General features: G+C 61.7%; 59 protein-coding genes (2 of these 59 cut by a window edge). 46 read left to right on the plus strand and 13 right to left on the minus strand.

Annotated elements, in window-relative coordinates; genetic code table 11:
• Window positions 1-247 carry the beginning of a response regulator transcription factor gene (locus VGM61_RS07100; RefSeq protein WP_331522056.1) on the minus strand. It extends 431 nt beyond the left edge of the window, so the window shows 247 of its 678 coding nt (coding positions 1-247); it begins with the start codon at window positions 245-247; the stop codon falls past the left edge of the window.
• Between the two features lies 1 nt (window position 248).
• Window positions 249-905, minus strand: coding sequence for a response regulator transcription factor (locus tag VGM61_RS07105; RefSeq protein WP_331522057.1), 657 nt, complete (start codon window positions 903-905; stop codon window positions 249-251).
• Window positions 906-1,178: 273 nt separating this feature from the next.
• Here VGM61_RS07105 and VGM61_RS07110 point away from each other — a divergent pair, with 273 nt between their 5' ends.
• The 29 genes from VGM61_RS07110 to VGM61_RS07250 all read left to right on the plus strand — a co-directional run bounded on the left by VGM61_RS07110 (window position 1,179) and on the right by VGM61_RS07250 (window position 26,922).
• Window positions 1,179-1,985, plus strand: coding sequence for a helix-turn-helix domain-containing protein (locus VGM61_RS07110; protein ID WP_331522058.1), 807 nt, complete (start codon window positions 1,179-1,181; stop codon window positions 1,983-1,985).
• A 4-nt stretch (window positions 1,986-1,989) separates the two neighbouring features.
• Window positions 1,990-3,651, plus strand: coding sequence for a type III secretion system outer membrane ring subunit SctC (gene sctC / locus VGM61_RS07115; RefSeq protein ID WP_331522059.1), 1,662 nt, complete (start codon window positions 1,990-1,992; stop codon window positions 3,649-3,651).
• Window positions 3,652-3,736: 85 nt separating this feature from the next.
• Window positions 3,737-4,753, plus strand: a complete 1,017-nt coding sequence (sctW, locus tag VGM61_RS07120) for a type III secretion system gatekeeper subunit SctW (protein ID WP_331522138.1) — start codon at window positions 3,737-3,739, stop codon at window positions 4,751-4,753.
• On the plus strand, window positions 4,750-6,816 hold the full coding sequence (locus tag VGM61_RS07125) for an EscV/YscV/HrcV family type III secretion system export apparatus protein (protein WP_331522060.1): 2,067 nt from the start codon (window positions 4,750-4,752) through the stop codon (window positions 6,814-6,816). The genes sctW and VGM61_RS07125 overlap by 4 nt, the downstream gene beginning before the upstream one ends.
• Window positions 6,817-6,869: 53 nt before the next feature.
• Window positions 6,870-7,214 carry a hypothetical protein gene (locus tag VGM61_RS07130; RefSeq protein WP_331522061.1) on the plus strand — a complete coding sequence of 115 codons (345 nt, stop codon included), beginning with the start codon at window positions 6,870-6,872 and terminating at the stop codon, window positions 7,212-7,214.
• A 59-nt stretch (window positions 7,215-7,273) separates the two neighbouring features.
• A complete protein-coding gene (locus VGM61_RS07135) occupies window positions 7,274-8,506 on the plus strand; it encodes a FliI/YscN family ATPase (protein ID WP_331522062.1) in 1,233 nt (410 codons plus the stop codon).
• A complete protein-coding gene (locus VGM61_RS07140; protein ID WP_331522063.1) occupies window positions 8,490-8,933 on the plus strand; it encodes a hypothetical protein in 444 nt (147 codons plus the stop codon). Before VGM61_RS07135 ends, VGM61_RS07140 begins: the two co-directional genes overlap by 17 nt.
• Before the next feature lie 506 nt (window positions 8,934-9,439).
• On the plus strand, window positions 9,440-10,000 hold the full coding sequence (locus tag VGM61_RS07145; protein WP_331522064.1) for a hypothetical protein: 561 nt from the start codon (window positions 9,440-9,442) through the stop codon (window positions 9,998-10,000).
• Window positions 9,997-10,923: a FliM/FliN family flagellar motor switch protein gene (locus VGM61_RS07150; RefSeq protein WP_331522065.1), complete on the plus strand. Its 927-nt coding sequence runs from the start codon at window positions 9,997-9,999 to the stop codon at window positions 10,921-10,923. Before VGM61_RS07145 ends, VGM61_RS07150 begins: the two co-directional genes overlap by 4 nt.
• 4 nt (window positions 10,924-10,927) lie before the next feature.
• Window positions 10,928-11,590 (plus strand): EscR/YscR/HrcR family type III secretion system export apparatus protein, encoded by a 663-nt coding sequence (locus tag VGM61_RS07155; RefSeq protein ID WP_331522066.1) that lies wholly within the window; start codon window positions 10,928-10,930, stop codon window positions 11,588-11,590.
• 4 nt (window positions 11,591-11,594) lie between these two features.
• Entirely contained in the window at window positions 11,595-11,858 is a 264-nt protein-coding gene (locus VGM61_RS07160) for an EscS/YscS/HrcS family type III secretion system export apparatus protein (RefSeq protein WP_331522067.1), read from the plus strand.
• Window positions 11,855-12,652, plus strand: coding sequence for a type III secretion system export apparatus subunit SctT (sctT, locus tag VGM61_RS07165; protein ID WP_331522068.1), 798 nt, complete (start codon window positions 11,855-11,857; stop codon window positions 12,650-12,652). The genes VGM61_RS07160 and sctT overlap by 4 nt, the downstream gene beginning before the upstream one ends.
• Entirely contained in the window at window positions 12,649-13,734 is a 1,086-nt protein-coding gene (locus VGM61_RS07170; protein WP_331522069.1) for an EscU/YscU/HrcU family type III secretion system export apparatus switch protein, read from the plus strand. The genes sctT and VGM61_RS07170 overlap by 4 nt, the downstream gene beginning before the upstream one ends.
• A gap of 62 nt (window positions 13,735-13,796) precedes the next feature.
• Window positions 13,797-14,321: a SycD/LcrH family type III secretion system chaperone gene (locus tag VGM61_RS07175; RefSeq protein WP_331522070.1), complete on the plus strand. Its 525-nt coding sequence runs from the start codon at window positions 13,797-13,799 to the stop codon at window positions 14,319-14,321.
• A gap of 80 nt (window positions 14,322-14,401) precedes the next feature.
• Window positions 14,402-16,063 carry a type III secretion system translocon subunit SctE gene (sctE, locus tag VGM61_RS07180; RefSeq protein WP_331522071.1) on the plus strand — a complete coding sequence of 554 codons (1,662 nt, stop codon included), beginning with the start codon at window positions 14,402-14,404 and terminating at the stop codon, window positions 16,061-16,063.
• 31 nt (window positions 16,064-16,094) lie between these two features.
• A complete protein-coding gene (locus tag VGM61_RS07185) occupies window positions 16,095-17,357 on the plus strand; it encodes a hypothetical protein (RefSeq protein ID WP_331522072.1) in 1,263 nt (420 codons plus the stop codon).
• A gap of 21 nt (window positions 17,358-17,378) precedes the next feature.
• Complete coding sequence (locus VGM61_RS07190) at window positions 17,379-18,278, plus strand: IpaD/SipD/SspD family type III secretion system needle tip protein (protein ID WP_331522074.1); 900 nt, start codon at window positions 17,379-17,381, stop codon at window positions 18,276-18,278.
• Between the two features lie 589 nt (window positions 18,279-18,867).
• The gene (locus VGM61_RS07195; protein WP_331522075.1) at window positions 18,868-20,496 is read left to right on the plus strand and encodes a hypothetical protein; all 1,629 of its coding nucleotides are present in this window, start codon (window positions 18,868-18,870) and stop codon (window positions 20,494-20,496) included.
• A gap of 102 nt (window positions 20,497-20,598) precedes the next feature.
• Window positions 20,599-20,877 (plus strand): acyl carrier protein, encoded by a 279-nt coding sequence (locus VGM61_RS07200; protein ID WP_331522076.1) that lies wholly within the window; start codon window positions 20,599-20,601, stop codon window positions 20,875-20,877.
• Window positions 20,874-21,473 (plus strand): lytic transglycosylase domain-containing protein, encoded by a 600-nt coding sequence (locus VGM61_RS07205; protein WP_331522077.1) that lies wholly within the window; start codon window positions 20,874-20,876, stop codon window positions 21,471-21,473. The genes VGM61_RS07200 and VGM61_RS07205 overlap by 4 nt, the downstream gene beginning before the upstream one ends.
• Before the next feature lie 5 nt (window positions 21,474-21,478).
• Window positions 21,479-22,651 carry a PrgH/EprH family type III secretion apparatus protein gene (locus VGM61_RS07210; protein WP_331522078.1) on the plus strand — a complete coding sequence of 391 codons (1,173 nt, stop codon included), beginning with the start codon at window positions 21,479-21,481 and terminating at the stop codon, window positions 22,649-22,651.
• 3 nt (window positions 22,652-22,654) lie between these two features.
• Window positions 22,655-22,966: an EscF/YscF/HrpA family type III secretion system needle major subunit gene (locus VGM61_RS07215; protein WP_331522079.1), complete on the plus strand. Its 312-nt coding sequence runs from the start codon at window positions 22,655-22,657 to the stop codon at window positions 22,964-22,966.
• Window positions 22,967-22,974: 8 nt separating this feature from the next.
• The gene (sctI, locus tag VGM61_RS07220; RefSeq protein ID WP_331522080.1) at window positions 22,975-23,259 is read left to right on the plus strand and encodes a type III secretion system inner rod subunit SctI; all 285 of its coding nucleotides are present in this window, start codon (window positions 22,975-22,977) and stop codon (window positions 23,257-23,259) included.
• Window positions 23,259-24,020 carry a type III secretion system inner membrane ring lipoprotein SctJ gene (gene sctJ / locus VGM61_RS07225; protein ID WP_331522081.1) on the plus strand — a complete coding sequence of 254 codons (762 nt, stop codon included), beginning with the start codon at window positions 23,259-23,261 and terminating at the stop codon, window positions 24,018-24,020. The genes sctI and sctJ overlap by 1 nt, the downstream gene beginning before the upstream one ends.
• Window positions 24,020-24,568 carry a hypothetical protein gene (locus tag VGM61_RS07230; RefSeq protein WP_331522083.1) on the plus strand — a complete coding sequence of 183 codons (549 nt, stop codon included), beginning with the start codon at window positions 24,020-24,022 and terminating at the stop codon, window positions 24,566-24,568. The genes sctJ and VGM61_RS07230 overlap by 1 nt, the downstream gene beginning before the upstream one ends.
• On the plus strand, window positions 24,546-25,202 hold the full coding sequence (locus VGM61_RS07235; RefSeq protein ID WP_331522085.1) for a hypothetical protein: 657 nt from the start codon (window positions 24,546-24,548) through the stop codon (window positions 25,200-25,202). The genes VGM61_RS07230 and VGM61_RS07235 overlap by 23 nt, the downstream gene beginning before the upstream one ends.
• Before the next feature lie 13 nt (window positions 25,203-25,215).
• Entirely contained in the window at window positions 25,216-25,455 is a 240-nt protein-coding gene (locus tag VGM61_RS07240) for a hypothetical protein (RefSeq protein WP_331522086.1), read from the plus strand.
• Between the two features lie 54 nt (window positions 25,456-25,509).
• Complete coding sequence (locus VGM61_RS07245; RefSeq protein WP_331522087.1) at window positions 25,510-26,334, plus strand: SDR family oxidoreductase; 825 nt, start codon at window positions 25,510-25,512, stop codon at window positions 26,332-26,334.
• 132 nt (window positions 26,335-26,466) lie between these two features.
• On the plus strand, window positions 26,467-26,922 hold the full coding sequence (locus VGM61_RS07250) for a PA2169 family four-helix-bundle protein (protein ID WP_331522088.1): 456 nt from the start codon (window positions 26,467-26,469) through the stop codon (window positions 26,920-26,922).
• A gap of 37 nt (window positions 26,923-26,959) precedes the next feature.
• Here the strand turns inward: VGM61_RS07250 and VGM61_RS07255 are convergent, their stop codons facing one another.
• Window positions 26,960-27,769, minus strand: coding sequence for a hypothetical protein (locus VGM61_RS07255; protein ID WP_331522089.1), 810 nt, complete (start codon window positions 27,767-27,769; stop codon window positions 26,960-26,962).
• A 197-nt stretch (window positions 27,770-27,966) separates the two neighbouring features.
• Here VGM61_RS07255 and VGM61_RS07260 point away from each other — a divergent pair, with 197 nt between their 5' ends.
• The gene (locus VGM61_RS07260; protein WP_331522090.1) at window positions 27,967-29,193 is read left to right on the plus strand and encodes an SGNH/GDSL hydrolase family protein; all 1,227 of its coding nucleotides are present in this window, start codon (window positions 27,967-27,969) and stop codon (window positions 29,191-29,193) included.
• 11 nt (window positions 29,194-29,204) lie between these two features.
• Here the strand turns inward: VGM61_RS07260 and VGM61_RS07265 are convergent, their stop codons facing one another.
• Window positions 29,205-30,140: a carbohydrate kinase family protein gene (locus VGM61_RS07265; protein ID WP_331522091.1), complete on the minus strand. Its 936-nt coding sequence runs from the start codon at window positions 30,138-30,140 to the stop codon at window positions 29,205-29,207.
• 249 nt (window positions 30,141-30,389) lie between these two features.
• Here VGM61_RS07265 and VGM61_RS07270 point away from each other — a divergent pair, with 249 nt between their 5' ends.
• The 12 genes from VGM61_RS07270 (at window position 30,390) to VGM61_RS07325 (ending at window position 44,134) form a co-directional block, all read left to right on the plus strand.
• Window positions 30,390-31,436 (plus strand): rod shape-determining protein, encoded by a 1,047-nt coding sequence (locus tag VGM61_RS07270; protein ID WP_331522092.1) that lies wholly within the window; start codon window positions 30,390-30,392, stop codon window positions 31,434-31,436.
• Window positions 31,437-31,533: 97 nt separating this feature from the next.
• The gene (gene mreC, locus VGM61_RS07275) at window positions 31,534-32,526 is read left to right on the plus strand and encodes a rod shape-determining protein MreC (RefSeq protein ID WP_331522093.1); all 993 of its coding nucleotides are present in this window, start codon (window positions 31,534-31,536) and stop codon (window positions 32,524-32,526) included.
• Entirely contained in the window at window positions 32,523-33,014 is a 492-nt protein-coding gene (gene mreD, locus VGM61_RS07280; protein WP_331522094.1) for a rod shape-determining protein MreD, read from the plus strand. The genes mreC and mreD overlap by 4 nt, the downstream gene beginning before the upstream one ends.
• A complete protein-coding gene (gene mrdA, locus VGM61_RS07285) occupies window positions 33,011-34,993 on the plus strand; it encodes a penicillin-binding protein 2 (protein WP_331522095.1) in 1,983 nt (660 codons plus the stop codon). The genes mreD and mrdA overlap by 4 nt, the downstream gene beginning before the upstream one ends.
• A complete protein-coding gene (gene rodA / locus VGM61_RS07290) occupies window positions 34,990-36,105 on the plus strand; it encodes a rod shape-determining protein RodA (protein ID WP_331522096.1) in 1,116 nt (371 codons plus the stop codon). Before mrdA ends, rodA begins: the two co-directional genes overlap by 4 nt.
• A gap of 82 nt (window positions 36,106-36,187) precedes the next feature.
• On the plus strand, window positions 36,188-37,180 hold the full coding sequence (gene mltB / locus VGM61_RS07295; protein ID WP_414694814.1) for a lytic murein transglycosylase B: 993 nt from the start codon (window positions 36,188-36,190) through the stop codon (window positions 37,178-37,180).
• Between the two features lie 26 nt (window positions 37,181-37,206).
• Window positions 37,207-38,433 (plus strand): septal ring lytic transglycosylase RlpA family protein, encoded by a 1,227-nt coding sequence (locus VGM61_RS07300; protein ID WP_331522097.1) that lies wholly within the window; start codon window positions 37,207-37,209, stop codon window positions 38,431-38,433.
• A gap of 58 nt (window positions 38,434-38,491) precedes the next feature.
• Window positions 38,492-39,706 (plus strand): D-alanyl-D-alanine carboxypeptidase family protein, encoded by a 1,215-nt coding sequence (locus VGM61_RS07305; RefSeq protein ID WP_331522098.1) that lies wholly within the window; start codon window positions 38,492-38,494, stop codon window positions 39,704-39,706.
• Between the two features lie 14 nt (window positions 39,707-39,720).
• On the plus strand, window positions 39,721-40,005 hold the full coding sequence (locus VGM61_RS07310; protein WP_331522099.1) for a DUF493 family protein: 285 nt from the start codon (window positions 39,721-39,723) through the stop codon (window positions 40,003-40,005).
• A 69-nt stretch (window positions 40,006-40,074) separates the two neighbouring features.
• Complete coding sequence (gene lipB / locus VGM61_RS07315; protein ID WP_331522100.1) at window positions 40,075-40,743, plus strand: lipoyl(octanoyl) transferase LipB; 669 nt, start codon at window positions 40,075-40,077, stop codon at window positions 40,741-40,743.
• A gap of 16 nt (window positions 40,744-40,759) precedes the next feature.
• Window positions 40,760-41,758, plus strand: coding sequence for a lipoyl synthase (gene lipA / locus VGM61_RS07320; protein ID WP_331522101.1), 999 nt, complete (start codon window positions 40,760-40,762; stop codon window positions 41,756-41,758).
• Between the two features lie 30 nt (window positions 41,759-41,788).
• The gene (locus VGM61_RS07325; RefSeq protein ID WP_331522102.1) at window positions 41,789-44,134 is read left to right on the plus strand and encodes a carboxy terminal-processing peptidase; all 2,346 of its coding nucleotides are present in this window, start codon (window positions 41,789-41,791) and stop codon (window positions 44,132-44,134) included.
• A 911-nt stretch (window positions 44,135-45,045) separates the two neighbouring features.
• On the opposite strand, the gene VGM61_RS07330 is transcribed toward VGM61_RS07325, so the two are convergent.
• From VGM61_RS07330 to msrB, 5 genes are all read right to left on the minus strand, one after another.
• Entirely contained in the window at window positions 45,046-46,233 is a 1,188-nt protein-coding gene (locus VGM61_RS07330) for an RHS repeat-associated core domain-containing protein (RefSeq protein WP_331522103.1), read from the minus strand.
• Between the two features lie 303 nt (window positions 46,234-46,536).
• Window positions 46,537-46,989, minus strand: coding sequence for an ankyrin repeat domain-containing protein (locus VGM61_RS07335; protein ID WP_331522105.1), 453 nt, complete (start codon window positions 46,987-46,989; stop codon window positions 46,537-46,539).
• Window positions 46,989-47,285: a hypothetical protein gene (locus VGM61_RS07340; protein ID WP_331522106.1), complete on the minus strand. Its 297-nt coding sequence runs from the start codon at window positions 47,283-47,285 to the stop codon at window positions 46,989-46,991. The genes VGM61_RS07335 and VGM61_RS07340 overlap by 1 nt, the downstream gene beginning before the upstream one ends.
• Before the next feature lie 18 nt (window positions 47,286-47,303).
• Entirely contained in the window at window positions 47,304-47,465 is a 162-nt protein-coding gene (locus VGM61_RS07345; RefSeq protein ID WP_331522107.1) for a hypothetical protein, read from the minus strand.
• A 1,386-nt stretch (window positions 47,466-48,851) separates the two neighbouring features.
• The gene (msrB, locus tag VGM61_RS07350) at window positions 48,852-49,454 is read right to left on the minus strand and encodes a peptide-methionine (R)-S-oxide reductase MsrB (protein ID WP_331522108.1); all 603 of its coding nucleotides are present in this window, start codon (window positions 49,452-49,454) and stop codon (window positions 48,852-48,854) included.
• A gap of 84 nt (window positions 49,455-49,538) precedes the next feature.
• On the opposite strand from msrB, the gene VGM61_RS07355 reads away from it, so the two are divergent.
• Both VGM61_RS07355 and VGM61_RS07360 read left to right on the plus strand, forming a co-directional pair.
• Window positions 49,539-49,967 carry a putative toxin-antitoxin system toxin component, PIN family gene (locus tag VGM61_RS07355; RefSeq protein WP_331522109.1) on the plus strand — a complete coding sequence of 143 codons (429 nt, stop codon included), beginning with the start codon at window positions 49,539-49,541 and terminating at the stop codon, window positions 49,965-49,967.
• Between the two features lie 100 nt (window positions 49,968-50,067).
• On the plus strand, window positions 50,068-51,537 hold the full coding sequence (locus tag VGM61_RS07360) for a GGDEF domain-containing protein (RefSeq protein WP_331522110.1): 1,470 nt from the start codon (window positions 50,068-50,070) through the stop codon (window positions 51,535-51,537).
• Here the strand turns inward: VGM61_RS07360 and VGM61_RS07365 are convergent.
• Window positions 51,534-52,256: an HAD family hydrolase gene (locus tag VGM61_RS07365; protein ID WP_331522111.1), complete on the minus strand. Its 723-nt coding sequence runs from the start codon at window positions 52,254-52,256 to the stop codon at window positions 51,534-51,536. The two genes, VGM61_RS07360 and VGM61_RS07365, sit on opposite strands and share 4 nt — an antisense overlap.
• A 64-nt stretch (window positions 52,257-52,320) precedes the next feature.
• Here VGM61_RS07365 and VGM61_RS07370 point away from each other — a divergent pair, with 64 nt between their 5' ends.
• The gene (locus tag VGM61_RS07370; protein WP_331522140.1) at window positions 52,321-52,509 is read left to right on the plus strand and encodes a CPXCG motif-containing cysteine-rich protein; all 189 of its coding nucleotides are present in this window, start codon (window positions 52,321-52,323) and stop codon (window positions 52,507-52,509) included.
• Here the strand turns inward: VGM61_RS07370 and VGM61_RS07375 are convergent.
• A complete protein-coding gene (locus VGM61_RS07375; protein ID WP_331522112.1) occupies window positions 52,506-53,384 on the minus strand; it encodes an NAD(P)-dependent oxidoreductase in 879 nt (292 codons plus the stop codon). The two genes, VGM61_RS07370 and VGM61_RS07375, sit on opposite strands and share 4 nt — an antisense overlap.
• A 138-nt stretch (window positions 53,385-53,522) precedes the next feature.
• Here VGM61_RS07375 and VGM61_RS07380 point away from each other — a divergent pair, with 138 nt between their 5' ends.
• Complete coding sequence (locus tag VGM61_RS07380; protein ID WP_331522113.1) at window positions 53,523-53,897, plus strand: hypothetical protein; 375 nt, start codon at window positions 53,523-53,525, stop codon at window positions 53,895-53,897.
• Here VGM61_RS07380 and VGM61_RS07385 read toward each other — a convergent pair.
• Complete coding sequence (locus VGM61_RS07385) at window positions 53,860-54,642, minus strand: prolyl oligopeptidase family serine peptidase (protein ID WP_331522114.1); 783 nt, start codon at window positions 54,640-54,642, stop codon at window positions 53,860-53,862. The genes VGM61_RS07380 and VGM61_RS07385 overlap by 38 nt on opposite strands.
• Window positions 54,643-54,653: 11 nt before the next feature.
• A protein-coding gene (cls, locus tag VGM61_RS07390) for a cardiolipin synthase (protein ID WP_331522115.1) crosses the window boundary here: on the minus strand, window positions 54,654-55,736 show its 3' portion. The gene runs 336 nt beyond the window's last position; only the last 1,083 of its 1,419 coding nucleotides appear in the window; its start codon lies off the right edge, out of view; the stop codon is at window positions 54,654-54,656.

The raw sequence follows: 55,736 nt of genomic DNA on the forward strand, positions 1-55,736 counted from the left end.
TCAATAGATGCAAACCGTCGGCCTCATTGCCAAGGGGCATGGAGAAGTCCGTTAGCAGTACATCGGCCTCGATGGTCTCAACGAGCTCGATCAGTTCATCCGTTGAGCGAGCCTGGCCGACGACGGTGTAGGATCCCGAACGTTCGAGTGTGGCGCAAATGCCCAGTAGCGCCGCCGGATGGTCGTCAGCGACAAGGACACGGATGCGCGTGCCTGCCGAGCGGCGGCGTGTTGAGCCGGTTCGCATGTCAGGACCCTTCCTGCTCGGGGAATGAATCAACCCCCCAGCGATGACGGTCGCGTAAGTACTCCACGATGTCGCGGTCGTTGCGTAAGGTCAGTTTGTTCATCAACGATCGCTTCTGCGTGCTCACCGTAGTGATGTGTCGGTCGAGCATGGCTGCTATCTCTGAGACATTCATACCCATGCCGATGAGTTCGAGGACTTGCTGCTCGCGATGGGTCAGCAGGCCAGAGGCGGGCCGATGTGCGTCGTCAAGCAACCGCTCGAGGGCGGGACTGAAATAGGTCCGCCCTTCGGCGGCGTGTCGAAGCGCCGTGAGGACTTCCTCCAGGGGCTCGGTCTTGTCGACGATGCTCACGCCCGCCACCGCCGCCATGCGTCGAAGCCGGGAGCGTCGCGGGGTGATGGTGGCGATGACAATAGGGAGCTCCGCATGGCTCGAGCGGATGGCGTCGAGGTAGGCAAACCCGTCGGGGTACACCTGGCTTGGCATGGTGAAATCGGTAAGCAGGGCATCGCAAGCGGTGGTGTCCAGCAGCAATTCAACGTGGTCGGCGTCGGCCGACTCGGCCACGACCTTCACCCCGCGCACTTCGAGATAAGCCCGAATGCCGGCGCGGATGGTGTGATGGTCGTCGGCGACGACCACATTCAGTGGCATGGTGTTCCCTGGCATGGCAGCGCGGCAGTTTAAAGGCTCCGTGGACGGACAGACCGCCGATGCGGCTGAGGCTGGTGTCACCATGAGACGATTCCTATCGATCGATGGGGCGCGTCGCGTGGAACAAGCTCCATGCTCCTCTTCTTCAATCGGATAGGACTACCGACGTAGGCGCAATAGCGTGTCGTCCTTGGACTCAATTTGCGTCGTCCAGATAATTGAATGCGAGCTTTGATCCAGTTCCGATGGAGATCGGAGCAATCAACAGCGATTATGTTCCTCGTCTCCCGGCCCATCGACGGCGCGTCGATCTCCACGAGGAATTTCATGACCATGTCCCTACAGTCGACTCACGCCATCGCGCACGCGGACACGCTCGCCATTCCCGCTGATACAGCTATATGTGTTGTGGCGGACCACGCCGTGGCAACCCTTGCAGGTACGGGTACTTCCCGGCGGATGGCGCTGCATGGGAGTTATTTCCTGCATGCTGCCGTTCCCACGACGCTGCAGGTGCGCGGCACAGGGACCCTTGCAATCACCCTGGCTCCTGTCAGCGCCGCACCGTTGGTAAAGCTGCTTGCCTATGTAGATGCCGGGCGAGGGGTGAGCGTCATGCCCGAGCCTCCGCTGCTTATAGCCAGCGCCACGAGTCTCCCTTCGCCAGGGAAAGACGCACAGGCACTGCACGACGTCGTCATTCGCGGGCTTGTCGAGTCAAATCCCGTGCTCGACGAGTTCGTTCAGCTCGCTCGCACCACGGAAAGCTACCGCCTCATCAGGTTCCTGTTGTCCGCCGATGCGTCGGTCACCATCGAGGACCTGGGTCAGGCCTACGGTCTGTCACCGTCGCATTTCCGTCGCAAATGTCACGCGGCGCTTGGTCGTGCGCTCAAGTCGGAGTTGCGTCTTCTCAGGGCCGCACGGTCGCTTCTAGATGCTTCGCGACGCCCGAGGTCCTTCACCCGCATGGCCGAGGACCACGGATTTGCCTCGTCGGCGCACTTCTCGGCCGACATCAAAAGCCTGACCGGCCTTTCGCCGCGCGATATCTATCCTCGTTCCATCTGCGGCAGGTAAGGTCATGTCAGTTCGCATCCTGCTTCTTCTGGTCGTCTTGTTCACGGGCATGGCTACCGTGCGCGCTCAGCCGCCTCTGGAAGGTACATCCATAACGGCTCACGCCGACCTTCCCTTCGCCGAGGGTTTCGTGGCGCGGGGTGAAAGCGTGGCAACCCTGTTGCAGACGCTTGGGAATTCACTAGAAAGATCGCCCATCATCAGTGCCAAGGCGAGAAAAAAACAACTCAGCGGAAGCTTTGACCTGAGTGAACCCCGGAAACTCCTTGAACGCATCAGTGGCGAACTCGGCTTGATCTGGTACGACGATGGGCAGTCGCTGTACGTGTACGACGCATCCGAATCGCGCAATACCGTCGGGCAGCTACGAAGCGCCTCTCTGGATAACCTGGCTGATTTCCTGCGCAAGGCAGGTCTTGCCGACCCAAGGTATCCTGTACGAGGCGGTGCGGAAGGTACCTTTTATCTTTCTGCCCCGCCTGTTTATGTCGACATCGTGGTACACGCTGCCGAGTACATCGATTCGCTTTACAGGGATGTCGACCAAGCCGCAGAACGGATCGAGGTCATCCCGCTTCGGAACAGTTTCGTCTATGGCCGCACGCTTGACACGCGCGGCAGTGCGACGCGTGTTCCGGGCGTGGCGGAGGTCATCAACAATCTGCTTGCCACTTCGCCCTCGCCGGTGGCTGCACCTTCATCCATCCCCGCGTCGCCAGTCGGGGAACCACCGGCTGGAATCTCCGGCGCACCGCAGACGCCTGCCAGCGACCTTCCGGCGTCGCCATCACGCGGGGCGGTGGTCATGGCTTATCCGGAGACCAACAGTCTCGTGGTCAGGGGCACTTTTGCCCAGGTCGAACTGGTCAAGCGGCTGGTGGCACAACTCGATGTCGCGCGGCGGCAAATCGAATTGTCACTCTGGATTGTCGATTTGCGGAAAGACGACCTAGACAAGCTTGGTGTCTCGTGGGGGGGTACCGCCAATCTTGGCAGTCGTTTTGGCATTGGCTTTAACCAGCCAGCGTCACTGAACGGCCAGGAGGGCGCGCGATTCCTTGCGGCGGTGAAGGCACTTAGTTCCGAGGGCCAGGCGGCGGTCGTATCACGACCGGTTGTGCTTACCCAGGAGAACGTGCCCGCCGTTTTCGATAACAACAATACCTTTTATGCACGCACTGTCGGCGAGCGCACCAGCTCGCTCAACGACATCACCTACGGAACGCTGGTGAGCGTGGTACCCAGGATCGATGCCGATTCAAATATCGAGATGCAGCTTCGCATCGAGGACGGTACCGCAACGCGCGGCCCCGGCGCCGATGTCGATGGCTTGCCCCTGGTCGGGCGCACGCGCATCGAAACCGTGGCCCGGGTTCCCTTGAGCTTCAGCCTTCTGGTGGGTGGTTATACCCGTCGCGAGGATGGCCACGCGAACTCCCGGGTGCCTGGCGCCAGTCGTCTTCCGCTGGTGGGGCGGTTCTTTCGTTCGCGCGAGCGCATATCCACTGAAATGGCGCGTGTCTTTCTCATCCAGCCGCGTCTGATCGCCTCGAGCGATCCCCTCGATTCAGCGCGATCGAGTGAGGTATGGGCGCCGCCTGTGGGGCGTTCCGTGGTGGACGAAGTGGATGCCATTCGCCGCGGTGGAGGTGGTGTCCGTGAGTAGCATCCACGGCGCAGGTCATTTACCTCCCGTCGTGCCGCCCCAACGCGCAGCGGCAACCGCTTCCCGAGAAGAAGGCCGGGCGCGCATGCCGGCGAAGTCCTCCGGAGCCATGCACCAGCAATTATCCATGAGTGACGATTTGTCCGCTCTGGTGGCCACATTGGCACGCCGGCGCGCCGACGGGCGGGGATCGCCTGATCCCGACGCGTCGGCCTGGGCCGACCGCGTACTCGAGGACGATGCACCTGGGCGCTACGCTCAACTGAGGGTTGCTATCGCCGGCGTGGCGTCGCCCGAAGACATCCATGCCGCATTGCTCGGTTGGTTCCCCGATCCCTCTGATGCCGTACTGGTGCTGCGCATGCTGGCCGACGAGCCGGACATCGAAGAGTCGCGCCGCGATGTACTACTGCGCCTGGCCGATATGCTGCTCGAGGAATCACCGCGGGAAATCCGTGCCGGCATCAACGCAGCTGCCGAAAGCCGCGCCTTCGCCCGAAGGTCACGGAAGCGGCGGCCGCGGTTGGCTCGGGAACTGCGCCAGACGTATCGTCAATTCCTTGCGAGCGAGGACCACGCCACCGTTCAGTACGAGGAATGGTTCGACGACTACGGTTTTGATGATCGCCATCTTGTGCTTGACTTCCTCGAGCATGCGGTGAGCGCCGATATGTACAGTCTGGATCCAAGCTGCTCGCGCCTCGAATTTGGCAATATCCTTCGTCGCGTGCGCGAGCTCTGCACGTTACGCTCGGCCGATGGCATTCTTCTACGGCAGGCGTGGGACGAGAAGATCATGCAGGGTATCCAGCTTGGCCAGGAAGCCTTGCTCCGCGCCCTGTTCAAGGTAGTGCGCAACGGCGGTTCGATGCGCCCTCTTTTCGACGGCGCATTCGCAGGTGCACGCCTGACACTGGACAACGACTGCAAAGGCAGGCTCCTGCGGAGGGTGACCGGCGCGCTGCGTGCCCTGCCGCGAGAGCTGTGGCGCCACGAGGATTACCTCACTGATGCCATCGCCGGTCTGGATCACCTGGCTGATCGCTTACATCGTGCCGAGCGGAAGAACGAGCCCGAACGCGTTGCGGTGACCCTGCGATGAGTGCCGCCCCCGCATCCCTGCGCGATTCGTTGGCCTGGGCACGACGGCCGGAGCTCGCACTGGTCGCGCTGATGGCGATGATCGTGGCGATGCTGGTCATTCCGCTGCCCACCCCCCTGGTAGATTTCTTCATCGGGCTGAACATCGTCCTGGCGATCCTCATATTCCTAAGTTCCTTCTACATCGAGCGCATCCTTCATTTCTCGACGTTTCCCTCCGTTCTGCTATTCACCACGTTGTTCCGGCTGGCCCTGTCCATAAGTACAAGCCGATTGATCCTTCTCGACGCCGATGCCGGCCATATCATCCAGGCCTTCGGCGATTACGTGATCGGCGACAACCTCGCTGTTGGCCTGGTGATCTTCCTCATCGTAACCATCGTGCAGTTCATCGTGATCACGAAGGGTTCCGAGCGCGTCGGCGAGGTTGCCGCCCGCTTCTCGCTCGATGGCATGCCCGGTAAGCAGATGAGCATCGATGCCGACCTGAAAACCGGAACGATCAATGCCGCCGGTGCGCAGGCGCGACGGCGCGAAGTGGAGCGGGAAAGCCAGCTATACGGTTCCTTTGACGGCGCGATGAAGTTCGTTAAGGGCGACGCCATCGCTGGTATCGTGATTCTTCTGGTGAATCTTGTCGGTGGTATCGCTGTAGGCATGTCCCAGCAGGGGATGAGCTTCGACCAGGCCATGCATACGTTCACACTGCTCACAATCGGCGACGGTCTGGTGGCGCAGATTCCCGCCTTGCTCATCTGCGTCAGCGCGGGTTTCATTGTCACGCGTGTGGGAGGTGATTCCAAGAATCTTGGTGATGGCATCGTTGGTGAGCTATTCGGTAGCGATCCGGTGCTGTTGATCTCATCTGTGCTGGTACTTCTGGTAGGCGTATTACCGGGCTTTCCCTTTCATGTCTTTGCACTACTGGCCGCAGCATTAGGTGCGCTGTGGTACGCCCGGCAGCGACGCGGTAGACAAGCAGTGGAAACCGATGACATTGAGGACGGCGACCCTGCCGGGGCCGACGCGCTCGCTGGGCCGGGCAAGCGTGGCGGTGTCGACCGCATGCTCACGGAGACCATGCCGTTGATCTGCCTGGTGGACGACGCCACCGGCCGGGCTTGGGATGCCGGCCGGTGGAGCGATCGCTTGCGCGAAGAGTTCTTCCTGCGTTACGGCATGCGTCTTCCGCAGCTGGCAGTTCGCCGTGCGGCTGCATCCGGCGAGAACACCTTGGTGGTGTTGGTCAATGAGGTGGTGGCCGCCCGCGGCATTGTCGTGCCTGGGCATGTACTGTTGCTAGGGGCCGGCGACGACATGGAGCCTATCGAGCCGATGCTGCTTCGAGTCGAGCCCAACGGCCAGGCTCCGCAGCTTTGGGCGCCGGTTGACTCCAAAGACAAGCTTGGCCTGCTCGGAATGTCCTGGCAGGACGACTTCAACGTCATGTTCCGCGTTGTTGCACGAGCGTTGCTGCGCAATGTCAATGAACTGTTCGGCGTACAGGAAACGCGGAACATGCTCGACGATCTTGAAAAGAAATACCCCGAACTGGTGAAGGAAGCCTATCGGCACATGCCCATGCAGCGGCTGGCCGACGTCTTCCAGCGCCTGCTTCGCGAAGAGATATCCATTCGAAACCTCAAGATCGTGCTTGAGTGCCTGGCGCAGTGGGCCGGTCGCGAGAAGGACACCATCATGCTTGTCGAGCATGTACGAATCTCGCTGTCCCGCTTCATTTCCGACCAGTTCGCCTACCAGGGATCGATACGCGCTGTGATGTTGTCCCCAGCGTTGGAGGAAATATTTCGCAACGGGGTCCGGCAGAGCCAGGGCGAGGCTTTCCTCAGCCTGGAGCCATCGCGGGCGCAGGAAGTTATTCAGCGCATCACCCTGGTCGTCGAGTCGGTTCAGGAACGCATGGGCAGCGCACTGATCGTTACGTCACCGGATATCCGCCGCTTCGTCAAGCGATTCGTTGAACTTCGCTTGCCTGATGTGGCCGTTCTTTCCTTTGGCGAAATTTCGGAAACCATCACCATCGACATTGTAGAGAGCATATGACCTCATTAACCACCGAATTGCTTCGGAATGCATTGGCCTGGCTTGGTTGCGATATGAATCGCTTCCAGGATTTCGACACTCATTCCACCGTTGCGATGTCGTTCGACAACATCGGTGATCTCTTTGTCGAAGCCATCGACGGTGACGTCTGGATGTGGAACATCGTGGCCAACGAACCCATGGCGCGGTTCGACTACGCGGCCCCCAAGCTCCTTGCCGAACTCGTCCAGCCCGCCCCGTGGTCGCGCACAGGGCAACTTCAACTGGGCGAGGACGAAGGCAAGCTCGTACTTCGGTGCATCCTGTCGCCGCATAGCCTTGCCAGCGCTGCCGATCTCGGCGCCAGCATCGAAGGTTTTTTCCTGCGCGCGGCGCGCACGCGGGATATCCTGCAGTGAAAACGACGCCAGGCCTGTTTCGGCGGTCCGCGCACCCCACGACGGTGCGCGGATCCACCATGCAGGTGCCGTTGCCGAGTGTGGTATTGGGCGAACGGTGCGACGTTCGCGATGACCGCACCGGTGAAGTATTGGCACGCGCCCAGGTCACGGCGCTCAACGCGGATCTGGCAACCATGACCGTGCTCGGAGCCAGCCATGGCTTTGGTCGTCGGTTACTGGTAACCCCGACCGCCCGTCCGCTGGATATCGTGCTATCTGCGGACGTGGCGGGCTCAGTGCTGGACGGCGGCGGCTCCATCGTAGAGCGGCTTGCCCCATCCGGTCCTCAGGTAATGCCGCTTGAACGCAGGCCTGTGCATGCCTACGCGCCGGCGTATCAGCGACGGCGACCGGTTTCCACATGCCTGCCAACAGGTGTTCGCGCCATCGACGCCATGCTCAGTTGTGGTCGCGGCCAGCGCATGGGCATCTTCGCCACTGCAGGTACGGGCAAGACCACACTGGTGAAGATGATCCTCGACCATGCCGATGCTGACATCACCGTCATCGCCCTGGTGGGCGAGCGCGGCCGCGAAGTGGCCGAGTTCGTTGCCGAAGCCCAACGAGGCGGCCGGGCGGCGCGCACGGTGATCGTACAGGCGACGTCCGACACCGCCCCCGCCGATCGGGTTAGCGCGGCCTTGGTAGCTACGACTGTCGCTGAGTACTTCCGCGACCAGGGAAAGAACGTGTTGTTGGTGGTTGACTCCCTCACCCGTTATGCCCGGGCCCTGCGCGATCTCGCGCTCGCATCAGGCGAGCCGCCCGCGCGACGAGGCTATCCCGCTTCCGTGTTCGAAGTGCTTCCAAGCCTGGTGGAGCGCGCAGGCAATGTGGAGGGTGGGAGTATCACGGCGTTCTATACCGCACTGGTTGAAGACGAGGTCGAGATCGATCCAGTATCCGAAGAGCTACGTTCGCTGCTCGATGGACATATCGTGCTGTCCTCGAAACTCGCCGCGGAGGGCCAGCATCCGGCCATCGATATCCTCAATAGCCTTAGCCGGTTGCAGGCAGCACTCGTCGATGCCGAGCACGCGCATTCCGCCGCGATCGTCCGCAAGCGCCTGGCACGAATTCGAGATCTGCGCCTGTTGATCGAACTTGGTGAATACCAGGCCGGGCGCAATGGCGAGGACGACCGCGCCATGGGCATGCGCGAGGCAGCCGAGAGCTACTTTCGCCAGGCGCCCGGCGAGCGGGCCACATGGACCGATCTCGTGGAGGACCTTCATGCTCTGGCACGATAAATTGGCCCTCCTTGTGCACATGGGCGACCAGCGCAAGCAAGCCGCTTTGCTTCTGGCCGCCAAGGCATCGAAGCAGAGCGAGGAAAAGCTCGACGAAGCACGAGAGCTGCGCCAGGACATGGCAAGCCCACCACCACGACTCATGCCCGAGTTTCAACTGGATCGGCCCCGCCTGTTTGCACGCCTGCGCAGTGTGGCAGTCATGCAAGCCCATCGTGCCGAAGTTGAACTCCACGCGCGCGCGCTGGAGGACGAAGCTGCTTCATTGCAGGAGCAGGCGGTCCAGCGATGGGCGGAGGTTTATCGTCATCACGCTCGGCGGGAAAAGTTCGAGGCATGCCGGTCGCGCATGGAACATGATCGTCGTCGTGATCGCGCGCGTCGCGAAGAAATTGCCTCACAGGAAGCTTTCGTATGTCAGGTGTGACTCCCCTTGCCCCGAATGCCGTACGTGCCAACACCGATCAGTCCACAGAGGTGATTTCCCCGGCGATACGCCTGGAAGCCTCGGGCGATGGCGTCTTTCGGCGAGACGAGATAACGACAGACATCGAATCGAAGCCGCAGCGGCGTCGCCTTCGAAAAGCCCGTGAGGAACCAACACCGCACTCTCAATCAGCGTTACTTCCACCAAGGCACACTTCACCGTCATGGATGGCTGAAGTTGTGCGTGCAGGGCGTGACGGACAGGAAGGTCTTATCGGTGCTACGGCTGGTGGCAAAATATCGGCTGTATCGTTTCCCTACGGCCAACTAGCCGACCGTGCTTCCGCCCATGCCACGTCCTCGGCAGGCATGGCCTTGTTGGGCGTGCCGCCATCGCCAGCATCGAATGGCGGCAGCGAACCACCGCCACGCTACGAGGGACTCGTTGGTACAACAGACACGCCGCTGAGTGTGGACGAGCTTTGTTCCTTCCGGCGGCAACCGACCATGGAAGCGCCGTCAGCTTCCAGGTTGCGCGGCTTCTCAGAAGCTTCTATCGAAATCTCCCCCCAGCTCGGAGACGAACAAGGACATGCCATCAGCGCTGGAACGGTGAATACTGGAAGCGTCGATCCCGCGAAAAAATTGACGGGAACTCTCGATTCCGGGGAATGCGCAAGCGTTGCGGATGAGCAACAGGCGACGACCATGATGGGTGCGCCCTGGTCCCGTGGGCCGGCGCGTGAGGCACCGGAGGTACGAATGCCGATGGATACGCCACCGTCCCCGCATCGACAGGCCATGGGTGCAGCGATGCCAGCGGCACGTACCGCTTCGAATTCTGAAACTCCCACGCTCATCGTGCCTTTCCATTGGGGGAGTGGCGACCATACCGTTACCGCGCATTTCAATCGTGGCTTGAACGGCCCCGCCATGCTCACCCCATCCACGCCGGAGGTTCGTCAACAATTGCTCGAAACGCCAGGCAGTCCTCAATGGACGATGGGTCGCGATGCGCGGGACGACCACCGCCAGCAGCGAGAACAGGCACAGGACGATCCCGAATGAGCATGCCGGGCCGTCGCTTTGCGTGTCTTCGTGCTGCTGACAAAGACGCTGCCCGCATCGCCGAGGTCACCACACGCTGGCGACGGGCGGGACATGTGCCCGACTGGCAGACCACGACCATCGGCCGCACCTACCTGCGCTTTAGCGCGCATGGCCAGGACCAAGCAACCTGTCTGATCGATGCCCAGGCTTGGGCGCAGGCGCGAATGCCTCCCCTGGCGCACATCGGCTGGGGAAGCGTCACCACGGACATGGCAGAACGACTGGTTGCGGATATTCCTGATCCGCTGCGATTGTCGATGCCCCGCGGTATGCCCGCACCCGAAGCACGTTGGGCTGGCGTGTTTCGGCCGGATGTCGCCGAGCACCTGCCCGTCATTCCCTCATCGGAAGGGGATGCCCTGATCCATGGCAGATGGCAATGGCCTATAGCGACGGGCGGCCAGCTGATTTCATGGCGTGGCAGCGTTGCCATTGAGTTCCACTTGGGTCATACGCGGCTTAAACCCCCGGTGATATCGCGCCTTGGCGTCGGTGACGTGCTGCTTCTGCAAACGCAGCGAAGCCTTGCCACTACGGGGCTGCACACCCTTTTTACTTTCAGCCTGGGCCAGGAGGGCCTCATCGTGGACGAATTCATCAATCGTGCTGTCGAAGCTGACTATCTCGATGGCGACACCACCGTCACCGACACCAGCGTTGACCTCAATCGTGTTCCCCTGAGGGTCGATGTCGTGTTGGCGCAACGCTCCTGCAGCCTGGATGAACTGGCCGGTTGGGCTTCAGGTTCGGTTATCCCACTGGATTCCGCCGCATGGACATCGGTGCAGTTGCGAATCCACGGACAGCTCCTGGCAACAGGCGAACTGGTTCAGGCCGGCGACGGCCTGGCCATACAGATCAGCCAGATGGCCGCACCTTAGCGCCATGCCGAACGACATCCCACTTGTGGTGCTGCTGGCGCTTGCGTCGCTGGCACCCTTCATCATCGCGGTGGGTACCTGTTACCTGAAGTTCTCCGTCGTGTTTGTACTGGTAAGAAACGGCCTTGGCCTTCAGCAGGTGCCGTCGAACATGGTCATCAACGGTATAGCACTGATGCTCGCCAGTTTCGTCATGCAACCGGTGGCCACACACGCGTGGGAGTCCTGGAAGGACACCGGCGGCAAGCTCGACAGTGTCGATGCCGTAACCGACTTCATCGACAACGGGCTTGGCGGCTACAAGTCATATCTTGCGCGCTACACCGATCCGGAACTGGCCAGGTTCTTCGAGCGGGCCCAGCAGCCCAATAGCGCTGATGAGCCCATAGGCGAACTGCGTCCAGCCAGCGAACGGTCGCTGCTGGCGCTGTTGCCTGCCTACGCCCTGAGTGAGCTCAAAGATGCCTTCCGTATTGGTTTCTATCTCTATCTCCCGTTCGTGGTGGTCGATCTGGTCATTTCCAGCATCCTGCTGGCACTGGGCATGATGATGATGAGTCCCGTCACCATTTCCGCGCCGATCAAACTGATCCTCTTCGTTGCGATCGACGGGTGGACCCTTCTTTCCGAAGGCTTGATCAGGCAATACCTGGACATGCCGGGTTAGCGCTATGGACGAACTAGTCAATGCCGGCAACAAGGCGCTTTGGGTCATCCTGCTGCTCTCAAGCGTGCCGGTGGCTGTTGCCACGCTGGTGGGCCTGGTGGTGGGCCTCGTGCAGACGGTGACCCAACTACAGGAGCAGACCCTGCCATTCGGCGTCAAACTGATCGCCGTTTGCGCCTGCCTTGCGGCATTGTCAGGCTGGTTCGGCAGCGAGCTGATGTCGTTCGCAAGGTTTGCCTTCACTCGCGCCCTCGAGCCGCATGCATGAGCGATGCCGTGGCCGGGCTATGGGGCCTCACGCACGAGGCGACTGAAAGCGTACACACCATGGCGTTGGGCATGGCGCGTGCCATTCCCTTCATGGCCTGGGTACCTTCCCTGGATGCTGGCACCATGCCGATGCGGATGCTGCGCGTGGCGGTGGCATTCGTCTGCATTGCCGGTATCTGGCCACGCCTGGGTGCAACTCCTCCCATCGCCGATGACATCTTCACCTTCGGCTGGCGTGCGGCCCTTGAGGGTATGGTAGGCCTGGCCCTGGGGCTGGTCGTCTCGTTGCCCTTCCACGTAATGCACGCGGTGGGCGCGATGCTGGACAATCAGCGCGGAGCCACCATCAGCAGCTCGATCGATCCATTCAACGGCATTGAATCGTCAGAAACTTCAAGCTTGCTGCATATGTTCGCGGCGGTGCTATTCCTTGCATGGGGGGGTGCCACGGCCGTGCTGGAAGCCTTGGTGGCCAGTTACCAGCTGTTGCCGGTCGGCCGCTTCGAATTGCCTCCGCTAACACAAAGCACAGCCATCATCGGGCAGTTGCTGGCCGCTGCACTGCGCATGGCGGCCCCGGCGATGCTGCTGATGTTCATCATGGAAGTATTCCTGGGTGTCCTGTCACGCTTTGCGCAGCAGATGAACGCTTTCTCGGTGTCGCTTGCCGTGAAGTCGTTCGTGGCTTTCCTGGCTCTGGCATTCCTCTTTGGGCCCATGGCCCAGCGTCACCTTCCGTGGTCGTTCGATGAGGTCGATGCCACGCGGTTGCTACGCGACGGTGCGCCGTGAAATCGGAGAAGCCTACCCAGCGACGCCTCGAGGACGAAGGAAAGAAAGGCAAGAGCTTTAATAGTCGCGATCTCGTCGTGATAGCCGTACTGGCCACAGGCTGCACGGTCCTGGCCAATACCCAGCCCTTCGCGCCCGTTCTTACCGTGTTCCGTCAGGTTGTCGCCGGTGGCTTCACGATGCCGCTGCGCACCTTCGCCGGTGCCTTGCTTCTGGCGTGGCTAAAAGCCGCCGGCCCCTTGATCGCCCTATGCTGCGTTGCCACGGCGGCAGTGTCGTTGTTCATGAGTCGCGCGAGGCTGGCCACTGGAGCCTTGGGTATCGATCTGAAGCGCCTGGATCCGGTGCAGGGATTCAAGAACCTCTTCTCGATCAAGACCGTCAAAGAACTCCTGCGCGCCATGGCCTACACCCTCGCCCTGGTCATCACTATCTGGGTAAGTTGGCGCGCGATGCTTCCTGGCATCGTGGCGCAAGCTGACGCGCCAGCCACGGCCACAGGCGCGCTGTGGGCGGCAACCTTGGGCAAGGCATTGGTCACGATCTTGCTGGTATGCCTGCCCATCGTGGCGCTGGCCGCCGTCGCGGAGTACATCCTGCATATCCGCAGCCTCAAGATGGAAAAATTCGAGGTCAAGAAAGAGCACGAGGACAACGAAGGCAAGCCTGAGATCAAGCAGCGGCGCAAGGAGATCGCGCTGGAACTTCTGGACATGCAGACCAGAGCCGATGTCGGCGGCTCCACGCTGATGCTCAGCAATCCCACGCATATCGCCATCGGTCTGTTGCAGCCGGAGGGCAGTCACTCGATGGCGTTCGTTACCGTGCGCGAGCAAGGTCCCAGGGCACGCGCCGCACTCGCTTTTGCGCGTGAGCGCGGTATTCCTGTGGTCAGGGACGTTGCGCTGGCGCGCAGGGTATTCGCCAGATGCCGGCGCTACCAGTTCGTCGATCATCGCGACCTCGAAGCCGTGCTGCGACTGTTGCAGTGGCTTCGCGAAGTGGAAGCCGCCCGGCGCGAAGCCGATTCGGATCACGCGGAGGGGCTCGAAAGCTCTGAAGATAAAGCCGAATTCTTATAGCTGCCCCGGATCGACAGGCGAACAATACATATCGGTATTGTCCGCAACGCGATGGAGGCAGCATGAATGCATCGGCAGAAGCCGTGGAGGACAGCACGGGCACCGAGCCGTCCGGAGAAGATCTCGCACAGTCCCTCGTGCAGGCGATCTTCGACGGCGCCTCGCTGAAGGAAATCCATGGCATAAGTGACGACGCGATGGAAGGTGTGTACGCGTACGCCTACAAGTTTTACCAGGAAGGCAAGCTGGACGAAGCAGAAACCTTCTTCCGTTTCCTGTGCCTTTACGACTTCTACAATGCTGAATACGCGCTCGGCCTCGGCGCCGTGCTGCAGATGCGAAAGCGCTATCAGCAGGCCATCGATGCCTACGCGCTCGCCTACGCCTTGTCCCGTTTTGACCTGCGACCTTTGCTCCAGGCGGGTCAATGTCATCTGAAGCTGGGAACCCTCGACACGGCGCGCTCGTGCTTCGAGCGCGTGGTTGAGAACTCCACAGACGACCGCCTGATCGCCAAAGCCCAGATTTATCTCGAAGCCATTTCCGTGGAAGGAAATGGTGAACCACCCCATGGAGCATCCGCATGATCTCAAGCTCGACCGCCGCCATCACGGCGAATCCAGCGATTGCCGAAGCCGCCCGTGCGTTCGGCAAGGCACCCGACGCCTTGCTCGGCAGCATCCATAAGGCGACCGAAGCGCTACTGGCAACCCGCGCCGACGCCGCACTCGGGCCATCGCGCAGTCAGCATGGTGTCGAAGGCGTTGCATTGCGCGAACCGTCAGCCAACACGATTCAGGCGGAAGCGGAAAAAGGCCTCTCAGCCAAGGCGGCGCTTCTCAAGCTGCTGGCCGAACTGCAGGCCGTGCTGAACGATGTGAGCCTTTCTTCGCTCATGAACAAGCTCAAGAACCACCTGATGCGGATCCAAAGCCAAGGCAGCCAGCTTGCACAGCTGGGTGCAGACCTGGAGGCGGCACTGGCCGCCCAGGACGCAGCGGCACAGGCGGGGACGGAAGCCGCTGGCATGGCCGAGGCCGCTGAAGCCGAGGCGCGTATGGCCCGCAAGGAAGTCCAGCGGCTGCGCCAGGAGCTTGCCGCCGCGACGCCGGGCTCCCCCGAACACGATGCACTCACCGCTAACCTCAAGGCCGCGGAAGGTCATGCCTCCGCCCTCCAGGTGAATGCGATGGAAGCGCTGGCCAACGCCGCCGACGCCATCGATCACCTGAACGGTATCCAGGAAGACGTCCAGCAATTGCAGTTACAGGCCCGTCCCGGTGTTGCTGGCAGCGAAGACCACATCGGCCGTACCCAATCCACGATTTCACGCAAAACGGAAGCCCTGGCCAAGCTCAATGATCTCCTTGCCCAGCTAAGCCAGGAAGACCTGACCCGTCAATCCGAAACCATCCAGATGCAGTTGAAGGCCGCTGAGGAGGCCAATCAGAAGCGCGCCCGCGAATACGAAGCGGAGGTGAAGAAAGCCAAAGATCTTCAGGAAAAAATGGGCTGCTGGGGCAAAATCGTCGGCTGGGTAGTCACTGTCGTATCCGTGGTGGCGGCACCGTTCACCGGCGGCGCCAGCCTAGCCCTGGCCGCTATCGGCCTGGCCCTGGCTATTGCAGAGGAAGTCACCGGGTTCTCTGTGCTGGGTGCGGCGCTTTCTCCGCTGATCGAAAACGTGCTGATGCCGATGATGAAGTTCCTGACCGATGTATTCGTGTCGGTCGTCGAGGGCGTTGCCGACCTCATCGGCGTGGATATCGACAAGCAAGCACTGAATCTGGCCGCCACCATCCTCGGAGCCATCGCCGCCGTGGCGATCATCATTGCTGTCGCTGTTGTCGCCAAGTCCGGCGCCAGCAAGTTCATGGAAAAATTCGGCAACGAAATTATCAAGAACGTCGCCAAGAACATGGGCGCCCTGGTACCTGCGGCCGTGAAGTCTGCGGCAAAGTCGGCGTCCCAATCGTTCTCACGGATTCCCGCGGCGATGAGCAAGGCCTTTGCAGACACGCACGAAAAAGCTGCGATCCGCATGACCTATGTGTCGGACGCAGCCACAGTAGGGATGGCGGCGAATCAGACTGCCCAGGGAGCGGGTGGCGTCGCCGTGGCCGACATGCAACGCAAAGCGGCGGAGATCGAAGGTCAGATGATGATGTCCTTCGCCAATAGCCGCATCCTGCGCGATCTCATGCAGCAAGCGGTGGATACTTTCGTGGCCAGTAACGCCACGGTGGAGAACGTTCGCCAGATGATCAGCCGCCTCTTCGCCCAGCATCACAGCGCGGGCGTGTTCATCGCTCAGCAGATGCGCGCCTGAATGCCCCCCTTTTGCTTCGACAGGACACCCCATGACCACGATCACCATAAGCAACGCATCTCCCCGTTTTCACGAAGCCAGCAGCAGAGCCGCATCAGAAAACTCAGCCGCGAAAGTGACGGCCAGCGATATGGCTGTGAGCGAACTGGCCTCCGAACGCGCGACTGACATTGCCCCTCACGGCGCAGACATCATCTTGACGACGCCATCCTCCGCAGCGCAAGTGCCCCAGGAACTCGCGCGCGTCATCGCCTCCGTCATTGAAGGTTCGCAGCACGTTGCTCACATCAACCCAATGATGAACGACGCCGCCACTACGGCTGCCCGTATGCTGATGGAAAACCCGGCGCTCGATCCCCTGGATATGCTGGACCAGATCGACCCGATGCTCGCGCAGTCCGTAACCGCCACGAATGGGTTACGCACTACGCTGGCACCTGCCGAAGGCGCCAACAAGCGCGACGAAGATACCGTTCCCGGTGTCGGCAATGAGGGCGACGCGCCCGCGACCTCACCGTCCATGGATCGCCTGAAAGCACTGATCGCCCTCCTTATCCTGGCCGACCTGTTGCGCGACTCGGCCAAGGAAGACCAAGCGGCACAGCTGCGGCTTAACGTGGCCAGCACCAAGATCAGTGCTGATCAGCTGGTGAGCGCGGCGAAAGCTAACGTCGCGGGTGCGGCGGCGGGGTTGGCGCTCACTGCTGGGCTGGCGGGGGCCGGGACGATGAAGATTCTCGGCGGCAACAAAGATACGCGTACGTCGATCAACGACAATCTGAAGGTCTCCAATAGGCACACAGCCTCTTCCAATGAAGCCACCTCGAAAGCTAACAAGCTTGCTGCGAACGAAGAGGTTGAAATCAACAGGCTGGCCAACAATGGAAATAGTGCGGCCTATGAGAGCATGAAGGCCGAGCAGAAATCCGGGGCTAAGGAGCTGGTCGAGCGGCCCGCCAAGGATGCGACTAGTGCTTCAGCTGCACATACCAAACATCTTCTTGACTCGTCCTATGCACAGGACAAGATTGCATATGGCCAGCCTCTCATGCAAGGTGCCGCCGCGGCATCCCAGATCGCCGTGCAAAGCGGGTTCTACGCCGCCTCCATGAACCAGCAAGCCAGCACCTTGGCCAAGTCCGACGCAGACGTCGCTCAGGGTACCGCCGATACTGAGCGTGACTCGGCCGCAGCCCACGCCGAGGTGAGCGCCAAGATGCTGCAGATCTTGCAGGCGATTGCACGCCAGGAATTCGAGCGAAACAGCACGATCGTTATCGCCCGTGCGGCCTGAATCTGACGGAGTAACAACGCCATGAATATGCACGTCAGTCACGTCAATCCAGTTCATCCCGTAATGCCGGCGATGGTCACTATGCTGGAACCCGAGAGCGAGTCTCTCGGGGAGTTCGCCGCCCAGGAGGACATCTTCAGGCACCTCGATCGACTTCGCCATTCGCGCGAACTGCTACGGGGTGCTACGGATAAGCTGAGCCGTTCCGCGGCCACGAAGGATGTTTCTTTGGTGGACATAGACCGTGTCGAGAGCGACGTAGACGAAGCCGCCAAGAATCTGCTTCGATCCAAAAAAGCGATGGATGAAATGCTCGAGGCTCAAGACGACGAGCCCGCATTCACGCCTACCGAGCAGGAGCTCTTCGACAAGATCAAAGACATGCTCAGCGATCTGGATTCGGGCTACCTGGCGTACTACCAAGAGGCCATCACAGAATTCACCAAGTACTTCGATGAAATCCGAGAAGCTTTGAATGAGATCAAGTCTGATGGCGTCAATGGCGACGAAAATGGCGTGAATTTCAACCGCAACGGCGCCGATATCCTACTCCAGGGAATTATTGATAAAGCCTGGTCTATTGGGTCGTTCAGCTCGAAGGCCGAGGCCGACAAACTCGGCGAATCCCTCGCGCCAGCGTTTAAAGTAGTGCAGGTGGGTGACAAGTGGGAAGTCCAGATCGACACCAGGCAGGCAAGCGATCTGCTAGCGCAGATGCCGAAAACTGGAAAAATCTACAATATCTTGTTCAACACCTGGACCAATAAGCGTGAATCTGCCGTCGCCAGCCTCAACACGGCTGCGCAGGCAACAGCGGAAGCATTCTCGCGCGCCAACTCCACCTACGACAACCTCATCAAGCTTCTTAGCTCGTTGATTGAATCGATGATGAAGATGATGGAAGGTTTTTTGCCGACTTGATGCTCGCCGCGTTTGACAAGAAGAAGCCGCGGGCCATGACGATGATGGAAGGGACCTCATTTGATCGAGACAAGGAGCATGCGAGCTTATGGGTCTGATTAGTTTAATGTCCAGCTGTTTCAGTTGTCGATCAGATGACGACAACCAGGCTAAGACCGCGTCTAGGCCGGCCCCGAAAACTCCAAAATTCGTGAGAAATGCGCCGCATGTAAGCAGCGGCTCGTTGAGGTACCGCGCTATGCACGATCAGCGTCTAATGGATACAAGGATATACATTGCCGCGATGAAGGCTACGCAATTCCCCGCAAAATCGTCCCAACCATGCGCATCCGCCGGGGCGCGCCGGAGCCCCGATTCCAGGCATGGATTAAGTTCTGCGGAATTGGAACGTGAGCCTAGTTTTTGGGATTTACAGAGAGATAGACATGCGCGTCAGATGGACGCCAATTTACTCTGGCAAGCTAACTGCTCCCACATCGCTGCGTCTAATTCAGCGTACGGGGCTAATCACTACGTGGCTCCGCCGCCGCCGCCATTCGCTCTTTAAGGAAGTCGAGATATGCCGCCAAGTGTGCAACAGAATGTGCAAATGCAATCGATCATCGGCATGTTGCGAGCCAAAGATGTTCTCATGCACCCACGTCCGAATGTCATATCCAATGTGATCGCCTCAATCACCCCACGCGACGCTTTGATCTCTCGACCCCCGCCGAATGTCGGGCTCACGCCAAGTGGTATTGATGCCTTCGACCGGGCCGCGTCGAGAGCTGCTGCCGAAATGTTTGAGAAGTACCCGGGCTTGGTGAAGCTTAAGGACGATCAATGCTTTCAGGAGAAGTTAGGGCCATGGGCTCTCGTTCTGGAGGCGATGAAGGGCGTAGAAGGCGATAAAGGTTTATCCGACAATGCCTCCCGTGCGTACGTTGAACTTGTCGACAGGGTGACAGATCTGTCCGATCTCATGGATCGCGGCACTTTGTCCATCCAGAAGCAGACGACCCGTGTCAACCAAGTAGATAAGCTGGCTCGCCAGGCGTTCCTTGAGCTAGGGCCGCAAGAAGGGTTCGCCGAACTCACTCGTTCGGAGCTCTATCAAGAAGTCATCACGTCAGTCGCCGGGACGAACGGTGGAAATCTCGATGGCATCAATGATGTGGTGGGTGAGTTAAATGAGCGACAAGTCGATCAATGGTTGCAGATGGTCGACATGTATCTCACCAACAGCGTGGGTCTTCGGAGGGCGATGGAAGCTTTTTTCACTATCCCCCAGCTCTTGAAGAGGCATCCGGCGCAGCAAAACACTTCGCCCGTGTCGCCCGGCGCCGAAACCCCTTCCGCCTGGCCCTCCGGGATGCCCGCGGGCGGTAACTACGCCCATACCGGTGCCGTCACTGTCACTAACGATTTTGGGCGAATGAATGATGTCTTTGAAAAGATTTTCGCATTACTAGAGCCACTCATTAGGCACCTTGCCGACAAAGTTCAATCGGTCGCCGCATCCCAGACTCGTGATCCGAAGATCTCCGACACTCAATCTCGTGACGAGCAAGCAGAACGTGGAGTCGAGGTTGATGCGGTGCCATCGCGCAGGTATATATCGATGGGTGTCGATAGCTTGTCCGACGAGTTGGGCGCGAAGGATGAAGACAAAGAACTTACTCGCCAGTTGGGTGAGGTGGTTATCGAGTGGGAGACCTTTAAGGACAGGGCAGGGATCGCGTCTGTCTCGTCAGAGCTTACAAATATTCGCTCAGAGTCCGATCAGTCCGCGGGTGGTGAGGAAATAGTCCAACGCCCTTCTACCCTTGAATTTCGAATGAACGACGACACGGCCAATAGAAGTTCGGATCGAACTCCAACGCCCGATTATTCACGGGGTTCTACGGCACACGTCGAAATACCCCTACCCCCGCTGTTCACTCCGTCGACTCCGACTCGCTCATCCGCCAGTCAGCCATCGCAGTCCATCAGCTTCCAGGGGCGCGTCCTCGGTTCTCGTGGTTACTCTTTGGATCCCGTGGGAAAGGTGGATGAGGAAGGTCGAGCACGAGACACTCAGCATGTCGTCAAGATGACCACTAGCGCCACCGGCCCCTCGGCTTCCCTTGATGAGCTGCTCAAGACAGGTAAGGACGCTGATGAATCGGGCTATCGGGATGCTGTGAGAGGAGCGTGGTTATATCAAAACGAGTGGGCTAAAGGTAAAGCAGATAACTGACTAAATGTTTCCGTGCAATTAAGACGCCTCTGATGGATCGCCCGCTGCTCACTCGCTACCATTCTCATTGTTACCAGGCAGAGCGCCTGCGGTAGATCGGAGATGGCTGTGAAGGAACATTTGCAGGTCCAGGCACGAGCCTCGATGTGTTTGATGGTTGGTAAGGCGATTGCTTCGGTCCAGCACGTCGAAGCTTCAATAGTGGAAGGACATAGCCTTCTTCAGTCGCAGCTCGATATAGATTCGCTCACGCTGTATCACGTACTCGATGTGATTCATGATGAGACGGGTGTTCTGCTGGAGCCTTCGGCGGCTGCCCGTTTGCGGACGGTCAACGACCTTGTCGACAGCCTGCTGCAGGCCAGCAGGGCACTCTCATGATATGGCCGGTACTGGTGGTTGGCCTGGGCATGGCGATGCTGCCGGCGTCTGCAGCCGCCGATGCGCTCCTGTTGTTTGCACGCATCAGTCCGTTAGGCGAACTGGAGGTGTCCCGGAACCAGAGATATCCCGGTTGGCCTCCGTTTCTGGTCGCCTCTCACGATAGCTTCGGGGCCTCTTCAGCGCCGGTACGTACGCCCAGTCGCTTTCAACGGCACATTGCCCAGGCAGCGGCTCGTGCCCGGATCGACGCTCGCCTGGTGCATGCGGTGGTCGCCGTCGAGTCGTCTTACAACGCGCGCGCTCTTTCGCCCAAGGGCGCCAAAGGCCTGATGCAATTGATGCCTGCAACCGCACGGCCGTACCGGCCAGGCGACCTGCTCGATCCGGAGGAGAACCTCAGGGTTGGCACACTTCATCTTGCCGGGTTGCTCCAGCGTTTCCACGGTGATGTACGCAAGTCCGTCGCGGCGTACCACGCTGGTGAAGGTGCCGTGCGACGCCATCAGGGCGTGCCCCCCTTTCCCGATACGGTTGCCTACGTGGGTGCTGTACTCACTCGTTATCGAACCGCTACCTCCACGCCGGCCCCCTGATCGCCATGACTACCACGCCATACATCCTCAAGCTTCTCAGCGGCACGCTGCAGGGCATCGAATACACGCTGGAAGCAGGCGACTGGCTGTTCCGTATCGGTCCCCGGCGGCAGTTGCTTGACGGCAGCGCGGCTGAACTTCTGGGACGCGCGGAAAATACCTACTTCATTCCTGACGACGCGCTTGAAAGTAGCTTCATCATTCGCATCCCGGCTGATGAGCCTTCGGTGTCGCAGGTGGGTGAAATCCTCGATGGTGCAGCGGATATGTCCTTCCGCGATATCGCCACCCAGCAAGTCCACACCGTCGCGGGTATTCATCTGGCGCTCCGGCGCGCGAATGAGCCCTGGTCTACACAGGTACTCGGTTTTGCACCACCACCGGCCTCCTTGGCAGTGCGGGATCGCAGCCGTTTCCAGCGCTGGCATCGTCGTTCGCTGCTCGGTGTGGCCGCTACGGCGGCGTTGGTATGTCTCGCTCTGGGCGCCCGCTATCTGGTCACTCGGTCCCAGGTGCGCTCGATCGAGCAAGTACTGGCCAATGCTGGTGATCGTTACACAGTCGTTGCGGGTCGCGACGGAAAGTTTTACGTCATGGGCGACGCGGACGACATCGCATGGGCGCGTCGCGCCACCCGACGCGCAGGCTGGGGTGAGGTCGTGGTGCTTTCGCGCCAGCAGGAAAGAGAACGTATCGAGTCCACCCTGGTACGTAGGAAGCTGGATCTTGTGATTGTCCGCCTGGATTCACCGTCATCGCCCTCGGTCATGCTTTCCAGCGACACTGGCGTGTTGCCGGGTGTCGCCGCTGCTGTTCGCAGCCAAGTCATGGACGCAGCGCCCTACGCCTCCGACGCGCGCATCGAGTCCATCGGTGATGCCGACCTCTATCGACGCGCAACAGCGCAGCTAGCCCAGGCCTCGATCGAGGTGCGTGGTGAGCGGACCACGGCCGGTATGGCCCTGGTCAACGCCGCCTATCTCGACGACCGAGGTCTTCGCGCCATGTCCCTCGCTGCCGAGGAGTTCGGCAAGGAATGGGGCACACGCCGAATCACCTTCCGTATCCGCATGTGGGACGACCTTCTCAAGGGGCGTTCATTCCAGTACGACAACGACCAGCTGGTGGCCCTCGGCCGTGGCAGCTGGGTTTTCTCCACTCCCCAGAAAGGAAGTTAACCAATGGCTACTGCTTTTTTCCCCTCCGATGCGATGGCCCGGGCTGGTCGAAGCTGGGATGGCGGCCCTGAAACCGATGGTCCGTGGAACGGTTGGCTCACCGAACATTCCAGACAGTTTGATAGTGGTGTGTCGAACCTCAAGGGCGCACTCACTGACGCCCTGGACAAGCTCGACAACGATCCTTCCAATGCCACCTACCTGGCCGACTACCAGGAAAAACTCTCGCAGTACAACCTGTATCGCATGCTGCAGTCCAACTCAGTCAAGTCGTTGAAGGACACCTTGTCCAACAACGTTCGCAACGTGGGCTGACGACCACCATGGACGTCTCCGCTCTCGGGTCGATCGCCACGATGCTGCAACCGGTCGGCCCCATCACCTCCATGGAAGATCACCTGCGCATGGCCTACGCCCAGCTGCATGTGGAATCCGATTGGCAGAAGAAAGACATCCTGCGCCGCGTGCACGACCCGCACACGGCCAGCAGGCCCGAAGCCGTGCTGGGCCTTCAGCTGGATATGGCCCATCATGCCATTCAGACACAGGTTTTCTCGCAGGGTATGAAGAAAGCCACCGAAACCATCGAAACCCTGCTGAAATCGTAATGAGTACCTACCTGAAAACCGGCGTCATCTTGCTGGCTTGCGGGCTCCTTGCTGCCTGCGACAAACCCCTGTTGCAAGGATTGACCGAACGTCAGGCCAACGAAGTTGTTGCCGTGTTGCTAGCTCAGAACATCGACGCCAGCAAGCGGTCGGCGGGGAAGGCCGGTTTTGTGGTCGACGTGCCATCCGCGGATATGGGCGACGCTGTGGAGGTCGTCCAGCGTGAAAACCTGCCCAGTGCGCCACGAGTGGAGATCGCTTCGGCGTTTCCGGCCGACGCCATGGTCAGCACGCCTGAAGGCGAGCGTGCGAGGCTTTATTCCGCCATCGAACAGCGCCTCGAGCAATCACTGGCTCGTTTTGAAGGGGTAGCCGAAGCCCGCGTGCATGTGAGCTACGACACGCGCCGGGTGGCTTCACGTCGCGACGAAGACGTGCCGATGCACGTGGCAGCCTTGCTCGTGCATCGCGGCGGCGGCGACGCAGACATCCTGGTACAGGCAGTCAAGCGTTTCCTGAAGAACAGCTTCGCACGCGTGGAGTACGACAATGTATCGGTGCTGGTCACGCGCGCGCCTCCCGAACGCGTGGTGGCCGTCACCCCTGCACGTCGCGATGCCGACGCTGTCACGGCCTGGCTTGCGGGTGCCGCGGCGTTGACGGCAGCCGGGGCCGTCATCGCCTTTGCACTTGCACGCGGACGCGCAGGGCGCTGGCGCACACTGATGGCCTCCCGATGGCGGCCACGGGAGAATCGCTGATGCGTGGCCTGTCGCCGGCAGTCATGAACATCCTCTTCGATCCAGCGGGGTATTTCGCCTGCTGGAACGACGACGATCGCCGCGCCTGGTCACCACGGCAGCGATCGGCCCTGAACGATTACCTGCACGCGGAGTATCGACTGCCATCGTATGACGGCAGGGCCCCACTTAGCGAAGGCGTGGCCCGCATCATTCGTGGTTGGGCCAACCTGCGTTCAGCTGCGGCATACATGGCTGCGGCTCGCCACGCGCGGTCCCTACAGGCATCGCGCTTCTTTGCCGGCCTGCCGCCGTCGATCCACGCCTTCATGCGGATAGGTTTCACCGTGTCGGGCAAGGAGCCTCCCGAAGGCATCAGCAGCCAGGAGGCACTCGTCGGCTTGGGTGGCGCAACCCTGGCGGCGCTGGCACCCTCGCTGCCTGCGTGGCTCTCCAGCCGGATCAGTCTGCAGTTCGCCGACCTGCCCATGGCCGAGCTCGACCATGCCCCGTTCGACCTGCCTTGCTTCTGGAGTGCCCTAAGCCATGCTTCGCGCCATCCCCTCTAATGCCCTGGATTGTTGCGTCGATGGGGTAAGAATCCCCGCCAGCACGATGCGCCGCACCGATACCGCCTCGCGCCTGGACGCCTATGCCCGTCGTCGCGCTGCAAGCATCGTCGCCGAGGCCCAGGTCGAAGCCGAAGCACTGCGTCGTCGTGCCGCCGAAGACGCCTATCGCGAGGCTCGCACACAGGCGGCGCAGGTACTCCTTGGCATCATCCAGGACGTCGGACAACTTCGGTCCCGCCTGCTTGAAGGCGTTATGGTGCAGGCGCGTCAATGCCTGCGTGATCATTGCGCCGAAGCGGGGTTCACGACTGCCTGGGTCGAGCGAGCCTGCCAGGTCGTGGTGGATGAAGGTGGCACAACATCGCGGGTGCAGGTTCCCCGCACGGACGGCGAGCTTTTCCACACGCTGCGCATCCTCCTCGACGACACGGTGGTCGTCGAGCAGGCCGATGTGCCGTGCCTGCGGGTGGAACGGGGCGAACTTGTCCTTGAGTACGACCCTGAACATGTCGTGTTCGATGCCGGCATCAAGCAACCTGCGCCTGATACGCAAGTACTTCACGATGGCTTGGCCGCCATTGCCTCCGGCTACGCCGATGCCGTCGTCGGACCAAGGCTTCCTTCCCCATGAACCGGAAAAACCGATGCAAATCCTCACTGCAATCCCCGGCTTGTTGAGCCATCAGAAGCACGACACCTCGATCCCGCCAAGCCAACGACTCGCCGAGACCCTGGCTGACGACGTAGAGCCGGACCCGGAGCCGGTGGATTTCGTCGGTGACACCGTCCGGCGCATCCTGCGAGACAAGATATGGGCCGGTATCATGGGCGCGGACGAAGAGGAGAGCGGCATACCCCCGCTAGACAGCATGTACGAGCTCTAGCTACCCGGCGCTCCGCGTGCTATCAAGGCGACGGTTGTAACAAGCGAGGAGCGCATGGACGACGCAAACCCACGTCGCGCACTGGTCACAGGAGCCTCGGCGGGCATCGGTGAGGCTTTCGCGCGCCAGTTGGCGTCGTGCGGCTATCGCTTGGTACTGACTGCGCGGCGCGCTGACCGACTCCAGGCACTGGCCGAGGAACTACGACTTCGCCATCATGTGGATGTCCAGGTTATCGCGCTGAATCTTGCCGATCCCGGAGCGCCGGTGCAGCTGGTTGCGGAGTTGGCCCGCCGAGACCTGTGCATCGACATGCTGGTGAACAACGCAGGCTATGGCGTACCCGGTCATTTCGACGCGGTGACCTGGCAAACGCATGCACAATTCCTGCAAGTGATGATAACCGCGCCCACCGAACTGGCGCATCGCCTGCTGCCGGCGATGCGCGCGCGCGGCTACGGTTACATCATCAACGTCGCCTCGTTGGCTGGGCTTATGCCGGGAACCGCCGGACAATCCCTTTACGCCGCGGCCAAGTCGTATCTGATCAAATTCTCGCAGTCGCTGTCACTGGAGAACCTGCCCGCCGGCGTACACGTTACGGCGGTGTGCCCGGGCCTTACCTACAGCGAGTTCCACGACGTTACCGGTACCCGGTCACTGGTATCCAGGCTGCCGCGCTGGTTGTGGATGGATGCCGATACCGTCGTCCGGCAGTCACTGGCGGCGGTGGGCCATGGGGATGCCGTCTACGTCAACGGTCGGGCCAATCGCCTTGTCAAGATACTGTTCAAATGCCTGCCCGATGGCATGGCCTTGCGATTGGTCGGCCGTCGGTCAGCTGATTTCCGCGCCCAGGAAACGGCTACCCATTCCTGATACCTGAACAGCGGGTGGGGATAGTCAACGCCGCACACGCGCAGCCTTCACACCGTTCGCTACCGCGCTTGCCTAGTCTCGTCGTCACTTGCCGCCACGGCGGTTTCCACGCCAGAACCAAGGAACAAGACGATGAGCACGAACGACCATGACGTGAAAGTCCTTAATGGCCTTATCGAATCCACGATCGACAGTGCCGAAGGCTATGCAGAAGCTGCCAAGGACACCCAGAGCACCCGCTTCACTTCGCTGTTCCAAAGCCGCGCAGGTGAACGCCGTCAGGTGGCCGGGGTACTCCAGCGCCAGGTTCGCACCCTGGGCGGCAAACCCGATGACGACGGCACCGTGCTGGCTTCGGCTCACCGCCTGTTCGTGAATCTTCGCAAGAGCCTGAGCTCGGGCGATACCGCCGTGGTGGATGAAGTGGAGCGCGGCGAAGATCACATCAAGGCGAAGTTTGAGAGTGCGTTGAAGGACAAAGAGGTTTCGCCGTCCACGCTTACCGTCATCAATGAAGCCTATGCTTCGGTACGCCAGGGGCACGACCAGATGCGCGATCTCAAGCACGCACTGCACAATAAGACTTGATCGGCTCAACCGCGTACGATGATGTTGAAGATCGGCTTCAAGGCCGGGGAGGCTGTGCGCCTTCCCCGGTTCTTCGCGGGGTCGTGTGCTCGGTGGGTGCCAGTATTTTTGCGATGATCTGGGTCAGATCGTCGCGATGATCCTTGATCCACACCGACATCGCCGTGCAAAGCTTTGTACCGTGATGAGCGATGATTTCGCTGTATTCCGCGGTGGAGTAGTACGTGATCGCAGCCAGGTCTCGCCGCGCCGCATGCACTGCCGCACGGCTGAAAGCTTCCGCGCCGTGGGCGCCAGAAGTTTTCGTTAGCACCATGGAGCCATGCGGCTGTGGTCCATCGTCCGTCAACTGAATGACGGCGTCGGTGTCCGTCATGTCGATACAACCGTCCGTCGCCGCACTGGCCCTGCACAGAACGCCTCCATCGGTATCCAGTACGCAGAGCGCTTTGTCATCCCTGAACTGACGCCAGTAGGTCGAACTCACGGCGGCGGTGGCAAGCAGCGCCCATCTTATGAAATCGTTCTTGTCGTTACCTCGGCAGTGGATACTGCCTGCTAAGCAGCGGGTACGTATGATCCAGTTATCATCGGCCGGGTCGGCATGCCGAGACCTGGATTTTTGTGTCAGGACCACTCCACCGATGCGCTGTTCTACGCTCGTGGTTCCCGGAGCCAGCGGCGGCGGTACATTCAATGCCTCTTCGATCCAGTCACGGAACTTCAGTTCCCCACAAGGCAGTGCGCGCTGCCCGGACGTGCTCGCCGTTCGCGAACCTTCCCACGGCCGATGAAAACATCTGGCGCTCAAGTTCGATGCTGAAGAGGCGTTCGTCGCTTTGGGCATGCTCTACCTACTTCGAAGGGAACATCTGTAAGGCTATGCCGCGCACGACGTCGTGTCTGTCAAATACCAACCGGTACCGGCGAGAACATATCCGACACTGAAACGGCGGAAATGACCACGATAGTTTGACCCCACAGCCGGCAGACGTGCTTTGCTCCGACGAGCACAGTGCGAGTCCCCGGGTCGAGAATATCGCCATGAACCACGCCGCCATCTTGTTCCTTGTCCTTATTGCAATGGGTTCCACGGCCTTTCCTGCCCAGGCCACCGTTCCCGATTCCCTCGCGCGTCCATTCGCGCTTGGCCACGATGCAAGCACCTACGTGCGCTGCCATTACCGCATAAACCCGCACGCCAACATCCCCGAGACACGCTGGACATGGGCACGCACACCCACCGGCACTTATTTCTCGATAAAGGGTCACTGGGCGTACCCATCGCTCAAGTCGGCCAACCTTTTCTTTACCGATATCTCGCAGGACACCATGGCGGCACAGTGTCGCGACACCCTTCGCAGGGAAGGGGAAGGGGAGGGCGCCTTCATGGCGGCCACCGCGGCCGACACGATGTTTTCATACGACTACGGCATCTGGACCAACGACGCCCGCAAGGCATCGCCAGGCATCACCCGAATGATCGTCTTCGGTGACAGTCTCAGCGACACGATCAATGCGTGGAACCGTAGCTTGCACCTGGCTCCGCACACGAAGAGCTGGTCAGGCGGCCGATTCAGCAACGGGCACGTGTGGCCGGAAGTCGCCTCGAAACTTACCGGATTGGATCTTGTGAACTTCGCTTTCGGCGCCGCCGCCGCGGATGGCAACGTGCTTATTCCGGGCGTCGTCCAGCAGGTGGCTACATGGCGCCGGTTACGAACTACAGCCAGCAGCGTGGATGACGACCGCAACGTGTACGTCGTGCTTATCGGCGGGAATGACTTCATCAACTATGGCAAGCAGGCCGATCAGGTACTCGCGCATGTTGAATCGGCCGCGCGCATGTTGCTGGACGATGGAGCCCGGGACATCGTTCTGATGAACCTGCCTGACGTTTCCCTGGCGCCTGAGGTGCACGGCACACCGCACGAGCTTACCGTTCGCGAACAGGTGCTGGCCTTCAATGCCGGGCTCGAGCAGCTGCGGACGCGACTTTCCGGACGCGCGCGCGTCGACGTCTTCGACGCCTTTTCGCACTTTTCGGCAACCCTGGAACGTCCGTCGGACTACGGCATCGACAACATCCGTGACAGTTGCCTTGATATCCATGGCAAGGGCCCTCTGGTCTACGCAGGGCGACACGCCGTGGCGAAGGCGTGCATCAACGCCGATACGTATCTTTTCTGGGATAAGTTGCATCCCACACGCCGCGTCCATGCCGTGCTGGGCGAGGCGATGGCAGACTTCATCGCCTCACGTCGAAAGTAAGCTCCCCGCGGTTAGCCCAGCTTGTAGCCGAACTGTTCCTCAAACGCCCCAGCGAATTCCTCGTAGGTAAAGTGCTGGTTCTGCGTGCCCGGGTGTTCCACCTTCAACGCACCCATCAACGATGCCATGCGGCCAATCGTCTTCCAGTCCCAGCCTTTCATGATGCCGAAGATCAGGCCCGCACGATAAGCATCACCGCAACCGGTGGGATCGACCACCTGGCGTTCACGCGCCGGCGGGATCTCGATCACCTCGCCGTTGGCATGAATCAGCGACCCACGCGGACCTAGCGTGATGATGTACGCCTTTACGCGCGAAGCGATGTCCGAAGCGCTCCAGCCCGTACGCTGCTGTAGTAGCTGCGACTCGTAATCGTTGACGATCACGTAGGTCGACTGTTCGATCATGGTCCGGAATTCCTCGCCGCTGAACAACGGCATGGCCTGGCCCGGATCGAAGATGAAGGGTACGCCGCGTGCGGCGAAGTCGGCCGTATGCTGCAACATGGCTTCGCGGCCATCCGGTGCCACGATGCCGAACTCGCAATCCTTCACGTCACCCACATGGTTGTGGTGGGCGCTGGACATCGCACCCGGATGGAAGGCGGTGATCTGGTTGTTGTCCAGGTCCGTGGTGATGAAACACTGCGGGGTGAACTGGTCAGAGAATTCGCGCACGCCGTCGAGCGGGATGCCGAACTTTTCAAGATGCTCGCGATAGGGTGCGAAATCCTGTCCCACGGTAGCCATCGGCAGCGGGTCGCCGCCGAGCAACTTCAGGTTGTAGGCAATGTTGCCCGCGCAGCCGCCGAATTCGCGGCGCATCTGCGGCACAAGGAAGGACACATTCAAGATGTGCACCTTGTCCGGCAGGATGTGGTTCTTGAACTGGTCGGGGAACACCATGATGGTGTCGTAGGCCAGGGATCCACAAATCACGGCTGACATGTTGCTGCTACCCCCGAGGGTTATTCGGGCGCGCCGGCCCGGTGCCGGGGCGCAAAGGGTCCAGATGGTACTAAAAGACAGGTCCCGTGACGATCTTCCGGTTCCGGGCGCCGGCGACGTGCCGTGGCAGGAATCGCGCGCATCCTTCGGTTCGACAAGGCTTTCTTAACGAAAGCGCCCTTGCGTGGGAGGGGGGGCGTCACTACCATGACGCGTTGACTTTTTCTCCTCCCGGCAGCCCCAGGTCTCATGTTCAAGAAGTTTCGCGGCATCTTTTCCAACGATATTTCCATCGACCTGGGTACGGCCAATACGCTCATTTATGTGCGCGGCCAGGGTATCGTCCTGAACGAACCCTCCGTGGTCGCCATTCGCCAGGACCGCGGTCCCGGTGGTCCGCGCACGGTGGCAGCGGTGGGTACCGACGCCAAGCGCATGCTGGGCCGCACCCCCGGGAATATCGCCACGGTCCGTCCGATGAAGGACGGCGTGATCGCCGACTTCACCATGACCGAGGCCATGCTGCAGCACTTCATCAAGCAGGTGCACCGCTCGCGCCTGCTGCGCCCCAGCCCCCGTGTGCTGGTGTGCGTACCTTGCGGTTCCACCCAGGTGGAGCGCCGCGCGATCAAGGAATCAGCCGAAGGCGCCGGTGCACGCGACGTTTTCCTGATCGAAGAACCCATGGCCGCAGCGATCGGTGCCGGCATCCCGGTGCACGAGGCGCGTGGCTCGATGGTGCTCGATATCGGCGGCGGGACGTCGGAAGTGGCTGTCATCTCCTTGAATGGCATCGTTTATTCGCAGTCCGTGCGCGTGGGCGGCGATCGTTTCGACGAGGCCATCATCAACTACGTGCGCCGCAACCACGGCACCTTGATTGGTGAATCCACGGCCGAGCGCATCAAGCTGGAGATCGGCTGCGCGTTCCCGCAGAGCGAGGTCAAGGAAATCGAGATCTCCGGCCGCAACCTGGCCGAAGGTGTTCCGCGCATGTTCACGATCAACTCCAACGAGGTGCTCGAGGCGCTGCACGAACCGCTCTCCGGCATCGTTGCCGCGGTGAAAAGCGCGCTGGAGCAGACCCCTCCGGAGCTCTGCTCTGATGTTGCCGAGCGCGGCATCGTGCTGACCGGCGGCGGCGCCCTGCTGCGCGACCTGGACCGCCTGGTCTCGGAAGAAACCGGCCTGCACGTGCAGGTGGCCGATGAGCCCCTCACCTGTGTCGCCCGTGGCGGTGGCAAGGCGCTGGAACTGATCGACCAGCACGGCAGCGATTTCTTCGCCCCGGAGTAGCCCTTTCCCGTTGTAGGAGCTTGCGCGCAGGCACCGCACCCTCGAGGCCGATGTTTCGCGGGTACGCCCGTCCCTACCTGAAGATCCAAGCTAGCCCATGGCCCTAAACCGCGACGGCTCGTCCCCGCTATTCTCGCCCTCCGTCGCGGGCACCTTGCGTCTGATCGTCTACATGGCGCTGGCTTGCGTACTGATGGTGCTCGATCACCGCAACGGCTGGATGAGCCACCTGCGCGAGGGTGGCTCTGCGATTATCGAGCCGGTTTACCGCCTGGCAGCGCTCCCCTCCGATGCTTTCCGGGCCGCGTCCGTGGCCTTCGCGGACCGCAAGTTGCTGACCGAGGCCAACCAGCGCCTGCGCGAAAATCTCCTGCTGGCCAATGCCAAGCTCAACCGCATGGCCTCGGTGGCCGAACAGAATGAACGCCTGAAGGAATTGCTCGACACCCAGCACAGCCTGGGCATCACGGTGCAGCTGGCGCGCCTGATCGATGTCGACCTTGGTGCCTATCGCCACCGGGTCACCTTGAACCTGGGCGCCCGCGATGGCGTTTCCGTGGGCCAGGTGGTGATCGATGCTCGCGGCGTGATGGGGCAGGTGATCGAAGTGATGCCCACTACGTCCACGGCCATGTTGATTACCGACCCCAACCACGCCGTTCCCGTGACCATCGAGCGCACCGGCCTGCGCACGGTGGCTTATGGCTCGCAGGGCGGGGATTCGCTTACCTTGCCGAACATCCCGGTGTCGGCCGATGTTCGCGTGGGCGACAAGCTGGTCACCTCGGGCCTGGGCGGTCGTTTTCCGCCGGGTTTCCCGGTGGGCGAGATCACCGAGTCGGGACAGACCGAATCGGGTATGTTCCTGGCCGCCAGGGCGAAACCTGCCGCCGACATCGCAAGAAGTGATGATGTGCTGCTGTTGCACGACCTTGCCGAGCCCGTGGGACCGCCAGCGGCGGCTTCCGTGGACGGACCGCCAGCGAGCCTTGAAGGTCCCATGGATTCGCCGGCTTCCCCGTCGACTGCCCGGTTGCCGGCTGCCAGGGCAGCCCCGGCGCGTGCTACCACCAGTGGAGGTGCACGATGAGTCGCGCGCGCATCCGCGGCCTTTGGTTCGCCGGCACCTTGCTGGCCTCGCTGCTGCTGATGCTGATCCCGCTGCCGGCCCCGATCCAGCCGCTCAAGCCCTATTGGCCGGCGCTATTCCTGCTGTACTGGTCGCTGGAGTCGTCCGACCGCGTCACCCTGGGCCTGGCCTTCTGTGTCGGTGTGGGGGCCGACATCTTCGACGGCGTGCTACTGGGCGAGCAGGCCCTGCGGCTGACGGCGCTGGTGTTCATTGCGCTGCGTTTTCGTTCGCGATTGCGCTTCTTCCCCATGTGGCAACAGACCCTGGCCGTGCTGGGCCTGTTGATGAATGACCGCGTGCTGTTGTTCCTGGTACGCGTGCTGGGCGGTGAACCGATGCCGCCGGCGGCTTATTGGCTGTCGCCTTTCGTCGGCGCAGCATTCTGGCCCTTTGTGTTCCTGATCCTCGATGACCTGCGTGCGCGCCTGCGCATCCACGAGGCATGAAACTCAAGCGCACCGCATTCAAGGAAAGCCGGGGCGAGGCCGATCTCTTCCGCCGGCGCGCCTTCGCTGGCTTCTTCCTGATCCTGATCGGGCTCTCCGCGCTGATCGGCCGCTATGTGGTGCTGCAGGTGCAGCGCCACGATGAATTCGCCCTGCGCTCGCAGCAGAATTCCATCAAGCCCCGGGCGATTCCGCCGGCGCGTGGCCTGATCTACGACCGCAACGGCGTGTTGCTGGCTGACAACGTGCCCGCGTTCCGCCTGGAGGCCACGCCCGACCAGGTGCCGGACATGGACAAGATGCTCGCCACCATCGGGTCGGTGGTGCCGTTGAGCGAAGAGGACATCGAGACCTTCCGCAAGCAGGTAAAGCAAAGCCGTCGATTCGATGGTGTGCCGCTGAAGCTGAAGATGACCGAGGATGAGATCGCCCGCTTCGCGATCAACCAGTGGCGGTTCCCTGGTGTGGACATCGTGCCTTACCTCACCCGGCGCTACCCGCTGGGCGAACACATGGCGCATGTGATCGGTTATGTCAGCCGGATCGATGCCGACGACGTGGCCCGGCTCGACCCCACCCGCTACAAGGGCACCACCCACGTGGGGCGCATCGGCATCGAGCGCAGCTACGAAGACCTGCTGCATGGCACGCCCGGCTATGAACTGGTGGAAGTGAACGCCGATGGCCGCGTGCAGCAGGTGCTGGAAACCCATGCGCCCACGCCGGGCAAGAACATCTACCTTTCCATCGACGTGCGCCTGCAGAAGGCGGCAGAGGATGCGTTCAACGGCCGCCTGGGCGCCGCCGTGGCGATCGATCCGCGCAATGGCCAGGTACTGGCCTTCGTCAGCGTGCCCAGCTTCGATCCTAACCTCTTCGTCAACGGAATCAGCAGCCAGGATTACCACTCGCTGATGACCTCCGAAGACAAGCCGCTATACAACCGCGCGTTGCGCGGCGTGTATCCACCCGGTTCCACCGTGAAGCCTTTCATTGCCCTGGCGGGCCTGGAATATGGCGTCAGGCGCCCAAGCGACACCGTGCTGTCCACGGGTGAGTTCTGTATCCCGGGGCAGTCGCGCTGCTATCGCGACGACAAGCAGGGCGGCGATGGCACCGTGAACATGGTGCGGGCGATTGAACTGTCCACCAATACCTACTTCTACCGGTTGGCGATGGACCTGGGTATTGACCGCTTCTCGACCTTCCTGCGCAAGTTCAGTTTTGGCGAGAAGACAGGTATCGACCTGGTGGGTGAGGTACCGGGCATCCTGCCGTCGCGGGAGTGGAAGGCGACGCGCAGCAAGGATGGCTGGTATCCCGGCGAAACCATCATCGCCGGCATCGGCCAGGGCTACTGGGCGGTGACCGCATTGCAGCTGGCCCATGCCACCGCCACCATTGCGGGCAAGGGCATTCCCTACACGCCACACCTGTTGCTGCGCACGCAGGATGGCGTGGATGCGAAGCCCGTGGACGTGCCGTGGAACCCCAGCGGCCCGTCGATCATCACCAAACCGGCGAACTGGGACGTCATCAACCAAGGCATGACGGCGGTGATCAATGGCGTGGGCACGGGCAAGGGCCTGGGCATAGGTTTCCCCTACGTCATTGCCGGCAAATCGGGCACGGCCGAGCGTTTCTCCCGTACCACCAATGCCTATGACACCCGCAAGAGCACGGCCTATCTCGCCACGCGTCATCGCGCCCTGTTCATCGCCTTCACGCCAGCGGAAGATCCCAAGATCGCCGTGGCGGTGATCCTGGAGGCTGGCGCGTGGGGCGCGAAGGACTCCGGCCCCATCGCGCGCAAGATATTGGACCAGTGGGTGGTCGATGAGGGCGGCGAACGTCCCGCCCCACCTTCGTCCAGCGCCTTGCCCCCACCAGCGCCGGCCGTGCCGCCGCCGACGCAGGAACCGGCCGATCCCAGCGAGCTGGCCCCGGCCGATGCCGCCAGCACCGAGGACACGCCATGATTGATACCTTCGCCATCCGCATGCAGCGCTTCGCGCGGCGGGTGTTGCGCCGGCCGCGTGTGGATCTTCCGTTGATCGGTGCGCTTATCGTGCTGGGCGGCGTCGGGCTGGCCACGCTCTACAGCGCCGGTGGCGGCAACATGGGACTGGTGATCGGGCAGGCGGCGCGTTTCGCGCTGGGCGGCCTGTTGATCCTGGTGATCTCGCGTGTTCCGCCACCGGTGCTGCGCTCATGGACGCCCTGGCTGTACATCGGCAGCACCGGCCTGCTGGTGGTAGTGGCGGTGCTGGGCGAGGGCAGGGGTGCCTATCGCTGGCTGGACCTGGGCGTGATGCGTTTCCAGCCGTCGGAATTGTTGAAGCTGACCATGCCGATGATGGTGGCCTGGTACCTGCATCCGCGGCAGCTGCCGCCTTCGTGGAAGGACATCGTGGTGGTCGGCATGCTGATTGTCGTCCCGGCTGCCCTGATTGCCGAGCAGCCGGACCTCGGCACGGCGCTGCTGGTGGCCGCTGCCGGCGCCTTCGCCCTGTTCCTGTCCGGCATGGCCTGGTGGCGCATCGGTATGCTGGTAGGCGCCGTCGGCGGGATGATCCCGGTGGCCTGGCATTTCCTGCACGAATACCAGCGCAACCGCGTGCGCACACTGCTGGATCCTGAATCGGACCCCCTGGGGAACGGCTGGCACATCATCCAGTCGCAGATCGCGGTGGGTTCAGGCGGCCTGTTCGGCAAGGGCTGGCAGCAAAGCACGCAGTCGCGCCTGGAATTCCTGCCCGAACACACCACCGACTTCATCTTCGCCGTTTTCTCCGAAGAATTCGGCCTGGTCGGGGTGATCGGCATCGTGCTGCTATATGCGTTCATCATCGGCCGCTGCCTGTGGATTGCCATGAACGCGCGAGACACCTACTCGCGCCTGCTTGCCGGCGCGATTGCCATGAGTTTCTTCGTCTACGTATTCGTCAACGGTGGCATGGTGGCCGGCATGCTGCCCGTGGTGGGCGTGCCGATGCCGCTGGTGAGTTACGGCGGCACTTCGGCGGTATCGTTGCTCACGGGCTTCGGCGTATTGATGTCGATCCACGCCAACCAGAAAATACACACCTAGCTGTCCAGGGGTGACGGCGTGCGTGTCGACCTGCAATCATGCGGGCGGCAATTGCGTGCCGGATTGGTTACCCTCTAACGATATGCTCAAGTCGCTGATGTTGTGTTTCTGCCTGGCAGCGTGCGCGTTGCCATCCGGCGTCGCCCGCGCTGAAACCCACCCCGGCGAAGCGGCACTGGTGCGCGAAGTGGCCAGGGCCACGGGCAAAAGCCCCAAGGCACTCACCGCCATCCTGGACAAGGCGAAGATGCAGCAAAGCATCATCGATGCGATGAACCGCCCGGCCGAAGCCAAGCCCTGGCGTGATTACCGCCCGATCTTCATGACCGACAAGCGCATCGGCGAGGGCGTGGCGTTCTATCGTGCCAACCGTGTGCTGGTGGACGACACGGCGCGCAAGTACGGGGTGGCACCGGAAATCATCGTGGCGATCGTGGGCGTTGAAACCAGCTACGGCAAGGTGCTGGGCAAGTACAAGGTGATCGACGCGCTGGTCACCCTGGCCTTCTACTACCCCAAGCGGGCGCCGTTCTTCCGTGAGCAGCTCAAGGCCCTGTTGATGCTGCCGGACAATCATCTTGCCGGCCCCATCGATACCCTTGTGGGTTCCTATGCCGGCGCCCAGGGCTGGGGCCAGTTCATGCCCACCTCGATCCGGGACTGGGGCGTGGATGCCGATGGCAACGGGCATATCGACATGCGTCATTCCTTACCCGATATCCTCGCCAGCGTGGCCAACTATTTTGCCAAACACGGTTGGGAAGCCGGCGGCCCGGTGGCGATGCGTGCGCAGCCCGATGGATCGCCTGAACTTCCCGAGATCAACGATTTCGTACCGCGCTGGAGCCTGGAACAGTTCATGGCCTGGGGCTTTGCGCCGTTGCAGCATACCGACCCAGGCCGCGAAGCCACTGTGGTACGCCTCGACGGCCCCATGGGCGATGAATACTGGTTCACATTCAATAACTTCCTGGTCATTACCAAGTACAACCGCAGCCCGCTGTACGCCATGGCGGTAAACCAGCTGGCGCAGGCCATTGCCACGCAGGTGCGTGGATCTACCGTCCTGCAATGATTGCCGCGCGTCGAACCGACTCCCCGATGGCACGGCCGTGGCGCCGGCTGGCCATGTTGTGCCTGATCGCAGGCCTGGTGGCGCTGCTGGCCGCCTGCGGTGGTTCGAGGACACGGTCGTCAAAGGGATCGACATCGCGGGGCAATGTGGGCTCGCCGGCGCGCCGCGGCGGGGTCAACGACGACACCAGCCGTTCGCAAAGCTCCCGCTACGGGGTGGACAACGACAGCGTTCCCAACGACAACCTCGATGTCAGCAAGCTGGTAGAGCCCACCCCGCGCAGTGAGCCGCGCTCGCTCTACGGCAACAAGAGCCCCTATAGCGTGCTGGGCAAGTCCTACACGGTGCTACCCAATGCCAGCGGCTACGACGAGCGTGGCATCGCATCGTTCTATGGTTCGAAATTCCACGGGTACAAGACCTCGAACTTCGAGAACTACGACATGTACCAGTTCACCGCGGCACATAAGACATTGCCGCTACCCAGTTATGCCAGGGTGACCAACCTGGAGAACGGCAAGACGGTCGTGGTCAGGATCAACGATCGCGGCCCGTTCCACGAGAACCGCATCATCGATCTTTCCTATGCCGCGGCGGTGAAGATCGGCGTCTGGCCCAAGGGCACGGGACTGGTGGAAGTTCGTGCGATCGACCCGGACCATCCGGATGCGCCTGGCACGCTGGTGTCCTCGAGCGCGGCGTCCTCGTCGGCTTCACGTGCCGTTTCGTCGCCGGCACCCACGCGTCCATCGTCGTTGATCGCTACCGGCCCCGCCGTCGCTGGCGTCGTGTCGCGCCCAGCCCGGGCCGCGACCACCGCCCCGCAAGCCAGCTCGCGCGTCGCCTTCCAGCCCCCCGCCAGCACCAGCCCCGGCGACGCGGCCAGCGCTGCCATCGTTCCGCCACCGATGCGCCCGGTCACCGCCCCCTCGGCGGGCGATATTGCCTCCGCTAGTATCGCGTCGGCGCTGCCGCCGGAACCCTCAGGCCCGCCTGCGGTCCCAACCGTCAATCCCAAACCGAAAATCTACCTGCAAGTGGGCGCTTTCTCCGATCTTGCCAATGCCTCGCGTGTGGCCGACCAGCTCACCAGGGCAGGCCTTGGGCCGGTGAGCGTCATCCAGGGCGATCTCAATGGCCACCCCGTGCGCCGCGTGCGCGTGGGGCCGCTGGCGGACGTCGACACCGCCGACCGCGTGACCGACCAGATTGCAGGCCTTGGCCTGCCCCGACCCTCTGTCGCGGTAGACTGAGCGCTTGGCCTTGAGGCCATGGCACCACTTTAAAGACCTTACCGGACTTAACTTAACGATGAAATTTGCGCCCCGTTCGCTGCTCGCCCTCTCCGCCACGCTGCTCATTGCCGCCGCTGCCGCCCAGACCGCCCCGCCGCGGCCGGTGCCCGTGCCGCGGCCAGTGGTGCCTGAGGCGCCGGTGCCGCCGCCGCCGGAAGTCGACGGCAAGAGCTGGGTGCTGATGGACTACAACACCGGGCAGATCCTCGCCTCGAAGGATCCAGACCTTCAGGTCGAGCCCGCCTCGATCACCAAGATCATGACCGACTACGTGGTGTCGGCGGAAATTGCCAACGGCAAGATCCATATGAACGACCAGGTGACCATCAGCGAGAACGCATGGCGCGGTGGTGGCGCCGGCACCGACGGTTCCACCAGCTTCCTGAAGCTCAACAGCCAGGTCGACCTGAAAGACCTGCTCTACGGCATGATCATCCAGTCGGGCAACGATGCCGCCATTGCGCTGGCCGAGCACACCGCAGGATCCGAGCCCGCCTTCGCCAACCTGATGAATGCGTACGCCAAGCAGATCGGCATGACGCACTCGCAGTTCCAGAACGCTTCGGGCTACCCGATCGCCAATCACTACACCACGGCGCGCGATATCGCCATCCTGTCCCGCGCCCTTGTCCACGACTTCCCCGAGGATTACGCGATCTCCGCGGTGAAGGAATTCGAGTGGAATGGCATCAAGCAGCACAACCGCAACCTGCTGCTGTGGCGCGACAACAACGTCGACGGCATCAAGACCGGCCATACCGCAGCTGCCGGCTACTGCCTGGCCGCATCGTCGAAGGTGGGCGATTCGCGCATGATCGCCATCGTCATGGGCGCCAGCAGCGAAAAAGGCCGTGCCGACGCTGCGCTGGCATTGATGAACTATGGCTTCCGCTTCTACGAATCGCACAAGCTCTACGACCACGCCAAACCGCTGGCTACGCCCAAGCTCTGGAAGGGCGCCGAAAATACCCTGCCGCTGGGCGTTACCGATGACGTGCTAGTTACCGTCAAGCGCGGCGACTACGACAAGCTCAAGGCTGACATGGATGTCCCCGCCACCCTGATCGCCCCCTTCAAGAAGGGACAGCAGGTGGGCACCCTGCGCATCACGCTCGATGGCCAGCCGGTGTCCAGCACGCCGCTGGTTGCACTGGAAGATGCGCCCGAAGGCGGCTTCTTCTCGCGGCTGTGGGACACCATCATGTTGTGGTTCCATAGCGACAAGAAATAAGCGGAGGCAAGGCGATGCAGATCAACGACATCCAACCGGCCGAGGGGCAGGGCTTCCAGTTCCCCGGCGAGTTCGAGATCACCGCGATGGGCAACGCCGCCGCCCACCTGGAGACCCTGGTCCCCGAATTGCTGCAGGGTCTTGGCCTTGAAGTGCTGCATGAAACGGTTTCCTCGCGGCAGTCAAGCGCCGGCACCTACACCTCGGTCACGGTCCGCTTCCTGTGCAAGACCCGGGAAGACTACGACCGCGCCCACGAGGTGCTGCGCGCCCACGAGGAAATTCGTTTCACTCTCTAGCTCCGCGGGGCTTGCGAACGCGGCCCCGAACCCGCAGATTGCCGGCATTGCGTTTAATTCCGGCCTGCCATGTCCCTTCCGCTGAACATCCGTCGGCTCGGCCGCGTCCCGTACGAGGCCAGCTGGAAGGCGATGAGCGCCTTCACCGACAACCGTACCGAAGACACCCCGGATGAACTGTGGCTTCTTGAGCACGATCCGGTGTTTACCCTGGGCCAGGCCGGCAAGATGGAACACGTACTTGCCCCGGGTGATATTCCGGTGGTGCCAGTGGACCGCGGCGGCCAGGTGACTTACCACGGTCCGGGTCAGATCGTGGCCTATCCCATGATCGACCTGCGCCGTTCCGGCGTGGGCGTGCGGGAATTGGTGAACCGCATCGAACAGGCCCTGATCGACACCATGGGCCACTGGAACATCGTGGCCGAGCGGGTAGAGGGCGCCCCCGGGGTGTACGTGGCCGGGGCCAAGGTGGCCGCACTGGGTCTGCGCGTGCGCCGGGGCTGCAGCTTCCACGGCCTGGCCTTCAACGTGAACATGGATCTCTCCCCCTACCACCGCATCAACCCCTGCGGCTACAAGGGCTTGGAGGTCACGCAGGTGCTAGACTTGGGTGGACCGTCGTCCCTCGCGGAAGTGGAAAATACCCTGGTAGAAGAATTCTGCCAGCAGTTTGATTTCCACCCCGTGCAAGCCGATCCCCACCTCCCCGAACTCCCGGCCCGCGTCGCGGTCTGAAAGCCCTAGAGCAGCCATGAGCCAAGTGTCCACGTCCCCCTTGAAGTCCATTCCCATCGCGGTTGTCGACAAGCCCGGCGAAAAAATGCTCGGCAACGACAAGATCGCGCTCAACCGCGCGGGTTTCGATAGCACCGTCCCGACCTTGCGCAAGCCAAGCTGGATCCGTGTGCGCCTGCCGCAGGGCAATGCCGTGCAGCAGCTGAAAGCCCGCCTGCGTGAAAACTCGCTTGTCACCGTGTGCGAGGAAGCCTCATGCCCGAACATCCATGAGTGTTTCTCCAAGGGCACGGCCACATTCATGATCCTGGGGGAGGTCTGCACCCGCCGTTGCTCGTTCTGCGATGTCGCCCATGGCCGCCCGCAGCCGCCCGATCCACTGGAACCGGCGCGCCTGGCCCAGACCATCGCCGACATGCGCCTGCGTTATGTGGTGATCACCTCGGTCGACCGCGACGACCTGCGCGACGGCGGTGCCTCGCACTTCGCTGCCTGCATCCGCGCTACGCGCCATGCCAGCCCGGACATCCGCATCGAGATCCTCACCCCGGATTTCCGCGGCAAGGGCCGCATGGAGCGCGCGCTGGAAGTCCTCAAGGACTACCCGCCGGATGTGTTCAACCACAACCTGGAAACCGTGCCTCACCTCTACCGCGAGGTGCGCCCGGGCGCCGACTACCAGTGGTCGCTGGACCTGCTCAAGCAGTTCAAGGCCCAGCATCCGGATGTGCCCACCAAGTCCGGCATCATGCTGGGCCTGGGTGAAACCCACGAACAGGTGCTCGAGACCATGCGCGATCTACGCGCCCATGACGTCAACATGATCACCATTGGCCAGTACCTGCAGCCGACGGCGCACCACCACCCGGTGGTCCGCTATTGGACGCCGGACGAATTCGAAGCACTGCGCGAGGCCGGCGAGGCGATGGGTTTTGACCATGTCGCCTCCGGACCGCTGGTGCGCTCCTCCTACCATGCCGACCTGCAGGCGCACGCCGCCGGTGTCGTCGAATAAACACACGCAACTCCAGGCGAATCCACTGATATGACTCTCCGCCCCGCGTTCGCCCTGCTGCTGGCCCTGTCGGTCGCCGGCCTCCATGCCCAGGCCGCTCCCCAGGCCAAGCCCGCCAATACGCCGGCCACCCAGGCGCCGGCTGCGAACCAGCAACAGGATGCCTCCGAGGCTGCCACCTCGCCGGTGGCCAAACGCAAGGTTTCCGAGCTTCCGCTGAAGTGGAATCCCACCGAAGCCCAGGCCGCCCAGCTGTCGGCGCGATTCCTTACGCGCTTCCACTACCAGGCCCAGCCGCTCGACGACGCGATGTCGGCGAAGATCTACAAGGCCTACTTCGACGCGCTAGATAGCGAAAAGGTGTTCTTCACCCAGGAAGACATGGCCAAGTTCGAACCGCTGAAAACGCAGTTCGACGATGCGGTGTGGAACCAGGATCTTTCCGCGCCCTTCAGCGTGTTCAACCTGTACCTTACGCGCGCGCTCGACCGCATGAACTATGCGCGCGGCCTGCTGAAGAAGGGCTTCGACTTCAACGGTAACGAGAGCTACAACTACGACCGCAAGAAGGCTGCGTGGCCCAAAGACCAGGCCGAGCTCGACGACCTGTGGCGCCGGCGCACCATGAATGACTGGATGCGCCTGAAGCTCGCCGGCAAGAGCGACGATGAGATTCGCAAGACGCTGGACAAGCGCTACGCGAACTACATCGACCGCGTGCGCCAGCTCGACCAGGAAGACGCCTTCCAGACCTTCATGACGGCCTACGCCGAATCCACCGATCCGCATACGGACTACTTAGGTCCCCGCGCGGCGGAGAATTTCGACATCGCCATGAAGCTCTCGCTTGAGGGCATCGGCGCGGTGCTGCAGGGCCGTGACGACTACACCATGATCCGCGAACTCGTCCCGGCCGGCCCGGCGGCTAAGTCCGGCCAGATATCGGTGGGCGACCGCATCGTTGCCATCGGCCAGGGCACGGCCGGCCCGATGGTGGATGTGGTCGGCTGGCGCCAGGACGACGTGGTGAAGCTGATCCGCGGCAAGAAGGACACCACCGTGCGCCTGGAAGTCCTGCCGGCGGACGTCGGCATGGACGGTAAGCACAAGCTGGTCACCCTGGTACGCAAAAAGGTGACCATGGAAGAACAGGCAGCGAAGAAGAAGATCGTGGAGTGGAAAGATGGTGATGTCGACCACAAGGTCGGCGTGATCGACCTGCCCACGTTCTACCAGGATTTCGGCGCCCGTCGCGAAGGCGACAGCAACTTCAAGAGCGCCACCCGCGACGTCGCCAAGCTCCTTGGTGAACTGAAGGCCGAGAAGGTCGAAGCCGTGGTGGTGGATCTGCGCAACAACGGTGGCGGTTCGCTGTCGGAGGCCAATGAACTCACCGGCCTCTTCATCGACCAGGGCCCGGTGGTGCAGGTGCGCGATGCGCGCGGCCAGGTGGAAGTGCAGGGTGACGACCAGGTCGGCATGAGTTGGGATGGCCCGCTGGCCGTGCTGGTGAACCGCGGCTCGGCCTCGGCGTCGGAGATCTTCGCTGCCGCCATCCAGGACTACGGCCGCGGCCTGATCATCGGCGAGCCCACCTTCGGCAAGGGCACCGTGCAGAACCTGGTGGACCTCGACCGCTTTGGCCAGGCCTCGGAATCGGCCAAGTACGGCGAACTGAAGATGACCATCGCCCAGTTCTTCCGCATCAACGGCGGCAGCACGCAGCTGCGCGGCGTCACGCCGGAGATCCAGTTCCCACAAAACGGCGACGCGAAGGACTTCGGCGAATCAACTTACGACAACGCACTGCCCTGGACACAGATCGCACCGGCCAACTACAAGGCCGTAGCCGACCTGAAGCCCCTGGTGGCGCCGCTGCAGGCAAAGCACGATGCACGCACGGCGAAGTCGCCGGCCTGGAAGCTGATGCTCGATGAGCTCGCCGCGTACCGCAAAGCCCGCGACAAGACCGAAGTCTCGCTCAACTACGCCCAGCGCGAAGTGGAACGGAAGCAGATGGACGCCATGCAGGCCGACTTCCGCGCGCGCCACAAGGCCATCGACGGCGGTACCGGCAAGCCCGGTGACGTCGCCACCGGCAAGGGCAGTGACGACGACGATCCGGCCGACACCGCCGACGATGGCCTGCAAGCGAACGAGCGCAGCCTCAAGAGCGAACTGCAGGCCGAGAAAGACGCCAAGAAAGCCAAGGACCCTCAGCTGGACGAAACCGCCCACATCGTGGCCGACGAAGTCCAGCTGATCAAAGCCGACACGCGCCTGGCAGCCATCGTGCTGCCCTACGCAGGCAAGGGTATGAACACCGACGCCGCAGCACCCCAGCCGCCGTCGCCGACGGCGCAGAATCCGCACTGATCGGACGCCAGGGCGAGCTCGGCTTCGCCATTGCGTTTTGGCACTCGAGCGCCTCGAAAGAGTCGCCGGGTGCCACCCTTGCCGTGACGGCTTCGCCGTCCTGGAGGGGAGGAGAGCCGCTACGCGGCTCATGTTCTATGGCTTCGCCCTCCAGGACCGCACAGTCGGGCGGGGTTTTTCGAATCGGCCTTCTGCCTCAGCGAAAAATGCCGGCCATCCATGGCCGGCACCGCTGCGCGGCCTTGTCCGCCCGCCTGCGCTCGGCTGCAGAAGTCGCGGCAAGGGTGGCACCCGGCGACTCTGGGAGCGCTGAGGTTCGTGTAGGGGAAACCTGGCTCGCCGAGAGGCGTGCGCCGTCACTCTACGGCGAAATAATATAGACGGTGTGTATAACCCGACCCGAAGAGTCGAGTTCGATTCCCCAGGCTTCTCCAGCCAAGCTCAAGCGATTGGGGTACCACAATCGTTTTGCACACGGAAGCTCGCACGAACTATGGGCGTACCAGATGAGTTGAGGACCGTCTCTGGTCTCAATGTCGGTCGGTGTACCCATGGCTTCGATGATTTCTGTTTCGGTATTTCCGATCTTCACCCGCTCAAACCCCCAGGTTCTGTATTTCGATATCGCACCACAAGAGGCGAGGTAGAGAACTGGAACCAAAACGAAGATGCTGGCCACAACGGATGATATTTTGAGTTTCATCATCTTTTCCGCTGGAAGGCTGGCAAAAGGTTCAGGAGTTGGGTTGGGATCGGACCACCCTTTGGCACGAAGAACTGTTGCGCACCAGGAAGGTTGCCCGTATCCCGAGACAATCCACCGGGAAAGGGACTGCCCTTCGTAGCTATACGACCCGCGCTCAACGCACCACTGGTGCGTACGGCGCAATTGTCGAAGAAACCTACGCTATTCATTCCGGGATGTGCGGCGTAGTAAGCGAGCATTTGATCATCTTGGATGACGATGGAATGAAAGTCACCAGTTGGTTGCGTTTTTGAACCTCCTTCTGCAAGTACGCCTGTACGTCACTACCGAGCGGCGTGCCGTTTCCATAAGAGAACACGCCAGCACCTGTTACTGCGTTAGCTACATGCCCGAAGATATTAAAACTACCCGTGATATGTCCGCCAGCAATGACCAGTGCGTCAAGACCTGACGGATCAATGCTGTTGAGCGCATCGCCGGTAGCATAAGTGTATGTATTCAGCCCTCCCTGAAGCCCGATCGGATCGCTCTGCACGTACCGGCCCGACTTTGGATCGTAATCTCGAAAGTAGTTGTAGTTCATGCCGGTCGCCGCGTCGTAACGCTGGCCCGGAAAGCGTATGTCAAACACGAAACGGACGCCGTCGCCATCCGGGCCCTCGTTGGGCGCGTCATTGCCGAAGGCCTCACCGTGGGCATTCCACGTCCACACGGCGCGTTTTGACGTGCGATCGATCACCGCCCGCGGCGTACCCAGGTGGTCGGGGCGGATGTCGTAGACGGTGCCATTGGCGAGCAGCGCGATCGGGAGATCGTCGAGCCAGATCACCTGTTGCTTGGCGTGGCCCTGTGCATCGTAGTCACCGATCCAGTGGCCGGCATCGTCGTACAGGCTGACGGTGCTGCCTGTTTCATCCGTGCGCAGCACGCGTTCGCCGCGGCCGTTGTAGGAGTAGCGGGCAAGGCTCAGCACGCCGACGGTGACGTCGGTCAGCCGGCCTTGCGCGTTGTAGCTGAACTGGCGGTTTTCGGTGGCGACGGTGTGGCCAGCTTCGTCATAACGGCGTTCGTCGGTGCCGATGGCCAGGAGGCGATGGCTGTCGGCGGGGTAGGTGTAGTCGACCGTGCCAGCGGGGCCGGTATAGCTCAGGCGGTTGCCGGTGGCATCCCACAGGTAGGCGTGTGTGACCTTGTAGTTCACCTGAGCGTTGGCGAGGCGGCCGATGCCGTCGTAACGCCACGCTTCAAGCTTACCAAAGCAATCATGGCCGCATTTTCGGCTTCTACGAATAACGCTCAGCGCGTTCTTCAGTCGCGACCGCACAGCGAATTTACGACGGCAAGATGAGCAAAAACAACGATAGACCAGATAACAAATGGGATGCTGATACACCAGAATATTGCGTGTGAATAACTTAATTGATGTCTCATCCAAGGACCGTAAGCTCAGCTAAAACTCAAAAAAATAGCGGGAACGCGACCCCAAAAAAATAGTTTTTGATAGCCTAGATAGTCGGCAATGGAGCCTCCTTAAAAATAATTCAATGGGGAAAATCCATACCGGTATAAAGTCGCGCCAGTGCATTCGAGCAGTTTTTAGTAATGCCGGATTCTGGAAATTGCCCACGAATGTTGCTCGTCGGTTTGTGATTGAGCGGACATATCAACAAATTAAACGTTAATTGGCTACGACCCCTTATTTCGAACGATCCCCCTCCGCTTCAATAAGAAGTTTCAGAATGTGCTCGTTGTTTTTTCTCTTCGCTAACAAAACAAGGTCTTCGCACGTATCGCATTCGTTGTGAACCCTAGCGCCAGATTTAAGAAGGGTGGCTACAACATCCTCGTGGCTATAATAAATAGCCCAAAATAACGGCGAATTTCCGCCGCCTTCAAGCCGATTGGCAGAAGCTCCTTCCTCAAGAAGCAGATTCACAACATCTATTTTTCCAATCCTTGCCGATACAGTTAACGCAGTCCAGCCATCATTCAGGTACTCATCCTTTGCTTCTGGATGAGCAGCGACAATTTTTTTTACGCCGTTAATATCACCTGCGTTAACGCGCTCGAATAAGTCCGCGCGAAAGTTATCAGCGCTGGAACAGCCTGCTGCTAAAAGCACGACCAAGATCGGGGCGAACATATGCATCAGCCACCTGGATTGAATTGATTTAAGCCGCCCGGAATTGATGTCGATCCCGTTGGGATATTGATGACACTCCCTCCAAGGGCTTGACGCCAAAATTCGGCTTGGCCGGCGACATCAGATGGGAAAGATGGGCCGATTGTGTAGTTCACCTGAGCGTTGGCGAGGCGGCCGATACCGTCGTAACGCCACGCGGTGGCGGTGCCGCCGCCGGTCAGCTGGGTGAGCTGGCTACGGGCGTTGTGGCCTGTTACCTGATCGTCAGTCCACTGCTTTGGCGTAGGATCGAAGTCGAACACAGACGTTTATCAGATGTATCAAGCGTTCGTGACGATGATCGCTACGATAAAACACAGCGCCCAAATCGCACCGATAGAGATGACCATACTGCTGCGGAGCTGAAGCCCTTGACGAGTCAGGACACGATCAATGAAGAGAGCCGCCAAAGGATTTCCCAACGTAAGCTTTTCGTACTCCATGGTGCCCTTTTCTGCATATCGCTTTCCCCCCAAGAGGAATCGCGTAAAAAAAAGAGATATGCATAAGAACGTTAATAAAACGGATCCAAGGAAAAAATAAATGATCATTATCTATACCACTGTCTTGTAGGCCTAAACAGCGACGGCCGTTTACTAAGGCTGGGGCTGCTGAGCCGCTCCAATTGCGGCTGCTCGATTCAGGGACTGCCATACCATTGACTTGACATCTGACACACCAAAGGTCTGGGTCTTAGTTGTTGAAAAGGATCCGGCGCCTGGAAGGCCAACGGCAGACCAGCCGGCCGTCCATGACTTCTTCCCATCAGGACTCGATGCACGCGTGGCGGGGATTAGACCTGCCGTGGGCCTACTTGTCTGTCATCCTGTCAGGGGGAAGTTTTCTCAAATGTGTGGTCATCCCCGCAGATAGGTTGTCGCTGCACAGCGCGCTATTCCGAGAGCAGTGACAAGAACCAGCCCGGAGGTTCTCAACGCATATCAGCCGCTCGCCGTTCTTCATCGACATCGTGCCATCGGCAGATCGGTGGCTGCGACAAGTTGAGCATCGTTGGATGTTCGTGCCGGTGGAACTTTAAGACCATTCGCATAGACTCTTCGCGCGATAACCGGGATCATTCACGGGTTGCCGGGGTACTGGCAACCGGGTATCGAAACCCGAACGAAGTCGGGCCCCGCAGCATCGTCTGCGGGGCTCGGGTTTTCCGTCTTGCGGCGGGCGACCAGGCGGGCGCAAGCCCGGCCGTCTTCGTTCGGTTTCGATCCTGGCTCGCCCGCCACCCCACCCATAAGCGGGTTTAAAGCCTACGAGCCATGGGGCGAATGGACACGCTCGGCACGCGTAAGTAGCTTGGGTCAATGATCGCCTGGCGACGTTGGCTCCAGCGAGGGTGCAACGCCTGGTTTGTTCATTCGCCCGATCCGTTCTGGCTCCCGCAAGCGAGCACGGTTGCTTGCTCACGCCGCCGAAACCTAGTTCATCGTCATCGCGTCTTCTGGCCGCATAAGTCGCACGCAAATTCCATTGGGCGTGCGGGCTTCAACGAATTGCTGGCTCTTCATGGTTGGAGGGCCTTCAGCTCCAGCAAGCACGCCACATCGATGTCGCTCTACGTGCAAGTAACCGGCACGTGCCATGCACCTTCGCCGGCTGCCCCTCAGCGTGACATCTGGAGCCCCACCCGGCCGTGCGGTCCCGGCGGGGCGAAGCCATAAGACACTAGCCGCGCAGCGGCTCTCCCTCCCCGTCGGGACGGCGAAGCCCGTCGCGCTGAGGGGCAGCCGGCGAAGGCGCATCGCGACGTGTCAACACATCGCTGCACAATGCGATGGCGTCAGCCGAGCCGTCGTACTTACCTCAGCCGTCAATCAACTCGCCGCACCAACCGCCACGAACCTCATCGCCACGGCGTTCATGCAGTACCGCAGGCCAGTCGGGCGTGGGCCGTCGTCGAACACGTGGCCCAGGTGCGCATCGCAGCGGGCGCACGATATGGCGGTGCGCTCTTCGAACAGGCTGGTGTCGCTGCTTTGCACGACGTTCCGTTTGGAGATGGGTTGCCAGAAGCTGGGCCAGCCGGTGCCTGAATCGAACTTGGTGGCGGAGTCGTACAGTGCCGTGTCGCAACAGATGCAGCGGTACAAGCCATTGTCGTGGCGGTCCCAGCCTGGGCCGGTGTAAGGCCGTTCGGTGCCTTCGTGGCGCGTGACTTCCCAGGAGAGCGGCGAGAGCTTCGCTTTCCAGGCTTCGTCGGTCATCACCACCTTCGGCTCCACGCAGGTGCCGAGGGGTTTCTTGTCCGGGCCGAAGCAGTCCAGGGTGACGTTGGCCGGCTTGCCGCTGGGCGGGGCGCCTGACGGCGCCGGGGCGGGCGACAGGGCGTCGGCCAGGAGGCGGCCGACGGGCAGGGCGGCCAAGGCGGTGAAGGCGGCAGCGGCGCCGAGGAAGCGGCGGCGGGGGTTGGATGGCATGGGTGTTCTCCATTGACTTACTCAAGAGACCGCCTGATCGGCAAAGCCATTGCGCAGCGACGTGCCTTCGTTCAGCCTGATGCCATGAGCGCTCAAATATCCCCGTCGCGCGTGGTGCTTGATACCAACGTCTGCCTGGATCTGTTCTTCTTTCGCGATCCGCGCTGCCAGGTTCTGGCCCAGGCGTTGGCCGAAGGCCGTGTGCAGGCTGTATCCCGGGCCGATTGCCATGCTGAGTGGCTGCGCGTGCTTACCTACCCGGATCTGCCGATCACCGACGCAGGGCGTCAGCAGGCGATGGCGGCCTACGATGGTCGCCTGTCGTTCCCCGCCCTGGAGGACAAAGCCGGCACAGCCTTGCCTCGCTGCCGCGATCCGGACGACCAGATGTTCCTGGAAGTAGCGCTGGCGGCGGGTGCGAGCGCACTGGTGACCAAGGACAACGAACTGCTGCGGCTGGCTTCGCGCTGTCCATGGTTCGCCATCGTGCTGCCGGAAGCATGGCAACCCTAGGGGACTTTCGACCGGGTCAAATCCGGGGAAAAAGCCTTTGGCATCAATTTTGTATGGCTAGCGAAACATTGTCGTAACGCAGCGCGCGCGAGGAGGGCGGATGCGGGACTACCTGATCGTCTTTGCCGTGCTGGTGCTTCATGCTGTTTCCGTGCGCGTGGCGCCGGAGATCGGCATGGCCCTGTCGTACTTCTTTTTTGGAGCCTTCGGCGTGGCCGCGGGTGTCGCTGCCGTGCACCGTGGCCTGACCTCAGGGCGGCGGGTGGATGCGCGTTGGCTGGCGATGGCCCTGACCATGGCGTTGTGGCTGTGCGGCGTGGCGTTGTCGGCCCGGCAAAGCTATGTGCTGGACAACGCCAACCCCGCGCCCGGCGACAGCATGTTCTTCTACATCATCTACGTGGTGCCGGCGCTGGTGGCGCTGTCATCCTCGCCGGTGGCCGCGCGCAAGCGATGGGCGCTGGGCATCGACCTGGTACTGGCCAGCATGCTGGCGACCCTGTTCTATGTACGGGTGTTTACCCTGGTGACGATGGAAGGTGCGGCGGGCCGGCCGGAGGCTGAGGCCATCGCCGCCATGCTGGATTTTGAGAATATCTTCCTGGCCGTGATCGCCATCGTGCGTTTGCTCGCTTCCGAGCGTCAGCGCGAAGCGTCGTTCTATCGCGCCGCCTCGATATTCTTCGTCAGCTACACGGTTGTCGTGGGTTACTACAACCATTTCGTTGCGCTGGGCGATTACCCCGATTTTGGATCGTCGTGGGACATCTTGCTCGATATCCCCTTTGCGGCTTGGCTACTGGCGGCCCGGCGCGGGGAAGGCCATGGCCGCGTTCGCTGGCGGCCGCCGGTGTTCCTGGTGCGCTTCGTGCAAAGCGGTAGCCCGGTTTTCATGGCCATGAGCGTGCTTGCGCTGGGACTGATGGTGATGCGTCATCACCCGGGGCTGGGCGTAGCCGCCTGCGCCGCCGCGGTACTGGGCATAGGCCTGCGCAGCACGCTGACCCAGGTGAGCCTGGTGGAAGTGGAATCGCGCCTGACCGCGCGGCAGGCCACCCTGGAGGGCCTGGCCTACCGTGACGGCCTTACCGAGCTTGCCAATCGCCGCGCGCTGGACGCCACCTTGCTCACCGAATGGCATCGCACCGTCGAGCGCAATGAACCGGTTGCCCTGCTGATGATCGATATCGATTTCTTCAAGCAGTTCAATGACCGCTATGGGCACGTGGAAGGCGACGAGTGCCTGCGCCGTGTCGCATCGGCCCTCGCCGGACGCATCGGCCGTGGCGAGGATTTCCTGGCCCGTTATGGCGGCGAGGAATTCGCACTCGTCGCACCATCAACCACCCTGGCCGGGGCCCATCAGCTGGCGCACGCATTGCGCGAAGCCGTGCAATCGATGGGCATTCGAAATGAAGGAAGCCCTTACGGCATGGTCACCGTAAGCATCGGCGTGGCCGTGGGCGTGGAGTCGCCCGAGGCGGGGCCGTTGAGCCTGCTTCAGGCGGCGGACAACGCGCTGTACCGCGCCAAGGCCAGCGGCCGCAACGCGGTGGCCAGCGCCGCCTAGCCCGCCTGCATCCGCGCGCGTTCTTCCAGGGTGCGCACGGCGCCGGGAATACCCGTGGCGTCGGCGACTTCCACCATCCGGCCGGCATCGCCGATGGAAGCATCCGCTTCGTGTGCCCAGGTGACGTGGTAGGGCATGTATACGCCCCAGCCACCGAGCGCCACCACCGGTGCGATGTCCGAGCGCAGGGAATTTCCGACCATGGCGAAACGCCCAGGCGGGAGGTTGAACTCGCCCAGCACACGCGCGTAGGCGCGGTTATCCTTCTCTGAGACGATCTCGATGCGATGGAAGAGGTCGGCGAGCTTCGAGTGGGCCACCTTATGTTCCTGGTGGAAGAGATCGCCCTTGGTGATCAGCACAATGCGATGGCCCTGCGCAACGGCCTCCACCGCCTGGCGGATACCTGGAAGCAGTTCCACCGGATGGTCCAGGACATCCTTGCCCAGTGCCACGATGCGGTGGATGTCGCGTGCGCTGATGCGCTCGCCGGTGACCTGCACGGCGGCCTCGATCATCGACAGCGTCATGCCCTTCGCGCCATAGCCGAAGCGCGCCATGTTGGCTTGTTCGATGGCCAGCAGACGCTCGTGCAGGCGAAGATCCGTGAGGTCCACATACTCGCCCACGATGGCCTCGAACGCGCCACTGGCGATCTCGAAGTATTCCTGGCTGCGCCACAAGGTGTCGTCGCCGTCGAAACCGACCAGTTCAATCATTTCTTACCTTCCTTCCACCAGCCGGGCGTTACGATACTCCTCCGCCCTGGCCGGAGCTTTGATGATGCTCACCCCTGTCGACGTGCATTGCCCCTACTGCGGCGAACCGCTGGAATTGCTGGTCGATGCCAGTGAGGACGGCCAACATTACATCGAGGACTGCCAGGTCTGCTGCCGTCCGATCAACGTCACCGTCACCGTGGATGGCGAGGGCGACATCGGGGTGGATGTGCGCAGCGAGAACGAGGGCTAGGTTTTCTTTCCGGCGCGCCGCAGCGCGGTCCTGCCCAGCACGGCCAGGTCGCTCTCGCCATCACCCACCGCCACGGTTTCAAGCAATGCATCGTGCACCACGCTTGCCAACGGCATGGGCACCTTGGCGGCGCCCGCCGCAGCCAGCGCCAGGCGCAGGTCTTTGTGTGCCAGCCGCGCGGAGAACGCCGCCGGCGTATAGGATGCCTTGGCGATGCGGTCACCGTAGCCTTCGTACACGGGACCCGGGAACACGGTGCCTGTGATCAGTTCGATGAATGCCGCCGGTTCCAGTCCATGTGCGCCAGCGAGCGCGGACGCTTCGGCGGTGGCTTCGATGGCGGCGCCCAGCATGAAATTCACCGCCAGCTTGACCGCATTTGCACGCGAGGGCACGTCGCCCAGGTGCCAGGTCTTCTGGCCGATGGCATCGAGCAGGGGTTGCACATGGGCAAGCGTCTTCGCATTGCCGCCGATAAGAATATTGAGCTTGCCGGCGGCGGCGACGTCGGGACGGCCCAGTACCGGCGCTGCGAGGTAAGCCACGCCTTGTGCCTGGTGCGCCCGGGCCATCTCATCGGCCAATGCCACCGACACCGTGGCCATGTTGATATGGACCAGGCCGTCCGATGCCTGCGCCAGGGCACCGGACGCGACGATGGCTTCGCGCACCGCGTCGTCGTCGGCCAGCATCGAGAAAACAGCGTCGCCGGCGAAGGCGGCCGCGGCGGAGCTGACCACCGTGGCGCCGGCACGGCCTGCCTCCTGTGCAGGTCCCGGCGATCGATTCCATACGCGCACCGTGTGGCCGGCCTTCACCAGGTTGGCCACGATCGCCTGGCCCATGTTGCCCAGGCCGATGAATCCGACGTCCATCACGATTCTCCTTCAAGGAAATAACAATCCATGCATCATGCGCCGCCGGGCGTAGCGGCGGCGTATGGGCAAGTTCCTTCGGTATCGATGGGCTACCATCGCATCGTCCACGCATACACCCACGGAGCTTCAAGGAACATGTTCGATCACGATTGGCTCGGTTACGGCATCGTCGGGGCACTGGAAATCGGCGCCATTGCGTTTCTCGTCGGCTTCGTGCTGTATGGGGTGCTGCAGGCGATCAAGCGCAACGCCAATCACGGTGTGTTAATGGGCTGGTCGTGGCTAGTGTCCACCGCGCTGGTGGGCGCGGTGGACTTCAAGGACATCTTCTACTTCAATTTCTCCAGGTTCCAGTCGATCCAGCTGTTGCGCCTGCAACTGGCCGAAGTACACGATCCCGACGCCATCGGGCTACGCTGTTTTTTTGTGATGTTGGGTGCGATCGTGGGAGTCGGGCTGGCGTGGCTGATCTTCAGCGTGGCTTTTTGGCGTCGCCGAGGCGATGGCTGAACATCCACGGCCATAGGTCCGGTTCGTCGTAGGCCGGTACCCATGACCCATGTCCTACGCCGGGGTATTCGGTGTACCGGACTTCATGATGGATATTTTCAAGCGCCTGGTGCATCTGGCGCGATTGCTCCACTGGCACCGAGCCGTCGGCCGAACCGTGGAAAATCCATACCGGCGTAGGGCCCATATGCGAGGCCACCCAGGCGAAGGCGTCAGCATTTTCGCGCCGGTCGTAGACCTGCAGGAGGGCATCGACGTTCTGCGGTTGGATACCACCGCAGATCACCGCCGCCGCGGCGAACGTGGATGGGTATTGCACCAGGAATTCCCAGGCACCGTAGCCGCCCATCGACAGGCCCGTCAGGTAGATCCGCTTGCGGTCTCCGTCGACGGCCTTGATGGTGTCTTCCAGCGCTTTCATGGCGGCATCAGCGGTGTCGCCACGCCAAAGCGTGTGTTCCGGCGCCTGCGGGATCACCACTACGCCTTCGAAGCCCGGATGCCTGGCCAGCCAAGGCGGCAGGCCCTGGCTCATCTGTTTCTGGTTGTCGTTGCCGCGCTCGCCTGAGCCGTGCAGGAACAGCACCACCGGCGGGTGCGCCGCGGTTTTGTGATCGGGCGTGTATACCTGGTAAGGATAGCTGTGGCCGTTTACCGTGACCGTGTGCTGGCTGAAAGCCGCATGCGCAGGGGTCGTGGCAAGGCCAAGCACACAAGCCAGTGCAGCCATCGTGGGGGTATGCATGGTCGACACCTTCAAAGGATGGGGTCGAACAAGCGTGCCACGTGCATGGCCACGCGGGAAAGATACCGCGTTCGGGCATAGTCGGCGGGAAGGACCTCCACCGCCTGCGCGAAGTCGTCCGCCAGCATGGCTTCCACTTCACCTGCGAAGGCCGTATCCACGGTAAGCGCGGCGATCTCGAAATTCAGCCGGAACGAGCGATTGTCCAGGTTCATGCTGCCGATCACCGCGGTGTCGTCATCCACCAGCATCACCTTCTGGTGTACGAACCCGGGTTGGTAACGGAACATGCGGATGCCCGCCTGTACCGCCTCGTGGGTGTGGAAGCGCGAGGACAGGAACACCGTGCGGTGATCGGGGCGGCAGGGGATCAGGACGCGCACATCCACGCCCCGGTAAACGGCCAGCTGCAGGGCGGCCAGTACCGATGGATCGGGCACGAAATAGGGCGTGGACAACCACAGCCGGGTACGTGCGACGGCAATGGCCTGGGTGAAGAACAGCGAGCAGCTTTCCTGCAGGTCGGCAGGGCCCGTGGCCGCAATCAGCACCGCGGCGCTGCCCTCGCCGTCCGGCGGCGGCCGGAAGGGCGGTACTTCGCCCGTTACCCAGTACCAGTCTTCGGCGAAGCTGCGTTGCAGTTCGGCCACGGCCGGGCCATCCAGGCGCATGTGGGTATCGCGCCAGGGCGATAGCGGCGGACGTGCGCCGAGGTATTCGTCGCCGGCGTTAAGGCCGCCGACGAAGCCGGTTGCGCCGTCGACCACGACGATCTTGCGGTGATTGCGGAAATTCAACTGGAGGCGGTTGCGCCAGCGCCGCGTCCGGAACGGCCGTACGTCCACACCAGCGGCCTGCAGTGATGCCACGTAACGTTGCGGCAGGTCATGGCTGCCGATGCTGTCGTAGAGCAGCTGCACCGTCACACCGGCCGCCGCACGCTCCACCAGCGCATCGCGTAGCCGTCTGCCCAGATGGTCGTCGTGGATGATGAAGAACTGCACCAGTACGTAATGCCTGGCCTCGGCGATAGCCGCGAACATGGCGGCGAACGCCGCTTCGCCATTGATCAGCAGCTGCGTGCGATGGCCGCC

Origin of the sequence: Pinirhizobacter sp. (assembly GCF_036499745.1) — a bacterium.
Classification (GTDB): Bacteria; Pseudomonadota; Gammaproteobacteria; order Xanthomonadales; family Rhodanobacteraceae; genus Pinirhizobacter.

Bases quoted from the DNA above. Each gene is read 5' to 3' on its own strand.
- lipB (WP_331522100.1), top strand. From the start codon at position 40,075: ATGTCCCTTCCGCTGAACATCCGTCGGCTCGGCCGCGTCCCGTACGAG.
- VGM61_RS07215 (WP_331522079.1), top strand. From the start codon at position 22,655: ATGGCTACTGCTTTTTTCCCCTCCGATGCGATGGCCCGGGCTGGTCGA.
- sctJ (WP_331522081.1), top strand. From the start codon at position 23,259: ATGAGTACCTACCTGAAAACCGGCGTCATCTTGCTGGCTTGCGGGCTC.
- VGM61_RS07355 (WP_331522109.1), top strand. From the start codon at position 49,539: ATGAGCGCTCAAATATCCCCGTCGCGCGTGGTGCTTGATACCAACGTC.
- mrdA (WP_331522095.1), top strand. From the start codon at position 33,011: ATGAAACTCAAGCGCACCGCATTCAAGGAAAGCCGGGGCGAGGCCGAT.
- VGM61_RS07145 (WP_331522064.1), top strand. From the start codon at position 9,440: ATGGAAGCGCCGTCAGCTTCCAGGTTGCGCGGCTTCTCAGAAGCTTCT.
- msrB (WP_331522108.1), bottom strand. From the start codon at position 49,454: ATGCCATCCAACCCCCGCCGCCGCTTCCTCGGCGCCGCTGCCGCCTTC.
- VGM61_RS07345 (WP_331522107.1), bottom strand. From the start codon at position 47,465: ATGGAGTACGAAAAGCTTACGTTGGGAAATCCTTTGGCGGCTCTCTTC.
- VGM61_RS07360 (WP_331522110.1), top strand. From the start codon at position 50,068: ATGCGGGACTACCTGATCGTCTTTGCCGTGCTGGTGCTTCATGCTGTT.
- VGM61_RS07325 (WP_331522102.1), top strand. From the start codon at position 41,789: ATGACTCTCCGCCCCGCGTTCGCCCTGCTGCTGGCCCTGTCGGTCGCC.
- VGM61_RS07385 (WP_331522114.1), bottom strand. From the start codon at position 54,642: ATGCATACCCCCACGATGGCTGCACTGGCTTGTGTGCTTGGCCTTGCC.
- rodA (WP_331522096.1), top strand. From the start codon at position 34,990: ATGATTGATACCTTCGCCATCCGCATGCAGCGCTTCGCGCGGCGGGTG.
- VGM61_RS07380 (WP_331522113.1), top strand. From the start codon at position 53,523: ATGTTCGATCACGATTGGCTCGGTTACGGCATCGTCGGGGCACTGGAA.
- mltB (WP_414694814.1), top strand. From the start codon at position 36,188: ATGCTCAAGTCGCTGATGTTGTGTTTCTGCCTGGCAGCGTGCGCGTTG.
- VGM61_RS07210 (WP_331522078.1), top strand. From the start codon at position 21,479: ATGACTACCACGCCATACATCCTCAAGCTTCTCAGCGGCACGCTGCAG.
- lipA (WP_331522101.1), top strand. From the start codon at position 40,760: ATGAGCCAAGTGTCCACGTCCCCCTTGAAGTCCATTCCCATCGCGGTT.
- VGM61_RS07195 (WP_331522075.1), top strand. From the start codon at position 18,868: ATGCAATCGATCATCGGCATGTTGCGAGCCAAAGATGTTCTCATGCAC.
- VGM61_RS07230 (WP_331522083.1), top strand. From the start codon at position 24,020: ATGCGTGGCCTGTCGCCGGCAGTCATGAACATCCTCTTCGATCCAGCG.
- VGM61_RS07260 (WP_331522090.1), top strand. From the start codon at position 27,967: ATGAACCACGCCGCCATCTTGTTCCTTGTCCTTATTGCAATGGGTTCC.
- VGM61_RS07155 (WP_331522066.1), top strand. From the start codon at position 10,928: ATGCCGAACGACATCCCACTTGTGGTGCTGCTGGCGCTTGCGTCGCTG.
- VGM61_RS07245 (WP_331522087.1), top strand. From the start codon at position 25,510: ATGGACGACGCAAACCCACGTCGCGCACTGGTCACAGGAGCCTCGGCG.
- VGM61_RS07235 (WP_331522085.1), top strand. From the start codon at position 24,546: ATGCTTCGCGCCATCCCCTCTAATGCCCTGGATTGTTGCGTCGATGGG.
- VGM61_RS07105 (WP_331522057.1), bottom strand. From the start codon at position 905: ATGCCACTGAATGTGGTCGTCGCCGACGACCATCACACCATCCGCGCC.
- VGM61_RS07205 (WP_331522077.1), top strand. From the start codon at position 20,874: ATGATATGGCCGGTACTGGTGGTTGGCCTGGGCATGGCGATGCTGCCG.
- VGM61_RS07175 (WP_331522070.1), top strand. From the start codon at position 13,797: ATGAATGCATCGGCAGAAGCCGTGGAGGACAGCACGGGCACCGAGCCG.
- VGM61_RS07135 (WP_331522062.1), top strand. From the start codon at position 7,274: ATGCAGGTGCCGTTGCCGAGTGTGGTATTGGGCGAACGGTGCGACGTT.
- mreD (WP_331522094.1), top strand. From the start codon at position 32,523: ATGAGTCGCGCGCGCATCCGCGGCCTTTGGTTCGCCGGCACCTTGCTG.
- sctW (WP_331522138.1), top strand. From the start codon at position 3,737: ATGCCGGCGAAGTCCTCCGGAGCCATGCACCAGCAATTATCCATGAGT.
- VGM61_RS07370 (WP_331522140.1), top strand. From the start codon at position 52,321: ATGCTCACCCCTGTCGACGTGCATTGCCCCTACTGCGGCGAACCGCTG.
- VGM61_RS07190 (WP_331522074.1), top strand. From the start codon at position 17,379: ATGAATATGCACGTCAGTCACGTCAATCCAGTTCATCCCGTAATGCCG.
- VGM61_RS07300 (WP_331522097.1), top strand. From the start codon at position 37,207: ATGGCACGGCCGTGGCGCCGGCTGGCCATGTTGTGCCTGATCGCAGGC.
- VGM61_RS07375 (WP_331522112.1), bottom strand. From the start codon at position 53,384: ATGGACGTCGGATTCATCGGCCTGGGCAACATGGGCCAGGCGATCGTG.
- VGM61_RS07160 (WP_331522067.1), top strand. From the start codon at position 11,595: ATGGACGAACTAGTCAATGCCGGCAACAAGGCGCTTTGGGTCATCCTG.
- VGM61_RS07240 (WP_331522086.1), top strand. From the start codon at position 25,216: ATGCAAATCCTCACTGCAATCCCCGGCTTGTTGAGCCATCAGAAGCAC.
- sctT (WP_331522068.1), top strand. From the start codon at position 11,855: ATGAGCGATGCCGTGGCCGGGCTATGGGGCCTCACGCACGAGGCGACT.
- VGM61_RS07365 (WP_331522111.1), bottom strand. From the start codon at position 52,256: ATGATTGAACTGGTCGGTTTCGACGGCGACGACACCTTGTGGCGCAGC.
- VGM61_RS07125 (WP_331522060.1), top strand. From the start codon at position 4,750: ATGAGTGCCGCCCCCGCATCCCTGCGCGATTCGTTGGCCTGGGCACGA.
- sctI (WP_331522080.1), top strand. From the start codon at position 22,975: ATGGACGTCTCCGCTCTCGGGTCGATCGCCACGATGCTGCAACCGGTC.
- mreC (WP_331522093.1), top strand. From the start codon at position 31,534: ATGGCCCTAAACCGCGACGGCTCGTCCCCGCTATTCTCGCCCTCCGTC.
- VGM61_RS07270 (WP_331522092.1), top strand. From the start codon at position 30,390: ATGTTCAAGAAGTTTCGCGGCATCTTTTCCAACGATATTTCCATCGAC.
- sctC (WP_331522059.1), top strand. From the start codon at position 1,990: ATGTCAGTTCGCATCCTGCTTCTTCTGGTCGTCTTGTTCACGGGCATG.
- VGM61_RS07110 (WP_331522058.1), top strand. From the start codon at position 1,179: ATGTTCCTCGTCTCCCGGCCCATCGACGGCGCGTCGATCTCCACGAGG.
- VGM61_RS07310 (WP_331522099.1), top strand. From the start codon at position 39,721: ATGCAGATCAACGACATCCAACCGGCCGAGGGGCAGGGCTTCCAGTTC.
- VGM61_RS07150 (WP_331522065.1), top strand. From the start codon at position 9,997: ATGAGCATGCCGGGCCGTCGCTTTGCGTGTCTTCGTGCTGCTGACAAA.
- VGM61_RS07305 (WP_331522098.1), top strand. From the start codon at position 38,492: ATGAAATTTGCGCCCCGTTCGCTGCTCGCCCTCTCCGCCACGCTGCTC.
- VGM61_RS07255 (WP_331522089.1), bottom strand. From the start codon at position 27,769: ATGCCCAAAGCGACGAACGCCTCTTCAGCATCGAACTTGAGCGCCAGA.
- VGM61_RS07335 (WP_331522105.1), bottom strand. From the start codon at position 46,989: ATGCATATGTTCGCCCCGATCTTGGTCGTGCTTTTAGCAGCAGGCTGT.
- VGM61_RS07265 (WP_331522091.1), bottom strand. From the start codon at position 30,140: ATGTCAGCCGTGATTTGTGGATCCCTGGCCTACGACACCATCATGGTG.
- VGM61_RS07250 (WP_331522088.1), top strand. From the start codon at position 26,467: ATGAGCACGAACGACCATGACGTGAAAGTCCTTAATGGCCTTATCGAA.
- VGM61_RS07185 (WP_331522072.1), top strand. From the start codon at position 16,095: ATGACCACGATCACCATAAGCAACGCATCTCCCCGTTTTCACGAAGCC.
- VGM61_RS07200 (WP_331522076.1), top strand. From the start codon at position 20,599: ATGGCTGTGAAGGAACATTTGCAGGTCCAGGCACGAGCCTCGATGTGT.
- VGM61_RS07140 (WP_331522063.1), top strand. From the start codon at position 8,490: ATGCTCTGGCACGATAAATTGGCCCTCCTTGTGCACATGGGCGACCAG.
- VGM61_RS07130 (WP_331522061.1), top strand. From the start codon at position 6,870: ATGAATCGCTTCCAGGATTTCGACACTCATTCCACCGTTGCGATGTCG.